This window comes from Corynebacterium sp. ACRQK, from assembly GCF_022345965.1.
GTDB lineage: Bacteria > Actinomycetota > Actinomycetes > Mycobacteriales > Mycobacteriaceae > Corynebacterium.
In genome coordinates this window covers 1-56,884 of sequence record NZ_JAKRMU010000008.1, presented here as the reverse complement: position 1 = coordinate 56,884, position 56,884 = coordinate 1, and the positions used below count along the sequence as shown (strand labels likewise).

At 62.8% G+C, this 56,884-nt stretch carries 50 protein-coding genes and 1 riboswitch (1 of these 51 cut by a window edge); of the genes, 19 read left to right on the top strand and 31 right to left on the bottom strand.

Annotated elements, in window-relative coordinates; genetic code table 11:
• Window positions 1–768, bottom strand: the beginning of a protein-coding gene (locus MHX63_RS09040) for a nitrite/sulfite reductase (RefSeq protein ID WP_239388278.1). It extends 948 nt beyond the left edge of the window; the window shows 768 of its 1,716 coding nt (coding positions 1–768); it begins with the start codon at window positions 766–768; the stop codon falls past the left edge of the window.
• A 357-nt stretch (window positions 769–1,125) separates the two neighbouring features.
• Here MHX63_RS09040 and MHX63_RS09035 point away from each other — a divergent pair, with 357 nt between their 5' ends.
• Together MHX63_RS09035 and MHX63_RS09030 are read left to right on the top strand one after the other, a co-directional pair.
• Window positions 1,126–2,547, top strand: coding sequence for an FAD-dependent oxidoreductase (locus MHX63_RS09035; protein WP_239388276.1), 1,422 nt, complete (start codon window positions 1,126–1,128; stop codon window positions 2,545–2,547).
• 3 nt (window positions 2,548–2,550) lie between these two features.
• Window positions 2,551–3,099: a GNAT family N-acetyltransferase gene (locus MHX63_RS09030; protein ID WP_370644184.1), complete on the top strand. Its 549-nt coding sequence runs from the start codon at window positions 2,551–2,553 to the stop codon at window positions 3,097–3,099.
• Here MHX63_RS09030 and MHX63_RS09025 read toward each other — a convergent pair.
• Together MHX63_RS09025 and purT are read right to left on the bottom strand one after the other, a co-directional pair.
• Window positions 3,096–4,025, bottom strand: coding sequence for a rhodanese-related sulfurtransferase (locus MHX63_RS09025; RefSeq protein WP_239388274.1), 930 nt, complete (start codon window positions 4,023–4,025; stop codon window positions 3,096–3,098). The genes MHX63_RS09030 and MHX63_RS09025 overlap by 4 nt on opposite strands.
• Window positions 4,026–4,041: 16 nt before the next feature.
• On the bottom strand, window positions 4,042–5,277 hold the full coding sequence (gene purT, locus MHX63_RS09020) for a formate-dependent phosphoribosylglycinamide formyltransferase (RefSeq protein ID WP_239388272.1): 1,236 nt from the start codon (window positions 5,275–5,277) through the stop codon (window positions 4,042–4,044).
• 94 nt (window positions 5,278–5,371) lie between these two features.
• Here purT and MHX63_RS09015 point away from each other — a divergent pair, with 94 nt between their 5' ends.
• Window positions 5,372–5,806, top strand: coding sequence for a Rieske (2Fe-2S) protein (locus MHX63_RS09015; RefSeq protein WP_239388270.1), 435 nt, complete (start codon window positions 5,372–5,374; stop codon window positions 5,804–5,806).
• 19 nt (window positions 5,807–5,825) lie between these two features.
• On the opposite strand, the gene MHX63_RS09010 is transcribed toward MHX63_RS09015, so the two are convergent.
• The 3 genes from MHX63_RS09010 to MHX63_RS09000 form a co-directional block, all read right to left on the bottom strand.
• On the bottom strand, window positions 5,826–7,022 hold the full coding sequence (locus MHX63_RS09010; protein ID WP_239388268.1) for an ATP-binding cassette domain-containing protein: 1,197 nt from the start codon (window positions 7,020–7,022) through the stop codon (window positions 5,826–5,828).
• An 81-nt stretch (window positions 7,023–7,103) separates the two neighbouring features.
• Window positions 7,104–7,784, bottom strand: coding sequence for an energy-coupling factor transporter transmembrane protein EcfT (locus MHX63_RS09005; protein WP_239388266.1), 681 nt, complete (start codon window positions 7,782–7,784; stop codon window positions 7,104–7,106).
• Window positions 7,781–8,587 carry an ECF transporter S component gene (locus MHX63_RS09000; protein ID WP_239388264.1) on the bottom strand — a complete coding sequence of 269 codons (807 nt, stop codon included), beginning with the start codon at window positions 8,585–8,587 and terminating at the stop codon, window positions 7,781–7,783. The genes MHX63_RS09005 and MHX63_RS09000 overlap by 4 nt, the downstream gene beginning before the upstream one ends.
• Before the next feature lie 446 nt (window positions 8,588–9,033).
• Here MHX63_RS09000 and metE point away from each other — a divergent pair, with 446 nt between their 5' ends.
• Window positions 9,034–11,352: a 5-methyltetrahydropteroyltriglutamate--homocysteine S-methyltransferase gene (metE, locus tag MHX63_RS08995; protein WP_239388262.1), complete on the top strand. Its 2,319-nt coding sequence runs from the start codon at window positions 9,034–9,036 to the stop codon at window positions 11,350–11,352.
• Between the two features lie 6 nt (window positions 11,353–11,358).
• On the opposite strand, the gene MHX63_RS08990 is transcribed toward metE, so the two are convergent.
• Complete coding sequence (locus tag MHX63_RS08990; RefSeq protein ID WP_370644183.1) at window positions 11,359–12,459, bottom strand: nucleoside hydrolase; 1,101 nt, start codon at window positions 12,457–12,459, stop codon at window positions 11,359–11,361.
• A 43-nt stretch (window positions 12,460–12,502) separates the two neighbouring features.
• On the opposite strand from MHX63_RS08990, the gene MHX63_RS08985 reads away from it, so the two are divergent.
• Window positions 12,503–13,213 carry a TetR/AcrR family transcriptional regulator gene (locus tag MHX63_RS08985; RefSeq protein ID WP_239388258.1) on the top strand — a complete coding sequence of 237 codons (711 nt, stop codon included), beginning with the start codon at window positions 12,503–12,505 and terminating at the stop codon, window positions 13,211–13,213.
• 33 nt (window positions 13,214–13,246) lie between these two features.
• Here MHX63_RS08985 and MHX63_RS08980 read toward each other — a convergent pair whose 3' ends face one another.
• Window positions 13,247–14,056 carry a histidine phosphatase family protein gene (locus MHX63_RS08980; protein WP_239388256.1) on the bottom strand — a complete coding sequence of 270 codons (810 nt, stop codon included), beginning with the start codon at window positions 14,054–14,056 and terminating at the stop codon, window positions 13,247–13,249.
• A 171-nt stretch (window positions 14,057–14,227) separates the two neighbouring features.
• Between MHX63_RS08980 and MHX63_RS08975 the strand changes: the two genes are divergently transcribed.
• From MHX63_RS08975 to MHX63_RS08965, 3 genes are read left to right on the top strand one after another with little or no spacing between them, the layout of a single operon-like run.
• The gene (locus MHX63_RS08975; protein WP_239388254.1) at window positions 14,228–15,100 is read left to right on the top strand and encodes an SDR family oxidoreductase; all 873 of its coding nucleotides are present in this window, start codon (window positions 14,228–14,230) and stop codon (window positions 15,098–15,100) included.
• Window positions 15,101–15,107: 7 nt separating this feature from the next.
• Window positions 15,108–16,361, top strand: coding sequence for an acyl-CoA dehydrogenase family protein (locus MHX63_RS08970; RefSeq protein ID WP_239388252.1), 1,254 nt, complete (start codon window positions 15,108–15,110; stop codon window positions 16,359–16,361).
• Window positions 16,351–17,451: a phosphotransferase family protein gene (locus tag MHX63_RS08965; RefSeq protein WP_239388250.1), complete on the top strand. Its 1,101-nt coding sequence runs from the start codon at window positions 16,351–16,353 to the stop codon at window positions 17,449–17,451. The genes MHX63_RS08970 and MHX63_RS08965 overlap by 11 nt, the downstream gene beginning before the upstream one ends.
• Here the strand turns inward: MHX63_RS08965 and MHX63_RS08960 are convergent.
• Window positions 17,448–17,879, bottom strand: a complete 432-nt coding sequence (locus MHX63_RS08960; RefSeq protein ID WP_005296999.1) for a pyridoxamine 5'-phosphate oxidase family protein — start codon at window positions 17,877–17,879, stop codon at window positions 17,448–17,450. The genes MHX63_RS08965 and MHX63_RS08960 overlap by 4 nt on opposite strands.
• 212 nt (window positions 17,880–18,091) lie before the next feature.
• Between MHX63_RS08960 and nrdI the strand changes: the two genes are divergently transcribed.
• Both nrdI and nrdF read left to right on the top strand, forming a co-directional pair.
• The gene (gene nrdI, locus MHX63_RS08955; protein WP_239388248.1) at window positions 18,092–18,535 is read left to right on the top strand and encodes a class Ib ribonucleoside-diphosphate reductase assembly flavoprotein NrdI; all 444 of its coding nucleotides are present in this window, start codon (window positions 18,092–18,094) and stop codon (window positions 18,533–18,535) included.
• A gap of 58 nt (window positions 18,536–18,593) precedes the next feature.
• Window positions 18,594–19,610, top strand: a complete 1,017-nt coding sequence (gene nrdF / locus MHX63_RS08950) for a class 1b ribonucleoside-diphosphate reductase subunit beta (RefSeq protein WP_239388246.1) — start codon at window positions 18,594–18,596, stop codon at window positions 19,608–19,610.
• 5 nt (window positions 19,611–19,615) lie between these two features.
• On the opposite strand, the gene MHX63_RS08945 is transcribed toward nrdF, so the two are convergent.
• Together MHX63_RS08945 and MHX63_RS08940 are read right to left on the bottom strand one after the other, a co-directional pair.
• A complete protein-coding gene (locus MHX63_RS08945; RefSeq protein WP_239388244.1) occupies window positions 19,616–21,238 on the bottom strand; it encodes an AMP-binding protein in 1,623 nt (540 codons plus the stop codon).
• A gap of 250 nt (window positions 21,239–21,488) precedes the next feature.
• Entirely contained in the window at window positions 21,489–22,778 is a 1,290-nt protein-coding gene (locus tag MHX63_RS08940; RefSeq protein ID WP_035004838.1) for an adenylosuccinate synthase, read from the bottom strand.
• Between the two features lie 180 nt (window positions 22,779–22,958).
• Between MHX63_RS08940 and MHX63_RS08935 the strand changes: the two genes are divergently transcribed.
• On the top strand, window positions 22,959–23,816 hold the full coding sequence (locus MHX63_RS08935; RefSeq protein WP_239388242.1) for a hypothetical protein: 858 nt from the start codon (window positions 22,959–22,961) through the stop codon (window positions 23,814–23,816).
• 12 nt (window positions 23,817–23,828) lie between these two features.
• Here MHX63_RS08935 and MHX63_RS08930 read toward each other — a convergent pair whose 3' ends face one another.
• The 11 genes from MHX63_RS08930 to MHX63_RS08880 form a co-directional block, all read right to left on the bottom strand.
• Window positions 23,829–25,538 (bottom strand): Rib/alpha-like domain-containing protein, encoded by a 1,710-nt coding sequence (locus MHX63_RS08930; protein WP_239388240.1) that lies wholly within the window; start codon window positions 25,536–25,538, stop codon window positions 23,829–23,831.
• A gap of 113 nt (window positions 25,539–25,651) precedes the next feature.
• Window positions 25,652–26,890, bottom strand: a complete 1,239-nt coding sequence (locus tag MHX63_RS08925) for an aromatic acid exporter family protein (protein ID WP_239388238.1) — start codon at window positions 26,888–26,890, stop codon at window positions 25,652–25,654.
• A gap of 10 nt (window positions 26,891–26,900) precedes the next feature.
• Window positions 26,901–27,845: an endonuclease/exonuclease/phosphatase family protein gene (locus tag MHX63_RS08920; protein ID WP_239388236.1), complete on the bottom strand. Its 945-nt coding sequence runs from the start codon at window positions 27,843–27,845 to the stop codon at window positions 26,901–26,903.
• Window positions 27,846–27,862: 17 nt separating this feature from the next.
• The gene (locus MHX63_RS08915; protein WP_239388234.1) at window positions 27,863–28,402 is read right to left on the bottom strand and encodes a DUF3151 domain-containing protein; all 540 of its coding nucleotides are present in this window, start codon (window positions 28,400–28,402) and stop codon (window positions 27,863–27,865) included.
• A gap of 14 nt (window positions 28,403–28,416) precedes the next feature.
• On the bottom strand, window positions 28,417–29,451 hold the full coding sequence (gene fbaA / locus MHX63_RS08910) for a class II fructose-bisphosphate aldolase (RefSeq protein ID WP_005297034.1): 1,035 nt from the start codon (window positions 29,449–29,451) through the stop codon (window positions 28,417–28,419).
• A gap of 182 nt (window positions 29,452–29,633) precedes the next feature.
• Entirely contained in the window at window positions 29,634–30,923 is a 1,290-nt protein-coding gene (locus MHX63_RS08905) for a glycoside hydrolase family 76 protein (protein WP_239388232.1), read from the bottom strand.
• A gap of 380 nt (window positions 30,924–31,303) precedes the next feature.
• Window positions 31,304–31,987 carry a TrmH family RNA methyltransferase gene (locus MHX63_RS08900; RefSeq protein ID WP_239388230.1) on the bottom strand — a complete coding sequence of 228 codons (684 nt, stop codon included), beginning with the start codon at window positions 31,985–31,987 and terminating at the stop codon, window positions 31,304–31,306.
• 9 nt (window positions 31,988–31,996) lie between these two features.
• A complete protein-coding gene (gene pyrE / locus MHX63_RS08895) occupies window positions 31,997–32,539 on the bottom strand; it encodes an orotate phosphoribosyltransferase (RefSeq protein ID WP_239388228.1) in 543 nt (180 codons plus the stop codon).
• Window positions 32,540–32,586: 47 nt separating this feature from the next.
• The gene (locus tag MHX63_RS08890) at window positions 32,587–34,404 is read right to left on the bottom strand and encodes a hypothetical protein (protein ID WP_239388226.1); all 1,818 of its coding nucleotides are present in this window, start codon (window positions 34,402–34,404) and stop codon (window positions 32,587–32,589) included.
• Between the two features lie 23 nt (window positions 34,405–34,427).
• The gene (gene gcvH, locus MHX63_RS08885) at window positions 34,428–34,811 is read right to left on the bottom strand and encodes a glycine cleavage system protein GcvH (RefSeq protein WP_239388224.1); all 384 of its coding nucleotides are present in this window, start codon (window positions 34,809–34,811) and stop codon (window positions 34,428–34,430) included.
• Between the two features lie 197 nt (window positions 34,812–35,008).
• Window positions 35,009–35,920: a hypothetical protein gene (locus MHX63_RS08880; RefSeq protein WP_239388222.1), complete on the bottom strand. Its 912-nt coding sequence runs from the start codon at window positions 35,918–35,920 to the stop codon at window positions 35,009–35,011.
• A gap of 241 nt (window positions 35,921–36,161) precedes the next feature.
• Here MHX63_RS08880 and MHX63_RS08875 point away from each other — a divergent pair, with 241 nt between their 5' ends.
• Window positions 36,162–36,572, top strand: coding sequence for a helix-turn-helix domain-containing protein (locus MHX63_RS08875; RefSeq protein ID WP_239388220.1), 411 nt, complete (start codon window positions 36,162–36,164; stop codon window positions 36,570–36,572).
• 122 nt (window positions 36,573–36,694) lie between these two features.
• Here the strand turns inward: MHX63_RS08875 and gcvT are convergent, their stop codons facing one another.
• Together gcvT and gcvP are read right to left on the bottom strand one after the other, a co-directional pair.
• On the bottom strand, window positions 36,695–37,864 hold the full coding sequence (gcvT, locus tag MHX63_RS08870; RefSeq protein WP_239388218.1) for a glycine cleavage system aminomethyltransferase GcvT: 1,170 nt from the start codon (window positions 37,862–37,864) through the stop codon (window positions 36,695–36,697).
• A 49-nt stretch (window positions 37,865–37,913) separates the two neighbouring features.
• Window positions 37,914–40,880, bottom strand: coding sequence for an aminomethyl-transferring glycine dehydrogenase (gene gcvP, locus MHX63_RS08865; protein WP_239388216.1), 2,967 nt, complete (start codon window positions 40,878–40,880; stop codon window positions 37,914–37,916).
• 49 nt (window positions 40,881–40,929) lie between these two features.
• Window positions 40,930–41,039, bottom strand: a riboswitch (glycine riboswitch).
• Between the two features lie 227 nt (window positions 41,040–41,266).
• Between gcvP and MHX63_RS08860 the strand changes: the two genes are divergently transcribed.
• A complete protein-coding gene (locus tag MHX63_RS08860) occupies window positions 41,267–42,151 on the top strand; it encodes an SDR family oxidoreductase (RefSeq protein ID WP_239388214.1) in 885 nt (294 codons plus the stop codon).
• A 61-nt stretch (window positions 42,152–42,212) separates the two neighbouring features.
• Here the strand turns inward: MHX63_RS08860 and MHX63_RS08855 are convergent, their stop codons facing one another.
• The 4 genes from MHX63_RS08855 to MHX63_RS08840 are packed head-to-tail and all read right to left on the bottom strand — an operon-like array spanning window position 42,213 to window position 45,570.
• Window positions 42,213–42,671: a hypothetical protein gene (locus MHX63_RS08855; protein WP_239388212.1), complete on the bottom strand. Its 459-nt coding sequence runs from the start codon at window positions 42,669–42,671 to the stop codon at window positions 42,213–42,215.
• A gap of 16 nt (window positions 42,672–42,687) precedes the next feature.
• Window positions 42,688–43,254 carry a PTS glucose transporter subunit IIA gene (locus MHX63_RS08850; protein WP_239388210.1) on the bottom strand — a complete coding sequence of 189 codons (567 nt, stop codon included), beginning with the start codon at window positions 43,252–43,254 and terminating at the stop codon, window positions 42,688–42,690.
• Window positions 43,255–43,265: 11 nt separating this feature from the next.
• The gene (locus MHX63_RS08845; protein ID WP_239388208.1) at window positions 43,266–44,153 is read right to left on the bottom strand and encodes a sulfurtransferase; all 888 of its coding nucleotides are present in this window, start codon (window positions 44,151–44,153) and stop codon (window positions 43,266–43,268) included.
• 43 nt (window positions 44,154–44,196) lie between these two features.
• A complete protein-coding gene (locus MHX63_RS08840; protein WP_239388206.1) occupies window positions 44,197–45,570 on the bottom strand; it encodes a sodium/glutamate symporter in 1,374 nt (457 codons plus the stop codon).
• 289 nt (window positions 45,571–45,859) lie between these two features.
• On the opposite strand from MHX63_RS08840, the gene MHX63_RS08835 reads away from it, so the two are divergent.
• Window positions 45,860–46,219, top strand: coding sequence for a DUF4333 domain-containing protein (locus tag MHX63_RS08835; RefSeq protein ID WP_239388204.1), 360 nt, complete (start codon window positions 45,860–45,862; stop codon window positions 46,217–46,219).
• A gap of 81 nt (window positions 46,220–46,300) precedes the next feature.
• Here MHX63_RS08835 and MHX63_RS08830 read toward each other — a convergent pair whose 3' ends face one another.
• Both MHX63_RS08830 and clpB read right to left on the bottom strand, forming a co-directional pair.
• A complete protein-coding gene (locus MHX63_RS08830) occupies window positions 46,301–47,821 on the bottom strand; it encodes an aldehyde dehydrogenase family protein (protein WP_239388202.1) in 1,521 nt (506 codons plus the stop codon).
• Window positions 47,822–48,029: 208 nt separating this feature from the next.
• On the bottom strand, window positions 48,030–50,636 hold the full coding sequence (gene clpB / locus MHX63_RS08825) for an ATP-dependent chaperone ClpB (RefSeq protein WP_239388200.1): 2,607 nt from the start codon (window positions 50,634–50,636) through the stop codon (window positions 48,030–48,032).
• Between the two features lie 274 nt (window positions 50,637–50,910).
• Here clpB and dctP point away from each other — a divergent pair, with 274 nt between their 5' ends.
• The 4 genes from dctP (at window position 50,911) to MHX63_RS08805 (ending at window position 54,757) form a co-directional block, all read left to right on the top strand.
• Window positions 50,911–52,098 carry a TRAP transporter substrate-binding protein DctP gene (gene dctP / locus MHX63_RS08820; protein ID WP_239388198.1) on the top strand — a complete coding sequence of 396 codons (1,188 nt, stop codon included), beginning with the start codon at window positions 50,911–50,913 and terminating at the stop codon, window positions 52,096–52,098.
• Complete coding sequence (locus tag MHX63_RS08815; RefSeq protein WP_239388196.1) at window positions 52,095–52,712, top strand: TRAP transporter small permease; 618 nt, start codon at window positions 52,095–52,097, stop codon at window positions 52,710–52,712. The genes dctP and MHX63_RS08815 overlap by 4 nt, the downstream gene beginning before the upstream one ends.
• Window positions 52,713–52,715: 3 nt before the next feature.
• Window positions 52,716–54,002 (top strand): TRAP transporter large permease, encoded by a 1,287-nt coding sequence (locus tag MHX63_RS08810; RefSeq protein ID WP_239388194.1) that lies wholly within the window; start codon window positions 52,716–52,718, stop codon window positions 54,000–54,002.
• A 104-nt stretch (window positions 54,003–54,106) separates the two neighbouring features.
• Window positions 54,107–54,757 (top strand): hypothetical protein, encoded by a 651-nt coding sequence (locus tag MHX63_RS08805; RefSeq protein WP_239388192.1) that lies wholly within the window; start codon window positions 54,107–54,109, stop codon window positions 54,755–54,757.
• Window positions 54,758–54,761: 4 nt separating this feature from the next.
• Here the strand turns inward: MHX63_RS08805 and MHX63_RS08800 are convergent, their stop codons facing one another.
• Complete coding sequence (locus MHX63_RS08800; protein WP_239388190.1) at window positions 54,762–55,535, bottom strand: IclR family transcriptional regulator; 774 nt, start codon at window positions 55,533–55,535, stop codon at window positions 54,762–54,764.
• 152 nt (window positions 55,536–55,687) lie between these two features.
• On the opposite strand from MHX63_RS08800, the gene MHX63_RS08795 reads away from it, so the two are divergent.
• Window positions 55,688–56,854, top strand: a complete 1,167-nt coding sequence (locus MHX63_RS08795; RefSeq protein WP_239388188.1) for an acyl-CoA dehydrogenase family protein — start codon at window positions 55,688–55,690, stop codon at window positions 56,852–56,854.
• Window positions 56,855–56,884 lie beyond the last annotated feature (30 nt).

Genomic DNA, 56,884 nt, shown 5'->3' with positions numbered 1-56,884 from the left:
GCCGTGTTCCGGGTGCTCGGAGCCAATGAAGGCGAGGTCCTGGATCTCGTGGGTGACGTCCTGGCGGGCGTGGCCGGAGATCGCGGACTTAAACTTACGCGGCAGGTTGCCGAACTCGGGGTCCGGTAGCAATTCCTTCTTGATCTTCTCGATGGCCGGGCGGCCGTCGATGATTTCATCCTTGGCGATGCCCGCGACCGGGGAGCCGAGAATGACGCGCGGTACGTCGCCGCAGCCGAAGAAGGAATCCAGGCCGACCTTCGCCAGCTCGTCCCAGATGGTTGGGACGTCCTCGATGCGAATCCAGTGCAGCTGCACGTTCTGGCGGTCGGTGAAGTCGGCGGTGTTGCGCGCGTACTTCTCAGAGATCTCGCCGATAGTACGCAGACCAGCGGAGCTGACCACGCCGCCGTCCAGGCGGATGCGCATCATGAAGTAGTTGTCCTGCAGTTCCGCGTTGGTCAGGGTCGAGGTCTTTTCGCCGTCGAGCCCCTGCTTGCGCTGGGTGTACATACCGACCCACTTGAAGCGGGGAGCGAGGTCCTCCGCGGGGATCGAGTCGAAGCCCTCCTTGGAGTAAATGTCGCGGATGCGCTGCATCACGCTGATTCCGGGGTCTTCCTGCTTTACCCGCTCGTCGTCGTTGAGCGGCTCGCGGCCGTCCACAGCCCACTGCCCTTGGGGCTTGCGCTGCTTCTTGCGGCGCGGGCGCGCCGGCTTATTCTCAGCGTTTGGTCCGGTGGTACCGGTCGTCGTTCCGGTGGTCATGGTGCCTCAAATTCCATCTAGACTGATCTGTCTGTCTACATTGTCCGGTTCAGCCTAGATGGGATCCCAGACAAATTCAAGCGAAATGTTGATTTTTATAGACAGAGTTGTCTATAGTTCGGGGAGTTACCCGCGGTGACCCATTTAGTGACCCTGCGTGGATTTTCGCTACATTAGAATGTGTAAATTCATGAGCAGCTCGAACGCTTCATGCGGTTCACGCGGCGCGGCAACAAACGCACCGCGCGAGCTCGGAGCGCGAATCTAACGCGCGAGCTCGGCACCGCGGTTTACCCAATAACCGAAGTACAACCCGAAACCGAAGTACGAAACGAACAAGAAGGATTTGCACCTGACATGCCCGAGAATCGCCCACTTCGCATTGCAGTCATCGGCTCCGGCCCGGCAGGCATCTACGCCTCCGACGCGCTGACGAAGTCTGAGGCCGACGTCAGCGTCGACATTTACGAGCGCATGCCGGCCCCCTTCGGCCTGATCCGCTACGGCGTTGCCCCCGACCACCCACGCATTAAGGGCATCATCAAGTCCCTCCACAAGGTGATGGACAAGCCCGAGATCCGCCTATTCGGCAACATCAACGTCGGCAAGGACGTCACCGTTGACGAACTCAAGCAATTCTACGATGCGGTCATCTACGCCACCGGCGCTACCGACGACCGCCCGCTGAACATCCCCGGCGGCGAGCACACCATCGGCGCCGGCGAGTTCGTCGGCTTCTACGATGCCAACCCGTACTTCGAGGACAAGTGGGACCTGTCCGCAGATTCCGTCGCCGTGGTCGGCGTGGGCAACGTCGGCCTGGACGTCGCCCGCGTGCTGGCCAAGACTGGCGAGGAGCTGAAGGTCACTGAGATCCCCGACAATGTTTACGACTCCCTGAAGGAGAACCAGGCCAAGGAGATCCACGTCTTCGGCCGCCGTGGCCCGGCGCAGGCTAAGTTCACCCCGCTGGAGCTGAAGGAGCTCAACGATTCCGACACGATCGAGATCGTTATCGACCCAGAGGACATCCAGTACGACGAGGGTTCCGAGCAGGCCCGCCGCGCGTCCAAAATTCAGGACATGGTCTGCACCCGCCTGGAGCAGTACGCCATCGCCGACCCGAAGGGCGCTCCTCACAAGCTGTACATCCACTTCTTCGAGTCCCCGGTTGAGGTTAAGACCGACGCCGAAGGCCGCGTCACCGCATTCGTCACCGAACGAACCGAGCTCAATGGCGATGGCTCTGTCTCTGGCACCGGCAAGCTCACCGAGTGGCCGGTGGGCGCGGTTTACCGCGCCGTGGGCTACAAGTCCGATGAGCAGCCGGGCCTGCCGTGGGATGAGCGTCAGAACGTGCTGCCAAACGTCGGTGGTCGCGTGCTGACCGAGGGGCCGACCGCCGATGGCATCGCGGGAGTTCCGGGCTCCGCTGACCCGGCGGCCGAGAAGCGCGAGCGGTTGCCCGGTGTGTACACCACCGGCTGGGTCCGCCGTGGTCCGGTTGGCCTGATCGGCAACACGAAGGGCGACGCCAACGAAACCGTCGCCAACCTGCTGGAGGATGCTGCCAACGGCATCGGTTTTAACCCGGAGAAGCCGGACCTGGAGGCCGTCGAGGCTTTCCTCGAGGAGAAGGGCATTGCCCACACCACGTGGGAGGGCTGGTACAGCCTGGATAAGCACGAGCGCGAGCTCGGCGAGGCCGAGGGCCGCGAGCGCAAGAAGGTGCGCGAGTGGGACGAGATGCTGCACCACTCCCAGGGCAAGAACGTCTAGGCCATGGCAGCCATGGCTAATTTCGCCGAGTTCCCGGATGTTCACTTCACCGGGCGCGCGCTGCTAGCAATGCCCGCCCAGCAGCTGCACCCGCTGTACAAGCTGCGCGTGGACGTGTTCGTCCACGAGCAGCAAACCCCCTTTGCGGAGATCGATGACATCGACCCGCACCCGAACACCCACCACGTGCTGGCATACATTCACCCAGGCAGCGGCCCGGAGCATCCCTTCGGCCAGCCAGATCCGGGCTCTCCCCTGCGTCTGGTCGGCACGGCGCGCGTGTACGGCAAGCCGGAGGATCAGCACATCGGCCGTATGTGTGTGGCTAAGGATGTGCGCGGGCGTGGCATCGCCACCCAGATCATGGAGCAGGCTCTGGAGGTCTGCAAGGGTCGCGCCGCCGCGCTAGACCCGACCACCCAGGTCGCCCGCGTTTCCCTGAATGCTCAGACCCAGGCGCAGGACTTCTACGCGAAGTTCGGCTTCCAGCCGGTTGGTGAGCCTTTCGACGAGGAGGGCATCCCCCACGTCACCATGGAGCTGGAGCTCTAGCCCGCCATCTCCGCCGCGACCTCGGCGCACTCCTTGCGCCCGCACGTCGCGCTCTCCGGGTCCGCGGCGCATTCTTCGCACAGCAGGATCTGCTCGCGACACTGCTCGTTCACGCAGTTGTGGAAGTCGTTGGTCGCGTGCCCACATGCTCGGCAGCGGCCCAGGGTAGCGGCGTCATCACTAAATTCCATGTGCATGCGCCCGTCGAAAACATACAAGGAACCCTCCCAAAGCCCCTTGTCCCCGTACTTTTCGCCGTAGCGGACGATGCCGCCGTCGATCTGGTAAACCTCCTCGAACCCGCGGTTCTTCATCAGCGAGCTCAGGATTTCACAGCGGATGCCACCCGTGCAGTACGTGACAACCGGCTTGTCCTTGAGGTCGTTGTACTTGCCGGATTCGATCTCGCTGATGAAGTCGTGGGTGGTGCGCACATCCGGCACGATGGCGTTTTTGAACTTGCCGATCTCCGCCTCCATGGCGTTGCGCCCGTCGAAGAAGACGACCTCGTCGCCGCGCTCCTCCACCAGCTTGTTCACTTCCTCCGGCTTCAGGTGCACGCCGCCGCCAATCACACCGTTTTCGTCTACCTTCAGCTCGTCCGGAGCGCCGAAAGCCACGATTTCGTCGCGTACCTTCACCGACAGGCGCGGGAAGTCGTCGGCCGAGCCCGCGGACCACTTGAATTCCATCTTCTTGAACCCCGGGAATTCGCGGGTGCGGCGCACGTACTGCTTGCAGCTGGCCAGCGAGCCGCCGACGGTGCCGTTGATGCCGTGCTTGCTGATGAGGATGCGACCTTTAAGCTCCAGCTGTTCGCATAGCGCGCGCTGCCACAGCATCACCGCGGTCGGGTCGTCGATCGGGGTGAAGCAGTAGTACAGCAGGATTCGAGTTTCGTTGAGGTCGGTTGCGCTATGTCCCATACCTCGGATTTTAGGTCTACTGCCCGCCTTCTGCGAAAACCGTCGGCCGCACCTCGATGTACCCGGCGGCCTCTTCGGCGCGCTGCCGGGCCTGGTCGATGTTCTCGGCGGTGGCTACTGCCACTCCCATTCGTCGGCGCGCGAGTGCTCGGGGCTTGCCGAATAGGTAGATGTTGGTTTCTTCTACTGCCATTGCCTTATTGACGCCCACGTATTCAATATCGCCGTCGTGTTTATCCTCGCAGCGGATAACGGCGGAGGCTCCCGGAGAGATCAGCGTGGTATCGATCGGCAGCCCAAGGATGGCGCGTGCGTGCAGGTCGAATTCAGAGAATCGCTGGGTGCCGAGGGTGACCATGCCGGTATCGTGCGGGCGGGGGCTGACCTCGGAGAAGTAAACGTCGTCGCCCTTGACGAACAGTTCCACGCCGTACACTCCGCGGCCTCCCAGGGCGGTGGCGATGCGGGCGGCGATGCTGCGGGCGGTGTCCAGCGCATCCTCGGACATGTGCGCGGGCTGCCAGGATTCCACGTAGTCGCCGCGGTCTTGGCGGTGGCCGATGGGCTCGCAGAACCAGGTGGCTTCCCGGCCGGTGGCGGGGTCGATGGAGCGTACGGCCAGGATGGTGACTTCGTAGTCGAAGGGGATGTACTGTTCGACCATTACCCGCTGGGCGTTGGTGCGGGAGTGCTTCAGCGCCGCGTTCCAGGCGGCCTCTAGCTCGTCCACTCCCCCAACGTAGCTTTGGCCTGCGCCGGAGCTGCTCATGACGGGCTTGACCACGCACGGGTAGCCGATTTCCTCGGCGGCGCGGGCGAGTTCGTCGGCGGTGGAGGCGAAGCGGAAGGTGCTGTTCGGCAGGCCCAGCTTGTCGTGGGCAAAGGTGCGGATGCCTTCGCGGTTCATGGTCAGGCGATTGGCCAGGGCGGTCGGCACGACGGAGGCGACCTCGTTGGCCTCTAGTTCCTGCAGCACGTCAGCGGGGATGGTCTCCGAATCCGGGATGACGAAGTGCGGGCCGACTTCGCGAACCAGCTGGCGGATGGCGTCCTCGTCGTGGATGTCCAGCACGTGGGCCTTGTTGGCCACGAGGTGCGCGGGCGCGCCGGCGTAGCGGTCCGCAGCGTGCACATCTACGCCCAGGCGTTGCAGGGCGATGGCGAGCTCCCGCCCCAGCTCGCTGGCGCCGAGCAGGAGAACCTTGAGGGAGGAGGGAGTCAGTGGAGTGCCAATTGCCTCGGGAGTGTACATAGTCTTTCACCTTACTTATGCCCACATACTCACGCTGCCAGCCCCGCCGCACGCGAGCTTGTAGCCCGTGCGGCCTGATGGAATGATCGGCTTTATGAGTGAAATGCAGCCAAATCCCCAGCGTCACAGCTCCCTGCCCTGTTCCCGTCGCTCGTTCCTACGCGGCGTGGCCGTAGCCACCGCAGCCACCGCCTCCGGTGCCCTGCTGGCAGCCTGTGCCAGCGAGGAGGTTGTGGCGAAGGCCGATGCCGCGGATCTGGAGGTCGGCGGCGCGACTATTCTGGACGGCTGGGTGCTCTCCCGCCCCGGCGAGGACGAGTACAAGGCGTTTTCCACCTCTTGCCCGCACGCCGGCGGCACCATCGATTCCATTGAAAAGTCCGGGGACACTACAGTGGCGGTCTGCCCGAAGCACATGTCCAAGTTCGACGTCGCCACCGGCGATGTGCTGGAAGGCCCCTCCCGCGATCCGATGGTTCCGGCCAAGAAGGTCGAGCGCAATGGCGACTCGATTGAAATCACGGACTAGTTAGCCACGCCCGGCGGGATTAACCCGCCATATCAATCCGCAGGTCGCTGACCTGCGCCGCAAAGCGTGCGTCGTGGCAGGTCCACAGCACCGTCGGCGCGGTCTGCGTCTGCTGCGCGCCCGCGCCACCAGGCTCGCCCGGCGCGCCAGAGCCGCCCCGCCCGATCATCCGCGCATACTCGCCACCCGCGTAGCGGTGCATCAGCTCCGCCAGCTCGCGGTAGCCCAGCACGTCCAGCCCCACGGTCGGTTCGTCTAACATCACCAGATCCGCGCCGCGTACCATCGCCGCCGCGACCAGCACGATCCGCCGCTTCGCCGCGGGCACATCCAGCGGATGCGTACCCGCCCACTTGCCCAACCTGGCGAAGTCAATAGCCGCTGTGGCCAGCTCCTCGCCCGCCCCCACGGCCAGTTCCTCGGCCACGGTCCGGCAGGTCACCGCCTGATCCATTTGTGTGGGCGCCCAGCCCTTCAGCCCCTCCGCGCGCAGCGTGCCCCGATACTTCAACAACCCCAGCGCGCCGAGGAATAGGGTCGTCTTTCCGCACCCGTTCGGCCCGGCCAGGTGCACCACCCGGCCTGCGGGGATCTCCAGATTTATGGGGCCGACGCCACCCCGGCGGAAAACCACATCCCGCGCCAGCAAGGCGGTCGCCGTGCTCCCCTGCTCGGTGATCTCCGGAGTCACCGACTCCGCGGCAGGTTTCGGCGCGGGGGAATCGGTCAGGGTGCCGTCGGCTAGCAGGCGCTGGTGCGAGGGGGCGTCATCACTTAAGGGCGAACCCGCACGATCGTAAACGGTGACGGTCCCCGGAAAGTCCGCGATGGTGCGGCGCAGGGTGTCGACGGCGGTGGCGTCCAGGCCATCGAGGGGGCAGTCGAGCACCAGCGCTTCGGGACGGGCCAGCAGTGCGGCGGCGATGGCCACGCGGCGGGTCTGGCCGGTGGACAGGGTGGCGGGATTCTGCTCGGCCTGGTCCTCCAACCCCCACAGTCGCAGGGCGGCCTCCACGCGCTGCTGCATCTCGGCGCGCGGCACCCCGCGCTGCTCCATGGGGAACGCGAGCTCTTCGGCGACCGTGTTGCGCAGCAGGGAGATGTGCGCGCTGGCCTCGTTGCCAACCCACGCCGCGCCGGTCTTTTCTGCGTGCGCCCAGGCATGTTCGGATAGTCCGACGCCACTATCTCCCCAGATGAAGGTACTCAAAGGCATTGTTCGCGCAGGATCTTTCTGGTCGTTTGCTCGTGCTTGTGCTCGCTAGTGCTTCTGTTGGCTAGAGCCCCCTCAGCCCAGCTAGTGCACTGCCCACCAGCATCCCACCACCAGGGCGGCAATGGCCAGCAGGCGGACCGCCCAGTCCATAGCAGTATCCGGGATGGGGCGCAGTACGGTCCGCGGGCCGGGCTCGCCAATACCGGTGCGCTGTAGCGGGCGGGCGCGGGTGGCTGCATCGTCCACCATGCCGACAATCAGTGGCAGAATCATGCGACACTTCGCACCCAAGGTGGCAACGTCCACGCCGCGGGAGGCGCGGACCTGCTGGATTGTCAGCCAGCGGGCGCGGGCCAGCGGCAGCAGCCGAGCGGTCGCGCCGACGACGTACACCAGCTTGGCGGGCAGGCGCGGCTGTACGGTGCGCATCAGCTGGTCGAGGTTCACGAAGCTGCCGATGGTCAGGCCAATCGTGGTGGCGGCGAGGAAGCGGCTGCCCAGAGACAGGGCGATCTGCAGGCCGTCGCGGGTGATGATCCACCAGCCGGGCTCCTGGCCGAAGGGGGCGTACATCAGACCGAAGCCGATGAAGGCCGGTAGGCCTAAGAGGTTGGCTGCCAGGAAGGGACGACGGGGCGTCGAGAAGAAGAGGGCCACAAGGCCGCACAGACCCCACGCGACGGCACTCACGGCGAGGCTATCGGCGACGAGAACGAAGATCACCCCGCTGGCGGCGAGGGTGAAGTAGGTCAGTGGGTTCATACGGCATTGTCTGCTGTGGCGGTGTTATCAGCAGTAGTGTTGCCATCCTTGCCCGCCGGGGCGAAGGTGCGGAGCGTGCGCTGCGGCAGGGCGCGGATGACTAGGTAAATGATGGTGAACACGATCAGTTTATCGAGCGGGTCGGACGTCCAGGACTGCAGGAAGACGGCCGTCATCGGCTCGAAGCCCAACGTCCGGTAAGCAGTGACCAACAGCCCCGTGCCCGTGCCTGCAGTGCCGCCGAAAATGAAGGAGGCGATTGGCGCGGAGAGCAGGGCCGTCAGGAAGCCAATGAGCAACGCGGACAAGCCGATTCTCCAATACGCACCGCCCCACCACTTGCCCAGCAACCCGGCGCAAACGCCGACGAAAGCATAGGCAGCGGCGAAACCCACGACGGTGGGGTTGAACGTGCCCCACACCAGGGCGGACAGCACGCCGGTAACCAGGCCCGCCCACGGGCCGGCTAGGGCGCCGACCAGCACGGTGCCGGTGGAATCCAGGTACAGCGGCAGGGGCAGGCCCATGTTGCCGATGACGTGGCCGAGGATGACGTTAATGGCCAGGGCGACCGGCAGCAGGGCAAGGGTGCGCACGGGCAGGCGCGGGATCACGGCGATGAGCGCGAGGATGGCGGGGACGATGAAGCCAACCAGAGCGATTGTGGAACTCTTGGAGTCTGCGAGGGACTCGTAGTTGGAGTCGCTGGGCTGCCAGATGACGAGGGTCAGCCAGGTGACGACGATGATAATCGCGGCTAGACCGAGCAGTACATAACTGGCTTTTTGTGACAAGGGGCGCATGGGGTGAAACCTCAAATTTCGCTAGCTTTCAGGCCGGCCAGCGCGGGCTGGGCGCAACGTCTATGTCACCTCGACGTTCCACCCGCGCATCACCCCGCGTGGCCAGTGGTTTTGATGTTGGTTAAATGCTTACAGCTTGCGGACCCGATGCACAAATCGCAGGGCTTTCGGCGGGGTGATTCAGCGGTTTTGAGGCACGGAGGCGGGGGTTATGGAACCCCGAATTAAGTGACCTAGTTGACAGACTAAGCTGTCTATTCTTAAATAGTTGAGCAAGCGACCCACGCATCGGCGGAGGCTTTGCCCCGCCACTCGTGTGCGCCTTCTGGAGCCCCGGGAAAGGCGCACCCGCGCGGGAACCGCACTGGCAAGAATTCCATACAGCTTTACAGCTAGACACAGCCCCGCCCGGCGGGGCCAATAGGAAAAGGAAGACAGGAAAGACAATGACTTTCAACGCAACCGTCGCCGGGGTGCCGCGCATCGGACCCGACCGCGAGCTAAAGAAGGCTCTCGAGGGCTACTGGCGCGATAACTCCACCGGCCGCAACCTGGCTACCACCGCAACTCGCCTAGTCAACGACTACACCGACGAGCTGCTGGCCGCTGGCCTGGATTCCGCAGCCTTCTCTGGCCGCTCCTTCTACGACGCAGTGCTGGACACCACCGCCCTGCTGGGCCTGCTGCCCGAGCGCGTCGCCGACATCGCGGACCACGACAACGACGGCCTGCCGCGCTTCATCGACCGCTACTTCGCCGCCGCCCGCGGCACCAAGGAGCTGCCGGCCTCCGCAATGACGAAGTGGTTCGACACGAACTACCACTACATCGTCCCGGAGCTGGCCAAGGACTCCCGCGTGGAGCTGGACGATTCCGCGTTCCTCGAGGACATCCGCGACCAGGTCACCCGCGCAGGCGAGGCCGTTCGCCCGGTGCTGGTTGGCCCGCTGACGTACCTGGCGCTGTCTCGTACCGTCGATGGTTCTGATGCCTTCGCTCACCTCGAGGAAATTTTTGACGCCTACTCCCGCCTACTGACGCGCATCGCGAACCGCGGCGTGAAGTGGGTACAGTTCGACGAGCCGATCCTGGTCACCGACTTCGCTTACGCTGATGCGGCCGCCAACGAGGATCTGCTGAAGCGCACCCGCGCTGGCTACGAGAAGCTGGTTGAGGCTGCAGGCGCTGGCGATGAGGGCGTCAACCTCCTCATCCAGACCTACTTCGGCGACGGCAACGCAGCCATCGAGCTACTGGGCGGCTCCGGCGTGGCTGCCTTCGGCGTGGACCTGGTCACCGGCGGCGCCGCTGCTGCCGAGCTGCCCGCCTGGAACGGCAAGGAGCTGCTGGCCGCCGGTGTTGTGGATGGCCACAATGTCTGGCGCACCAACCTGGACGCAGCGTTGAAGACCCTGCAGGGTCTGAAGGAGCGCGGCCCGGTTGCTGTCTCCACAAGCTGCTCCCTGCTGCACGTGCCTTACTCCCTGCAGCGCGAGCAGAACCTGAACGCCGAGGTGCAGAAGTGGCTGGCCTTCGGTTCCGAGAAGATCCGCGAGGTCGCTGCCCTGTCCCGCACCCTGCGCGGCCAGCAGACCGAGGCCGACGAGCAGCTGTTCGCCGAGACCCGTGAGGCCATCGAGGACCGCAAGAACTCCACCCTGACCCACAACGCAGCCGTGCGCGAGCGCCAGGATGCCGTGACCGACGCCGACCGTCGCCGCGATTCCATCGAGGCCCGCCGCGAGGCACAGAAGGCAGAGCTGAACCTGCCGCCGCTGCCAACCACCACGATCGGCTCCTTCCCACAGACCACGGAGATCCGCCAGGCGCGCGCGAAGCACCGCAAGGGCGAGATCGACGACACAGCCTACACCCAGGCGATGAAGGACGAGGTCGCGGACGTTATCAAGCGCCAGGAAGAGCTGGGCTTGGACGTGCTGGTGCACGGCGAGCCGGAGCGTAACGACATGGTGCAGTACTTCTCTGAGCAGCTGGACGGCTACCTGTCCACCGAGCACGCTTGGGTGCAGTCCTACGGCTCCCGCTGCGTGCGCCCGCCGATCATCTTCGGTGACGTTTCCCGCCCGCACGCGATGACCGTCGACTGGTACAAGGTTGCTGCCGACCTGACCGACAAGCCGGTCAAGGGCATGCTGACCGGCCCGGTGACCATGCTGGCTTGGTCCTTCGTGCGTGACGATCAGCCGCTGGGCGAGACCGCCGACCAGGTTGCACTGGCTCTGCGCGACGAGATCGACGACCTGATCGCCGCTGGCGCTCGCGTGGTGCAGGTGGACGAGCCCGCTATCCGCGAGCTGCTGCCACTGCGCAAGGAGCAGCAGCCGGACTACCTGAAGTGGGCCGTGGGCTCCTTCCGCCTGGCTACCTCCGGCGCGGAGAACAAGGTGCAGATCCACACCCACATGTGCTACTCCGAGTTCAACGAGCTGATCGACACGGTCTCCAACCTGGACGCCGACGTGACCTCCATCGAGGCCGCCCGCAACGGCATGCAGGTTCTGGCTGCGCTGAAGGACGAGGGCTACGAGCTGGGCGTTGGCCCAGGCGTGTGGGACATCCACTCCCCACGCGTGCCGAAGCAGCAGGAGGTCGATGACCTGCTGACCGCCGCCCTGGATTCCGTGGATCCCTCCCTGCTGTGGGTTAACCCGGACTGTGGCCTGAAGACCCGCGGATGGGAAGAGACCACCGCCTCCCTGGAGATTCTGGTATCTGCCGCTAAGAAGGCTCGCGAGCGCGTCTAGTTTCATCTAGCGCCCGCAGACCACCCGCTCGAACTCCGCGAACACATCGGCCGGGTCCAGGGACTCGAGAATCCGGGCATTCGCCGCGCGATCCCAGTACGGACCGCGCGCCTCTGCTGCCCCACTGGTCGCAGCCCCTTCACCGGCGGGAACCTTCGCAACCCGGTCGGCCACGGTGGTGCCGCGCATGAGCGGAGAGTCGGCTTCGACGTCCACGGTGGCGTCATAAAAAGAATAAGGAACGCGCCGCAACATCACCATGGCCGCAGCGAGGTCGTGGATCTGTGCGCAATAGCCGACGCCGACCGACTGGTGGAATTCGAAGTAGAAGCGGAGGGCGTCACCGAGGAGGGCCGCCAGTTCTGGGCGCGTGGGGCGCAGCGCCTCCTGCCACCTGAGCAAACGGTCGGGATAAAGCAGGACTTGCTCGGTGACGTTAAGCGGGCAAATCGTCGACAGCGGGCGGGTGGGGGCGGGAGCAGCGAAGACCTCCTTCAACGCGTGGGGGTCGACCCAGGCATTCCACTCGGCCGTCGGCGTGGTGTTGCCGGGGTAGTTAAAGGCGCCGGTCATCATTGTGATTTCGGCTCCAGTCGCGCTACCCGCAGCCGCGCCACCGACTACCTCCACTGAGTGCCTCAGCGCCCAGACAAAGTTCGTAGCCGGGCCCGCAACCAGGATGTGCGAGGCCCCGCGCCACAACTCCACCGCTGCCCGCGCATCGCCCGCCGAGCCCGCATCGCCCGCATCGCCAGCTGCACCACCCCCATCCAGAGGCGAATAATAACCTAAACCTTTTTCTCCGTGCGTTTCCGGAGTCGTCGTCAATGGAACCTTCAACGGCGATCGCGCACCCGCCACAACGGGCACGTCCGCCGCTCCGGCCAGCCGCAGAACCTCTGCAGAATTCACAGCCGCCTGCCGTGCGGTCGTGTTTCCCGCGCTGGTCGTCACCACTAAATCAATCTCTCCGGCGGAATGCAGGCCAGCCAAGTAAATCAGCGCCAGACTGTCATCGATCCCTGTATCCACATCCGCCACAACGCGCGGCTTCTGCGCGCCCGTCGAAAATGAATTTTGAATCATAGAAGTCCGAAAATCTTTCATTATTGTTTAGTTAATAGGGTTTAAGTCTTATACAATGGGGGCCATGGCCCACGACTATGAAAGCTCGCGAGAAGCTTCAAATAATTACCCACGTGGCACCGCAGCTACTCACTCAAACGAATCACTCTCTCCCAAAGCTGCAGCCCGCCGCGCAGACATCCTAGATGCCGCCCGCAAGGTGTTCACCACCGATGGCTACCACCACACTAAGTTGACGAAGATCGCTGAGGTGGCCGGCTGTTCCGTCGGCACCCTGTACACGTACTTCGAGGACCGCCAAGACCTCCTCATGAACGTGCTAGCCAGCGTCGAGAAAGACCTAAACCCCACACTCGACGATAGCTTGCTCAGCATTGATGACGCCCGCGCTACGGTGATCCACAGCAACCGTGAATTCGTGCGCTTTTACGCGAACAACGCAGGAGCTATGAACCTGGTTGCACAGTCTTCCCAGTTCAGCCCGGAACTCGCAGAGCGTCAGTTGCAGATCGCTAAGCAGATGGTTGGCCGCAACCGCCGGATGCTGGAAGCGATGATTACAAAAAACATGATCCCGCCGCTGGAGGACGTGGAGTACACCGCTGCTGCCATTGCTGCGATGTTCACCCGCTTCTGCCATGCCACCTTTATTCAGGGCTTCTACGAGGTCACAGATGAAAACCGTGACGAGATCATAGAGCGCACGATCAAGACTCTGAGCCTCATGACTTTCCGCATGGTCGGCATGGAGGACACGAAACCCGGGGAGCTTTAAGGCAAACCCGGCGCCCCCTAGCCGGCGCCATCTCTAACGATAGCGGCGCAGCGGGCGGCTCCCCGATGCGTCCGGAATGTCCAGGTGCGCGTGTTCATTGAAGCTCAGCAGCTGAGCCTTACCCGCACTCCGAACGCTAAACACGCTCACCGAGGTGGTGAAGATGTTGTTGATCAGCCGCGTCCAGTCGGCGCCGATGAGCTCAGCCGCGCACATGGAGATCGGCCCGCCAGAGGTAACCACCACGACTGGTTGATCTCCCGTGGCAAGCGAGGTGGCGTCCGAAAAACCTTGCCTGACCTGTGCGGAGAAAGCGTCGAATGCTGGGGTGGAGCGCCACTCGCGTAGGGCGGCGTCGATGGCGCGGCCGAGCAGACGGTTGTGCTCCTTCATTCCTCGGGGGTTGTCGCGCGCGGCTTCGTAGGCCCGGCGGATCTCTGCGAGCTTGTCCGAGTGGGCGCGGAAGTAGGGAGCTAGCACATCGTCGGAGCTAAACTCGCGCCACTGCTCCACCATGCGGATGGCCTGCGGTTCCAGACCCGCGGCCTCCAGTTCCGCATGAACACCTTCGGCTGTGCTGAGCTGCCGACCGAGCGGGCCAGACAACACCACCGGCTGCGCTGCGCTCTCGCCTGCGGCGCTCTCCTGCGCTGCACCAGCGCGAGCTCCCCCGCCGCCCCCACCGATACGCGCGGCCAAGCTACGCCCGGTCGCCGCGGCTTGCTCGTGCCCGAGGGATGTCAGGCGGTCGTAGGTTTCCTCCATGGCGCCGTCTGCGACATCGCTGGTGTGCAGGCCTCCAGAGTTCGCCTGCCCATGGCGCACCAGGTACAAAATCCCCATTTTCTAGAACTCCAAACTTTTCTAAGACCTCAGGCCAGTGTCCCTCACTCACACCCGAATGTCTTTAGTTTTGCGATCCTTCACATATGCAGCCCGCCACCTGCATATGATGCGAGTCACAGCTCAAGCTCAATCCCAACTCCCGTACCGAACCCTGCAAAGGACCCCTGAATGAGTAAATACGACTACGCCGGGCTGACCGCCATCATCACCGGCGGTACCCGTGGCATCGGGCACGCCACCGCACTGCAGCTCGCAGCCAGTGGCGCGAACGTGGTCATCACCGGCCGCAAACCGGAGACCGTCGTCCCCGCCGCCGAAGAACTGCAGGCAGCCGCACAGAAACAAAACCCCAACGCTGGCCGTGTGATCGGCATCGCCGCCCACGTTGCAGACCCCGAGGCAGCGAAGAAGGCCTGCACCCAGGCGGTCAAGGAATTCGGCCGTCTCGATGTACTCATCAACAACGCGGGCACGAACCCCGCGTTCGGGCCCGTGCACAAGCAATCAGCGGAGATCATGGCGAAGGTCTTCCAGATCAACACCATCGGACCAGTCATCTGGACCAGCGCCGCCATCGAAGCAGGCCTCGGCAAGGCCGCCCGCAATGGCGGCCCCGCCGGTGCGGTCGTGAACGTCTCCAGCATCGGTGCCCTGTCCATGGAGGACTACATCGGCTTGTACAACGCCTCCAAGGCCGCCCTGCTGCACCTGACCAAGCAGATGGCCCGCGAACTCGCTCCACGCATCCGCGTAAACAGCATCTCCCCCGGCGTGGTCCGCACCAAGCTCTCGGAGGCGCTGTGGAAGGAGAACGAAGACTCCACCTCCACTCTGATCCCCGCTGGCCGTATCGGCGAGCCAGAGGACATCGCCGATGCCATCGCATTCCTGGCCGCACCCACCAGCTCCTGGCTCACCGGCGAGAACCTCGTGGTCGACGGCGGAATGCTCGTAGGCAACAAGACCATCGACGTGACCACCCCCGGAAATTCCAGCGCTAAGGATAAGCCCACTGACGGACAATCTGGCGTCGAAAGGTAAGAAAACAGTGGACTTCCAACACAGCGAACGGTCCTTGGAGTACCAAGGCAAGCTCACCGAATTCATGGACGAGTGCATCTACCCGGCCGAAGCCGTGTACGAGCAGCAAATGCGCGAATCCGGCGACCCGCACCACTTCCCCGCCATCCTCGACGAGCTAAAGGCCGAGGCGAAGAAGCGCGGCCTGTGGAACCTGTTCCACCCCCACCTCGGCGCTGGCGGGGCTGGTAGCGCTGGCGGTACAGGTGGGGATAGCAACCGCCCGGGCCTGACCAATGCCGAGTACGCGCCCCTGGCGGAGATCATGGGCCGGTCCATGCACCTCGCCCCCGAGGCCTGCAACTGCAACGCCCCGGACACCGGCAACATGGAGGTCTTCGAGCTCTACGGCACCGACGAACACCGGGAGAAGTACCTGGAACCCCTGCTCAGCGGCGAAATCCGCTCCGCGTTTGCCATGACGGAGCCGGGCGTGGCCTCCAGCGATGCCACCAACGTGCGCATGAGCATGGAGCGCACCGACGGCGGCTACGTGCTCAACGGCCGCAAGTGGTTCACCTCCAACGGCATGCACCCGCACCTGAAGGTGATGATCGTGATGGGCAAGACCAGCCCGGACGCGGAGATCCACCGCCAGCAATCCATGCTCGCCGTGCCCGCGGACGCACCCGGCGTGGCAATCGTGCGCAACCTGCCAGTATTCGGTTACCACGACCGCGAAGGCCACGCGGAGGTCCACTTCAAGGACGTCTTCGTGCCGGATAAGGACATCCTCGGCGGCGAGGGCATGGGCTTTAAGATCTCCCAGGACCGCCTGGGCCCGGGCCGCATCCACCACTGCATGCGCGCCATTGGAATGGCCGAGCGCGCCCTGGAGCTCATGTGCACCCGCGCCATGTCCCGCACTGCTTTCGGCAAGCCTTTGGCTAACCGCGACAACATCCGCGACCAGATCGCCCAGGCTCGCATCGACATCGAGCAGGCGCGCCTGCTGACCATGAAAGCAGCCTGGATGATGGACACGGTTGGAAACAAGGCCGCCCGCCAAGAGATCGCCGCCATCAAGGTGGCCGCCCCCGCGATGGCTCTGCGGATCGTTGACCAGGCTATTCAGGTACACGGCGGGGAGGGTGTCACCGACGACACTCCCCTGGCCGCCATGTGGGCGGGCCTGCGCACCCTGCGCCTAGCCGACGGCCCGGATGAGGTGCACCGTATGACCATCGCCCGAGCCGAATTGAGGAAGTACCGTGACCAGTAACTCTAACCCTTTTTCTGACGCCCACCTGGCCAGCTGGCTGCACGACGTAGCCGGACTGGGAGGCGGCGCGGACGGCATCTCCCTGCAGCGCATCGGCGCGGGGCAATCGAACCTGACGTACCTGGCCACAGATTCCCAGGGCAAGCGCGTGGTTGTGCGCCGTCCACCCCTGGGCACGCTGACCGCCAGCGCCCACGATGTGGTCCGCGAGGGCAAGATCATGGCCGCACTAGAAAACACGGATGTGCCGGTGCCAAAGATCTACGGCAGCTCGACGGACTGGGAGGAAAGCCACCGTGCAAGTCGCGGTGAAGCTCACGGCGAAGGCAGTAAGCAGGTGGCCGACGTGCCGGTGATCGCCATGTCCGCCATCGAAGGTGTGACCGTCAACTCCATGAAGGTTGCGGACAGCATTACGCCCGAGGTGCGCGGCAAGATCGCCGACGGACTGATCGACGCGATGGCGGCGATCCACAGCGTGGATCTGAAGTCTGTGGGTTTGGGCGACTTGGCGTCGCACAAACCCTACGCCCCACGGCAGCTACGGCGCTGGACGGGCCAGTGGGATAAGACGAAGACCCGCGAGCTGCCGGCGCTGGACGAACTGACGCAGCTGCTGGTGGCGAAGATTCCGGAGCAGGACGAGACCGTGCTGGTCCACGGCGACCTGCATATCGGCAACATCATTGCAGACCCGGATACCGGAAAGATCAACGCGGTGCTGGATTGGGAATTGACGACGCTTGGCGCCCCGCTGTCGGACATCGGCTCCCTGATGGCGTATTGGCCGGTCAAGAATGGCCTGCAGCTGCCTGGCTTCGAGGCCGCGCTGGCCGACGGATTCCCCACCCCGGAGGCGCTGGCGGAGCGATACCTGCAGAAGGCAGGTAAGAATTCCGATCGCGAACGCCAGGCGCTGGCCTACTGGCACGTGCTGGGCCTGTGGAAGGTCGCCATCATCGTGGAGGGCGTGGTGCGCCGCGTAATGAATAACCCCTCCAACCAGGCCATTTCCGGCGCCCCGACACAGGAGATGGTGGAGTGGATCGTTAACCAGGCGGCTATCACCGCCCGCGAATACGGTTTTTAGTCCACCATCAGGGACTCGTCATCGCTGGCCAACAACCGGCCAGCATTCTTGCCGAGCATGAGGGTGTAGATCTGCTCAATGTGGATCAGCACCGCCATCTTCGGTGGGTTGTGCCCCTTTTCCTCGGCGAACTTCACCGCCGCGTCCCACACCGGCCCTTCGTGAAACAGTTCTGCTGGACCGATAAACCGGTACCCGTCTAGCTCTGCCCAATCCACGACCGCCACAGCGGCCTTTGAACCGGCCCGTAGGTTTTCCAGGTGTTGCCGGCCGGTGTTTTCGTTATAGATCAGCGTCTCGTCATCCCACACGCGCAAGCTGCGTTTCGGACCGATGTCCGGCAGTAGCGTCTCGCCGTCGGTCACAGTCGCCAGGTACGGCAGCTGTGCATCGATCATGTCTTTCATTTCTTGGGTTAGCTTCGCCACGAGCTTTTTCCTTTCTTCTCTCTGGCGTATTCCGCACTACGCAGCCGCGTACGCGGTGTGAACTTGGATACACCAGGCACCCTACACAAAAGTTCAATATCTTGTTGTTGTAAAGTTCGTGTCATTGAACTTTTGGAAGCTAGTTTATGGATATTTACCCCAACGAACAACCAGCTCCAACTAGCAACAAGCTGTAAAGGACCTCTCCCCCAATGCAACCAATCGCGGTCTCGCAGTCGCGCATCGTTTACTTCTCCTCTGCCTCCGAAAACACCCGCCGATTCGTCGACAAGTTGGACATTCCCGCCCGCCGCATCCCCTTGCGGCGCAAGGAGCCGGAGCTCATCGTCGACGAGCCCTATGTGCTCATCACCCCAACCTATGGCGGAGGTGACCCACGGAAGGCGGTGCCCAGGCAAGTCATCACCTTCCTCAACAATTCACATAACCGCTCTCTCATCAGGGGTGTGATCACCAGCGGAAACAGGAATTTCGGTACGGCATACTGCTGCGCTGGACCAACAATCGCTGCCAAGTGCCAGGTGCCGGAGCTCTATCGCTTTGAATTGCTCGGCACGGCCCGCGATGTTGCCCGTGTTCGGGAAGGCATCCGGGAGTTCTGGGATCGGACTGGCGGGGAGATGTGGCGTCCATAAGACAGAGCAATAAGACACAAGCAGAATGACACGATCGAGAAGAATCAGAAAGGAAACAATGAGCTACCTCACGCGCTCCCAAACCCCACCCCAATGGCCGCACGACCCCGCCCGGCCGCTGCGGCCGGTGAATTGGAACCGGCTGGACGACCAGAAGGACCTGGAGATCTGGCAGCGGCTGACCAGCAACTTCTGGCTGCCAGAGAAAGTACCGCTGTCCAACGACCTGCCAGCCTGGAACGCACTGACGGACGCAGAACGCGAGCTGACCACCAAGGTATTCACCGGGCTCACGCTGCTGGATACTGTGCAGGCGACCGTTGGTGAGATCAGCCAGATCCCGGATGCCCGCACCGAACACGAACAAGCGGTCTACGCAAACATCGCCTTTATGCAGGCCGTTCACGCGCGCAGCTACAGCAGTGTGTTCAGCACGATGTGCAGCAGCGAGGAAATCAACGCCGCCTATACCTGGGCCATCGGTAACCCAGCCCTGCAGCGCCGAGCGACGGCAGTGATGCAGCACTACTACGGGGACGACCCACTCAAGCGGAAGGTCGCCGCCACGCTACTGTCCTCCCTGCTGCTATACGCCGGGTTCTACCTACCGCTGTGGTTTAGCTGCCGTGGCACGCTGATGAATACAGCCGACATGATCCGGTTGATCCTGCGTGACAAGGCCGTCCACGGGTACTACTCGGGATACAAATTCCAGCGAGGGCTAGAGGCCCACCCGGAGCGCTCGGCGGAGCTCGAGGAGTTCACATTCACACTAGTGGAGGAACTTCTGGAGTTAGAGAAGGAGTACTCCGGAGATCTGTACGGCGAAGCTTTAGCCGACGAGAAAACGCTGATCGACGGCGTGATGGCCTTCGTGCACTACAACGCGGATAAGGCGCTGATGAATCTGGGGTACCCACCGCAATACGAAGAAGAAGCGGCGAAAACGGAGCCGGAGATCATCGCCGCCCTGGCGCCGGATTCCAACGAAACACACGACTTCTTTAGCGGCTCCGGATCCTCCTACGTGATCGGGCGGGCGGAATCAACGGAGGAGGATGACTGGGATTTCTAGCGCCGCTAGGCCTTAGCTGCCACGGGCACGTTCTTCAGATCCTTGCGCAGGATCTTGCCCGTGCTGGACTTCGGGATCGCGGCGATGAACTCGACCATGCGGATCTTCTTGTACGGAGTCACCCGCTCGGCAACCCACTCCATCAGTGCTTCCGCACTCACGGCCGGGTCGTTCGGGTCCACTCCCTGCTGCAGCACCAGGAATGCACGCGGCAGCTCTTCGCCATCTGATTCGCGCAGGTAACCGACCACGGCCGCGTCCGCAATGGCCTCGTGGGTCATCAGCAGCGCTTCCAGCTCGGCCGGAGCGACCTGGTAGCCCTTGTACTTGATCAGCTCCTTCATGCGGTCGACCACGTAGGCGTTGCCCAGGTGGTCTAGATTCGCGATGTCTCCAGTGCGCAGCCATCCGTCGGGGGTGATGGTGTTGGCGGTGGCTTCCTCGTTGTTAAGGTAACCGAGCATCACCTGCGGGCCACGTACCCACATTTCGCCTTCGATGGAACGCTCGCCCTCGTTCGCGGGCGGGTGAATCTCCTCGAGGTCTTCTGTCATGATGTCCACGATCTTCACCTCCGTGTTGGAGACCGGCAGGCCGATGGAATCCAGTGGCGTAACTCCGACGTCACTCACGCTAGTGACGGGGCTGGTTTCCGTCATGCCGAAGCCCTGCAGGATGCGCACGCCCAGGCGGTTGGCCACCGCGTTTGCAAGCTGCCCATCCAGGGCCGCCGCGCCGGAAAGTACGGTCTCCAGGGAGCCGATGTCGAACTTGTCCACCAGCGGGTGCTTGGCCAGCGCCACGGCGATCGGCGGGGCGATGAAGGTGAACGTGATGCCGTGCTTCTGATGTGCCGCCAGGAACTTCTCCAGGTCGAAGCTGGGCATGGTCACCACGTGGGCGCGCACGTACAGGCAGGAGTTCAGCAGGACATTCATGCCGTAGATGTGGAAGAACGGCAGCACGCACATCACCACGGAGTCGCGGTCCAGGCCGTTGGGGCCGAGCCGCACGCCGATCTGCAGGATGTTCGCCACGAGGTTGCGGTGGCTCAGACGCACGCCCTTCGGCACGCCCGTGGTGCCCGACGAGTACGGCAGCACCGCCACGTGAGTCGCCGGGTCGATGGTGACCTCCGGCGCGGAGCGACGCTCCCCCACCAGCGCCTTCAGGCCAGTTGTTTCGTCGGTGAGGTCGATGATGTTGCTCGGGTCGATGCCTGCTTCTTCCGCACCTTGGACGCCCGCTTCTCCCAGCAGCTTGGTCGTCAGCACATACGTCGCACCAGAGTCCTTAAGCTGTTTTGCCACGTCGTGGGCGTTCAGCAGTGACCCCAAGGTAGAAACAGTCGCCCCGGCGCGGAGAATGCCGTGGAAGGCGACCGCGAAAGCGAGGCTGTTCGGGCAGTGCAGCCCGACGACCGTGCCTGGCTTGACTCCGCGTTCGGCCAGTGCGCCCGCGAAGGCGTCAATAAGAGCCTTGAGTTCCCCGTAGGTGGTTTGCGATCCCGTGGCATCGTCCGTGATGGCGATGCGACCGAGGTCTTCTTCGGCGATGTTGCCGAAAAGTACGTCGTAGATTGTGCTGTTCGGGATGTCGATTTCCTGCTGTGGGCTCTGGATCGGCATAGTTTCTCTCCTTGTAGCCGGGGTCTGCGCTTGCAATGTAAGACAAACCTTAAGCGAGTGATGTGCATCACGTCGCCGAACGAATATTTTCCTTTTAAAAATATTCGGATCTTTCCGGCATTCACCCCCGTCGCTCCTCAGTAGACTCGAGGTCCTGCAGGATAATCGCGCTCACCTCAAGCCTCTCCCCGTACCACCGCTGGATGCCACGCTGTCCGCGCTCTAGCGCAGCGCACTCTAGCGCAGCGCCCTAACTCTCCGCGACGTCGTTGATGACGATGGTCTGGTCGCGGCCCGGCCCCACGCCAATGTAGGAGATCCGGCAGCCGGACAGCTCCTCCAGACGCTTGACGTAATCCTGCGCCTTCTCCGGCAGCTCCTCGAAAGTCTTGCAGTCGGTGATGTCCTCGTCCCACGCGGGCATGGTCTCGTAGATCGGGGTGGCGTGGTGGAACTCGGTCTGCGTCATCGGCATCTCGTCGTGGCGCACGCCATCCACGTCGTAGGCTACGCAGATCGGGATTTCGCCGATGCCGGTCAGCACGTCCAGCTTCGTCAGGAAGTAGTCGGTGAAGCCGTTCACGCGGGAGGCGTAGCGGGCGATCACGGAGTCGTACCAGCCACAGCGGCGCTTGCGCCCGGTGTTCACGCCAACTTCGCCGCCGGTGGTCTGCAGGAACTCGCCCCACTTGTCGAACAGCTCCGTTGGGAACGGTCCGGCACCCACGCGGGTGGTGTAGGCCTTGATGATGCCCAGCGATGCGGTAATGCGCGTCGGACCAATGCCCGTACCCACGCATGCGCCGCCAGTGGTGGGGTTAGAGGAAGTCACGAAGGGATACGTGCCGTGGTCCACGTCTAGCATCGTGGCCTGGCCACCCTCCATCAGCACAGACTTACCGGCGTCAAGAGCTTGGTTCAGCTCCGTCGTCGCATCGATCAGCATCGGCTTCAGGCGATCGGCGTAGGAAAGGAAGTAGTCCACAACCTCGTCCACGTCGACGGCGCGACGGTTGTAGATCTTCACAAGGATCTGGTTCTTCTGGTCCAGTGCGGATTCGATCTTCTGGCGCAGGATGGATTCGTCCAGCAGGTCCTGGGCGCGGATGCCCACGCGGGAGACCTTATCGGCGTAGGTCGGGCCGATGCCGCGGCCGGTGGTGCCGATGGCGCGCTTGCCCAGGAAGCGCTCGGCCACGCGGTCGATGGCCACGTGGTAGGGCGCCACCAGCTGCGCGTTGGCGGAAACGCGCAGGCGGGAGGCGTTTGCACCGCGGGCCTCCAGCCCGTCGATCTCCTCGAAAAGCGCCTCCAGGTTCACCACGCAGCCGTTGCCGATGATGGGCGTGGCGTTTTCGGAAAGCACACCTGCGGGAAGCAGCTTGAGTTCGTACTTTTCGCCGCCGACGACGACGGTGTGGCCGGCGTTGTTGCCGCCGTTGGGCTTGACTACGTAGTCGACCTTCCCGCCCAGAATGTCGGTAGCTTTGCCTTTACCTTCGTCGCCCCACTGGGCGCCTACGACAATGATTGCTGCCATGAAAACTAAAACACGTCCTCTGCGTTGGTACTTCTGTACTCATGGGTGTAGCCCCGCTCCAAGCATCTGCTGCATATTCTGTCGCTGCTGTAACTTCAGTTAGAAACCGGGCGGGGCACCTAGACGTTTCTCCATTCTAGTACCTCGCCGGTGCTTGTGGCACGGCTATGGTGGGTTTCTATGTTGTTTATGTTGCGTTGCGATGTTCCCGCCAGCGATCAGCTGCGCGATCCTGTACTGCCGGGCGAGGCCGTGGAGTGCCTCGATCTGTCCGCGGTGCCGAAGCGCAAGGAGCTGCGTTGCCTGGATGATCTGGAGCAGTTCGTGGTGGGTTCCACCCCGTCGCTGGAGGAGATGATGCAGCGCCCCGACGCTCCCCACTTGGGTGCCCCGCAGCCCGACCCGCACCAGGTCAGCGAGCGTGTGCGCGTGATCGTGCAGGGCAGCGATGCCGCTTTGGCCGCCGTGGTGTCCAAATTGATGCGCATTGATGCCCTGTGGGTCGAGGTTGGTTTTATCCCTTCTGGTTCTTCGGCGGTTGCTCTTTCGTGGGGTCTGGACGCCACCTTCTCCCCCGCCGAGCACCTCACCTTCGCACTGGCTTCCCCGGCTGTGCCGACTCCGGTGATCCGCGACGACCATGGCGTGGTGACGTTGGGCGCGGCGGAGGTCACCGGATCGGCAGGCGAGTCCGAGGAGGCGGCGGAGATGATCGGCGAGGTGATCGTCGATTCCGAGATCCTGTATGAGCAGGCAAAGGCGGGCACCAGCGATTTCAACAATGGTGTACGTTTGGTTCCCACGCCGGATGCTCCGGGGTTGGCTGCGGTGCAGCGGCCTCCGCTACCCCGCAAGGGCTGGTTTGGGCGCATAAAGAAGCCCCGCAGTACCGTCTCTCCGACGGTGCTGCGGGGGCGGGCCTTACAGGCCGGTGGGGTGGATCTGGCGGTTACCCGTGATGGGGTGCGGCATCCCCGCCCGTTGAAGTCGGTGACGTTTTACCGCCACCTGCGGGATGGACAGTTCGTTCGCAACTAAGCTCGCCGGCAGTTAGCGGACGTAGCCGTGGGCGCGGGCCCAGTTGTACAGACCGAACAAGCCAGCGCCGATGGCAATCGTTCCGAACAGGGCTGCGAAGAACTTACCCAGCGGGCTGGAGCCAGTGACTCCGCTGGAGCTGCTGGAACCGTTGCTGGATCCGGAGCTTCCGCTCGGATTCTCCTGCTTTTTTACGTTCACCTTCAGCTCCACGGTGGCGGTCGATCCGTCCGGGTAAGTGACTACGACCGGAATGTTGTATTCACCCGGCTCGACGTCCTTGCTCGGCTTCAAGGTCACGGTGCCATCTGGGTTGACGGTGGCCCACTCCGGAGCACCCTCAGCCAGGGCGAACTTGGTGCCCTCCGGCAAGCCCTCGATGGCAGGAGTCTTTGCGGAACGGTTGGCCTGCACGGTGATGCTGCCAAACTCCGGGGAGTAAATCTGGTTGTCCGGCTTCTTGGTCACGGTCACCTTGGCATTTGCTTCGTCGGTGGACCCATCGTCGTAAGTGACGACGACCGGAACGGTGTAATCCTTGACTTCGGTCTCCAGGGTTGGCTTTGCCTCGATGGAGCCGTCCTCGTTGACGGTGACCCACTCCGGCGCACCCTCACCACGGGCAACCTTCGCACCCTCAGGCAGCCCCTCCGGGACAGGGATGGTGGCGGTGCCTTCTTGCTCGACGGTAGCCTCACCGAACTGCGGATCGTGCTGCTCCGCAAGAGACTTCTCCTTCTCCTTTACCGTCACGTTCACAACGGTGTTGTCCGTAGAAGAATCCGAGTAGGTGACAACAACCGGGACGGTGTAGTCGCCCGGCTTCACGTCCAGGCCCGGCTTGACGGTGACGGTGCCGTCCTGACCGACGGTTGCCCACTCCGGAGCGTTGGCACCCTTCGCATAGGTGGTACCCGCCGGTGCCTGCGCGGTGTTCTTCGAGGTAGCGGTATCCTGCTGTTTCACCCGGATGGGGTCGTACTTGGGCTCATTAACTTCAGCGTCTTTGCCCACCTGGGTCGTACCCAGCGGCTGGTACTGATCGGTCATGCATGTGACCCTCAGACCAGGCGTCTTCCAGAACACTTTTCCGACAATTCCCTGCCCCCAAACCATATTGCTGTGAACGACACGGCCGTCTTCGTCTAACTTCGGGAATTTCTTCGGCGTTTGAAGCGTCACCGTACCTTGTTTCTTGGGCTTAAGCTGTAGCTTCAGCTCCTTGAACGCGATGGTCACCAAGCTACCATCCTTGCTTGGTTGCATCATTCCCGTGACATCGAGGACATGGTTGTTCAGGGTTGCATTAAGGTTGGAACCAACGAGTTCAACGTCTTCGGGAATGTGAAATCGGATTCTATTCCCGATAGTCCCACCCTCCTCGAAACTGGGTTGCCCACCAACTTTGCCGGCCTGCTCTTCCCTAACTTGAATAGAGTCAATGTTTACGGTGACGTCTACTACTTCACCAGCATCCACGCGTTCCGGCATCGTCACATGAAAGCCTGTAGAAAGGTCGTAATTCTGGTTCCCCAATCCACCGGCGGCGTACACATTGCACCGGTAGTCCAGGTTCGTGTCCTGCGTCTTGTTAGCCGTGGTAGCCTGCGCCGCTGCTTGGGGAGGGGAGAATGGAGAGTTCGGGACAGCCGTGGCGCTCAGCACCAGGCTAGATGCAGCCGCAACAGCAGTCATTGTGCGGCGGGAGCGAAGAAACATCATAAGAGATACCTCATAGTAGAGCGAGACAACATTAAGCCGTGGTGGGAAACAATTCCCCAACTTCTTTAAGAATCTACTATCGCCACTCTTAAGGTTCCACCCGTAGCCCAGCCCTACTCCCCCAGCTCGTCCCACACCTCCGGCGGCTGCCACGGCCTATCCACCGTCGGCCGCAGAAACGCCATAGCCGACTCACGCGAGTAGCCGCAGACCTGCAGGGCGTCCACAATAATCGAGCGGCACTGCGCCAACACCACCGTGCCCGACAAACCCGTACCCTCCGCGATGGCCAGATCCGCCTCCGCGGCGAGTTTCTGCAGGGCACGTACGATCTCCGGGATCTCCACCGCCTCATCGCGGGTGCCGCGAGTACCGCCCTCGGCGAACAACGCACCCAGCTGGCCCAGCTCGTTAGAGATGCCGCGCATCAGCTCGATCATCTCCTCCGGCGGCTCGATCTCGTCCAGCATCATGATCTCCGCTCGGCGCGCCAGCACGCGCGTATTGCGCATCACGTTATCCACAGGCACCAGGATGCGGTTCATCGACTTCGCATGCCGCCGGGCCGTCCAGTAAATCGGCGAGACGGCCACGACCTCTGACCCGCCGACGACGTTCGTCAGCATGGCATTCACGTTGGTCTGGGTGCCGCGGGCGATCTCCAGGGCCTTGGTGATCTTCGCCGCGTCACGCTCCTCCATCCCCTGCGCCACATCGTCCAGCACCAGCGAAGCCTTCGAGATCAGCGTGGAGACCTCCCGCCTAGCCGGACGCAGCGGGGAGTTCGGCACCAGCGCCAGCACCAGAATGCCGATCACGCCACCGATCAGCGCGTCGATCATGCGGTCCCACGAACCCGAAGACCCCGGCGGCAGGATCGTCGCCACCAGTACCGCGGAACTGGCGGCCTGGAAAGCCACAGAGACCGACTTATCCACGAACGTCGCCACCAAAATGGCGAACAGCACCACCACGGAGACCTGCCAGTATCCGCTACCAATGTTGCTGATCACCAGGTCGCCGATGCCCACGCCCACAGAGGCGCCGAGCACCAGCTCGAAGCCGCGCCGCAGTCGCTTACCAGCGCTCACCCCCAAGCTCAAAACCGCTGCGATGGGCGCGAAGAAAGCCTGCTGGTGGTCGAAAATCTGCTCCGCGATGAGCAGCGCCAGGCCCGCGCCGATAGCGCACTGGATGGCGAAGACTATCCCCTCGCGCACGCGGATTGCACCCTGCACCGGCGCGATACGGCGCAGGTTCCGAGCTGCGGCGCGCACTCCGGGGCGCAGGCGGTTGGCCGGCTCGCCCCACATCTCCTTCGCGGTTCGGGGCCGCGGTTGTGGTTCTGCCATGCCCGCCAGTCTAGGTGGTTACGTCCGCCCACACGGCCAGATGGTCCGTGCCCAGGATCCGCTTTGTACCGCCACCCAGGCACTCGCCGGTGGTCATGATGTGATCCAGCCGAATCACGGGGAACACCGCCGGCCACGTTGGGGTGTGCGCCAGGTGCCCCGTGCAGTCGCTGAGCTCGAAGTCGCGGTAGCGCGGGTGGCTGCGCGTTGCGTTGAAGTCCCCGGCCAGCACCAGGTGGCGCCGGGAGTTCGCCCACTCGCTGAGGTTCGCTAGGTCGCGCTCCCACGCCGGGCGGTCGTCCTTCGCCGGCGCTACCGCATGCACGCCCACGAACTCGCTGTTGCCGTGCAGAGGTGCGTTCACGCGCGGGGTCTGGAAGCGAGTAAGCCCACGGACCATGTTGCCGTGCGCCCCTGTTTTCTCTTTATATGACGCCGACACGAGCGCCACAACATTATCCGCCCGATCGTTGCCAGGTCGTGGCTGGGTCATAGGGAGATAGCCGGTCTTGTCCGCCACGCTGCTTACCTCCTCGGCGTTCGTCTCCAGGAGGAAGACCACATCCGGTTTAAGCTCATCGATGGCACGCGCAATCCGCTTATCGTCGGCCTTGCCCCAGTAGGTGTTCAGGGAGAATACGCGGGTCGGGTTGGTGGCGTCCGAAAAATTGGGCGCCGGTACGCGCGGGACGATCAAGACCGCCAGCAAAGCCAGTACCGCGCATAGCGCCGCGCGGCGTACCGAACGGAGGATGCCGATACCCGCCGCGGCGAGCACACCGGCGACCCACGCACTGGCCTGCATTTCGGCCACAAAAGGCCAGCCGGCGGTGGGGTTTGCGGGCCAGAGGATGCTGGACATCCAGAAGATCGCCACGACTAGCGTGGCGATGCAGAGGTTCCGGTTCACTCCGCGGCTCGGGGCTGGCAGAGAGAAAGAACGGCGTTGGTTCATTTCCGTTCCGGCACGGGTTAGCCCTCGGCGGGCGGGGTGGCGCCGGGTTCGGTGATGGGCTTGGACTCGGCCTTCTTGCCGGAGCCGTCTAGCCCCAGGGCTGGGGCTGCCGCCGGGTCGCAGTCGTGTAGCAGGTTCAGGCAGCGCACGACCTCATCGTCCTCGCCGAGAGTGCGGGCGGTCTGCACCAGCGCGCCAATAGCGCGGAGCACACCCTGGTTCGGCTCGTGGCTCCACGGGACCGGACCGGTGCCGCGCCAACCGTTTCCACGCAGGGCGTCCAGGCCACGGTGGTAGCCGGTGCGGGCGCAGGCGTAGGCCTGCACGGGCTGGCCTTCGGCCAGCAGCACCTCGGCCAGGGCGGCCCATGCGCCGGAATCCTTCAGGTTCTCCGAGACCGCGGCCTCCAGCGACTCGCGCGACTGCGTAGTACTTGCACCACCGCCGGCACCGGCACCGCCTTCCACCGGAATGGAGCTTGCCAGCTCCTGCGGCAGGCGCACCTCCGGGTGCTCCGCGCCGAAGAGGTCTCGACTGTGACGAATCTGTTCTGCCATCGTGCTAGCGAAACCTACTTAGCGACGGAAGTGCCAGCGGAGTGCAGGTCGTTGCAGGCCTCCACCACGCGGACGGACATGGCCTCCTCAGCCTTCTTCAGGTAGGAGCGCGGGTCGTAAACCTTCTTGTTGCCGACCTCGCCGTCGATCTTCAGCACGCCGTCGAAGTTGGTGAACATGTGGCGGGCAACCGGGTTGGTGAAGGCGTACTGGGTGTCCGTGTCCACGTTCATCTTGATCACGCCGTAACGCAGAGCCTCCTCGATCTTCTCCTTCTCGGAGCCGGAGCCGCCGTGGAAGACGAAGTCGAACGGGTTGGAGCCCTCAGAAAGACCCAGCTTCTTCTCCGCAACCTTCTGGCCCATGTCCAGAACCTCCGGGCGCAGCTTCACGTTGCCCGGCTTGTACACGCCGTGAACATTGCCGAAGGTAGCGGCCAGCAGGTAGCGGCCGTGCTCGCCGGTGCCCAGGGCATCAACAGTCTTAGCGAAGTCCTCTTCGGTGGTGTACAGGTTAGCGCCGGCCTTAGCCTCCACGCCGTCTTCCTCGCCACCGACAACGCCGATCTCCACCTCGAGGATGATGTTGGCCTTCTGGGCGTCAGCCAGCAGATCCTTAGCGATCTCCAGGTTCTCGTCGATCGGGATAGCGGAGCCGTCCCACATGTGGGACTGGAACAACGGGTTCTCGCCGGCCTCCACGCGCTTGCGGGAGATCTCCATCAGCGGGCGGACGTACTCGTCCAGAACTTCCTTCTGGCAGTGGTCGGTGTGCAGAGCAACGTTCACGCCGTAGTGCTTAGCAGCCTGGTGAGCAAACGCAGCCAGGGCCTCCGCACCTGCAACCATGTTCTTCACGGCCAGACCGGAACCGAACTGGGCGCCACCGGTGGAGAACTGGATGATGCCGTCGGACTCCGCATCCGCAAAGCCCTTCAGAGCAGCATTGATGGTCTCGGAAGAAGTGCAGTTGATGGCGGGGTATGCGAAGCCATTCTCCTTCGCATTATCCAGCATGTCGCGGTAGACGTCGGGGGTTGCAATAGGCATTTCGATGCTCCTTCAATTCCTTGGAATAGGGCAGGTAAGTCTCCGCCCACAATTATGCCCACAAATTCAACGCCGTGCAGTCACTCCGGCGAGCACTCCCCCTTATGTCCACGTGCCCTCTCTGCACACTGCCTCTCGCCGCTCGTCTACCCGTCTCTCGCTACTCGCCCACCACTCGAGCGTCACTCCGCCACGATGGTGCGCGCCACCGCCTCCATCAGCATCCACCCGGAAAGCTGGACAGATAGATCCCGCTCCGCAATATCGGAGCTCGCCACTGCTCCCGCTATTGTCGCGCCTACCAATCCTCCGGCCTGCGGCATTGTCGCATCCTTCGACCAATCGGCAGAGAACACCGGCAGCCCATCGACCTCCAGGCGGAAACGCCACACCTGCTCGGCTGTCGCCAGCACAATCCGCCGGGCTATGGCCACAGCCTCCGTGCCGTGCCGACCTGGCGTCGGCAAACACTCCACAACAAGAGAAAGATAACGCGCAAGAATGCCATTAAACAGTCCGCCGTCACCACCCGTAGTGCGCGCATTGATCGCACCATCGCGGTCGGTAAGGTGCACCTCGATCGCGCGGAGCAGACCATGAACGCGGGTTATTTCTTTGACGCCCACATCTGAAACCGTGCGGTCCTCCACCCCAGCCGCACGCCTGCGCGCGAGGGCGAGCTCCACGCACGCGCCGATCATCACGCCCTGACAATAAGGATGCACCGCCGTGACGGGTTCCGGGCCGGCCATCCGCATGTGGATACCATCCATGACCAGGCCGTCTTCGTTAATGAGGTTGTCGAAGGTCCAGTCGATCAGGCGCTCCGCCGTCTCGATATCGCCATTGCGCGCGGCGAGGATGGCGGCAGGGCCGTTGGTGGGGACGTTGTAGAAAGTCTCCTGCGTGCGCCACGGCAACACGCCCGTGAGGCTATCCACACCCTCGAAAATGTTCTCCACCAGAGGTTCCAGCTCGCGAGGGGTGCCGAGTTTTGCCTGGATCTTCGGAGTGTTCGCCACCCGCTGTAGGGCCAGAGCCAGCCACGCTTTGTCGTCGTAGTAGTGGTTGGCGGTCAGGGGGCGAAGGTTGCGGATGCGCATGGCGCGGAGGTGGCGGCGTATGGCGACCATCCGGGAGCGGGTGGGGCGGCGGATGGCGGCATCGATGAGATTGTCGATGTAATGAGCTTGCCACCAGTAGTGCCAGCGGACGAACATGCGGTCGCGAGTGGTCGGCGGCCAAGCGATAACTCCCATCGTGGTGCGCGGAATGCCCCAGAGGCGGCTGGCGTGGCGCTCGTAAACAGCCTGGTAGGCGAGGTCCGCGCGGTGGTCCCAGCGCTCGATGATCTCCTGGTTGGGATTGGGGGGTTTGGTCGCCTCTGCTTGTCCAGCTTCCTCCGTCTGTCCAGCGGCAGATCCCTGCGCCGCCTTACTACCCCGTTTCTTCTTGCCGGGAAGATTAAACACTCTGCACACCTCACTCGGTTGTAGCGCTCTGCAAAACAGTCTAGCCCTCCTCCGGAACTGCGCTGCCCGCCAGCCAAATCCCGCAGCTCATCTCCCAAATCCCGCTTCCCACTACCCAAAACCCGTGGCTCATCTCCCAAATGCCGTTACCCAGCAGTCAAATGTCGCAAAGCTTGCAATTTGTTAATGGCAATGCTTTCTATTTATACAAACATGCAGGTCAGAGAGTTTTTACAGTTTGGAGACAATGCCCAAATTCACGAATTACCAATTTTCCGACACTTACGGGAAAACACAGTCCGTAGAGCAGCAAAGCCTAGCCCCCCTCCCACCTTCCAGGTCCACGAAATCCCCACATTCCAGACCTGGAGACACCTCATTTACCAGGCCTCAGATAGGTCCGCGTGCTGGCGGATCCACGCATGCATCGCAATCCCCGCCGCCACTCCGGCGTTAATGGACCGCGTCGAACCAAACTGAGCAATAGAAACCGTCATCCGCGCAGCATCTTGCGCCTCCTGGGTCACACCCGGCCCTTCCTGGCCAAACAGCAGCAAGCACCGCTCCGGAAGTTCCGCGGATTCCAGCGGCACGCACCCCGGGGTGTTATCCACCGCCACCACAACTAGCCCCTCCCGGGCGGCGAATTCCAGCACCTCCCCCACCGTCGCATGATGCTGTAAGTGCTGGTAGCGGTCGGTTACCATCGCCCCGCGCCGGTTCCAGCGCCGCCGTCCAACAATGTGCACGGTATCCACCGCGAAGGCGTTCGCAGTCCGCACGACGGTGCCAATGTTCGAGTCGTTTTCGAAGTTTTCAATGGCGATGTGCACCGCATGCCGGCGGGTATCAATATCCGCAATGATCGCGGACTGCTTCCAGTACCGGTAGGCATCCACCACATTGCGTGTGTCCCCGACATCCAGCAGCTCGGGGTCGAAGCGCGGATCCGTCGGGCGGGGCTGGTCTGGGTGTTCTTCTTCCCAGCTGCGCACCCCTCGGGGATGCTCCAACCACTCCGTCGGTCCGGGTTTATCGTGTGATTCGGGGGAAGTGGGCGTCATCAAAAATACCTAGGAAAGCCCCAGGTCGGACAGGCCCAGCAGAGAGCGGTACTCGACCCCCTCGGCCTCAATAACATCCTTGGCGCCGGTCGCGCGATCCACGACGGTGGCCACGCCAACGACGGTTGCGCCAGCCTCACGGGCAGCGGCGACAGCAGTCAGCGGGGAGTTGCCCGTGGTGGTCGTGTCCTCGACGATCAGCACCCGCTTGCCCTCAATATCCGGGCCTTCGATGCGGCGCTGCATGCCATGCTTCTTGGCTTCCTTGCGCACGACGAAGGCGTCGATGGGGTTACCGTCCGCGTGCATGATCGCCGTCGCCACCGGGTCCGCGCCCAGAGTCAGCCCGCCGACGTGCGCGTAGTCCCAGTCGGCGGTCAATTCGCGCAGCAGCTCGCCGATCAGCGGCGATGCCTCGTGGTGCAGGGTCGCGCGACGCAGGTCGACGTAGTAGTCGGCCTCCTTGCCAGAGGAAAGGGTCACTCGCCCGTGCACTACCGCCAGCTCCTTGACGAGCTCGGCGAGGCGCTGTTTCTTGGCTTCATCGATCATTTCGGTTGCTCCTTTTTGTCTGTGCCGTTGTCTGTGCCCGGCGGGGCTTACTGCTGGTCGTCTTCGACGACCTCGCCGTCGACGGTTTCGTACTCGATCGGTTCGATGGGTTCGGGGCGGGCGTGGCGTGCCTCTGGCGCGCGATGACGCCCACCGCTCCGCCGACGCTGCGTCACTGGAGACAGGCGCACTTCAGTGGACTTAGTCTCCTCGAACTCCTCGAAGATGGTGGCCTCTTCCGCCTCGACGCGGATGACCTGCGCGTATTGCGAGTTGTGCGAGCTCATGTGCTCGGGGTCTTCGCCCAGGCGCGGGATGCCTCCGTCGCGGCGGCGTCGCCGCCCCGCGTGGAGGTCGTCATCCTCCGCGGGGTCGTCGTAGTCGCCCACGGCGAAGCTGTCGAAGCTGTCCGGGTCTCCGCCTTCCCAGCGGGTGTGCGTACGGGAGGGGAAGGTCACCGGCTCGGCGGGGCGGGTGATGTCGGGCCGCTCCGGGTTCGGCACTTCCGCATGCGCGGCGGCTTCTTCGGTGCGGGCAGTGCTGTCTTGCGTGAAGTTGGAATCTGCGGCGGAGGCGGTGGCGTCGCCACCTTCGGCGCTAGTATCGGCAGCGCCAACCGCAGCGGCATCCTCAGCGTCATCCGCAGTGCCGTCGGGCACGGCCCGCAAGTGTGCCGCGCGGCGGGAGGAGGTCTCGGCGGCCTGTTCCTCGATCTCCTCCTGGTTCACCGGGTCGGCGGTGTTCACCTGCAGCGGACCGCCCGGCAGGGGACGCAACTGGTCGGCAGACAGCATCTCCAGCGGCGCGCTGGTCTGCGCCGGGGGCAGCACCATCGCGGCGTCCACCAGGGAGCGCAGCCGCGGCAGGATCTCCTGCCACACATGGAAATCGAGCTTGCGGGAAATCCGCACGACCGTCCAGTTCTGCCCCCACGCCACGTCGCGAGCGACCTGAGACAGTGCGGCTAGAGAGTCCTCCACGCGGGCGTCCAACATGCGGTCCAGCGCGCGGACGTCGGTGGTGTATGCGGCGAACGGGGGCTGGTCCAACAGGTCGGTGCGGCGCATGCCAGCGGGCTGCGCACCATCAGCGGAATACAGCACCTGAACTGGTGATGCTTCCGCCCGGCGCATGGCCAACAGCGTGGACGATCCAACGTCGCCGATGTGTACCTGGTGCCCGTCGACGAAGCCGCTGACAACCTCACGCAGGGTCGGTACTCCGCGTCGCTGATCCCCCAGGAGAGCGATGGGCCAATCGCGCGCGACTTCGCCGTCTTCCTTCGTGTACTCGAAGCCGTTGTCGGTCGCCCATTGGCGACGCCGCCTCCGGGGAAAACCGAAAGCCGCCATTGCTGACGCGGGCCCGGACGCAGGCGTGGGCGCGGGGGAAACGGCGCCTTCCTCTTCTGCAGTCTCAGCTTCGGACCGATCCTCCGACGGTTCCTCTGCCCAGCCCTCAGCGGAGCTCTCGTCTAGATCATCGTCCGCATCTTCTACCGGGTATTCGACGGTATATTCGCCTGGGTCGTCTTCGTCCCCGGACCACGAATCGAACTGTGGGCCGTCCCATGCTGCGGACCATTCTTCGTCATCCGCTTCGGTCCACTCGCCGCTTTCCTCCGCGGGCCATTCGTCGCCCTCAGAGTCGCCTTCGAAGTCGCCCTCCGGGTCGTCCCCCAGATCACTCTCAGCCCCCTCCAGCTCGGACCACTCATAGTCCTCATCCGGGGACCAACCCGCGTCCCCGTATGAATTCCCCCCGTCATACCCGTCGGTGCCACCGGCTGCGTCGTTATTCTTTGCGCGCAGCAGTAACCACACGGCGAGGCCCAACAGGGCCAAGCCGAGAATTAACGCGAACATGGAACCGACCATAGGGTCTTGTTTTACTCGTTAGCCGCCTGGTAAGCCTCAGCCTCCATCAGCTCGCCAGCCTCGGTCACCTTGACCTCGTACAGCCAGCCCTCGCCGTAGGGGTCCTCGTTAATCAGGCCAGCGTTGTCCTCCAGCGCCTCGTTCACAGCCACGATCTCGCCGGAAACCGGTGCGTAGATGTCGGAAACGGACTTGGTGGACTCAACCTCGCCGAAAGCCTCTCCAGCCTCGACCTCGGAGCCAACCTCCGGCAGCTCGACGAACACGATATCGCCCAGCGCCTCAGCAGCGATGTGGGTAATGCCCACGCGCACGGTCTCGCCTTCCACGACGGCGGAGGTGTTAACCCACTCGTGCTCCTCGGAGTACAGGAAATCGGTTGGCAGTGCAGACATGTGTGTTAGCTCCTTAGCGTTGTTAGCTTCGCAGGTGGGCACTCGGTTGAATTCGCTGTTCAGAGGCCAGCCGCGACGGCCGAGCGCCTAGTCAGAAAAACTTTTGACTCACCTGGGTACCTTACACGAATGACGCGAGTCCTAAGCCACTCTCAGGTGACAATGCCACAATAGTTCTTGCACCCGTGCCTGAGTAGTTACTTCCACACGAGCACCTGGCGGCCACGGATACCTGGAGTTGCCAGTCGCTCCCATGCCCGTAGGTATTCCAGTTCAGCGTCGTAGGTACGATCCACGCGTGGAATCAATGCCCCGTCGTTAACGAGGTCCACCAGATGCGCGAGCGCATCGGGGTCAGAGTGGACGTGGACGGATCGCGAAGTGATTGCACGCGGCGCATCCACCGGGAAAGCAGGTAGCACGCCGACGTAGTTGCCGTTATCCGAAATAGCCGGCAGGACCACATCGGGGATAGTGGCAGCATCGAGCACCGCACCTACCTGAAAGCCACTACTGATGAGGCGCTCGAGAGAAGTGACAAGGTGCGCGCCGCGCTTTTCCACAAACTGACGGTCGTCTTCCCTAGCTAGGCCGTAAACGCGATCCCACTTTCCCGAGGCCTTAGCCAGCTCGAGAGCGTAACCTCCAACGGCGCCCGCTGCACCGGTGATGAGGAGATCCCGGCCTGCTGGCTCATCCAGCAATTCCAAAAACTGCAAAGCCGTGAGGCCATTGAGTGGGATCGTTGCTGCGTCGACGAAAGAAATGTTGTCCGGCATCAGGGCTAGCTGGTCCGCATTGACGTTGATGTACTGGGAATGCGCAGCCAGCGGGTTACCAATAGTCGGAGTTAAGCCGATGACTTTGACACCCGGGAGGATCGAAGGGTGCGTGGACTCGGCAACTACTCCGGAAAATTCCCAGCCCAATCCGAAATCACTCTGAAGACCAAATGCTGCCCTGCCGTCTGCAGATGGGGACAACGCATCGACAGGATTGACGGTGGAGGCGAAAACTTGAACGAGTAGCTCGCCCTGTGCAGGGCGTGGAATATCACGGTCGACCAGCTGTGGTTCAGGGGTGTTTGGGACGGAGATGATTGCCTTCATGGGGAAGGTCCTTTCTATAGCGGGGTGTACATATGCCACGTGCGCACACGAATCGGCACACGCCATCTCGAAAACCGAAACCGGCCTCTAAATTCGGAATTCTTCGCGATGGACAAACTCACCATAATATTGCTACTCTCTTCTGGTAAGTACTTACTTCAAAGTCGGGTTCGCACCCGCTAGTAAGTTTCCTGTTCACGCCACTCAAATGGTCTGAAGAGAATCTCCGGAGGATCCCCCAATGGCCACCCAGAGTGCTTCTCAGCGCCGAAAAAACCGCAAAATTGAATACAACGTATTCATGAAAGACTGCCCCAGCCGTAAACTTTTGGACACGATCGGCAGTAAATGGGTGACTCTCGTGCTCACCACCTTGAGCGGTCGCACTTTACGGTATTCCCAGATCAGGGAAGAGATCGCGGGGATCAGCGAGAAGATGCTGACGCAAACTCTGCGCAACCTCGAACGCGATGGACTTGCTCTGCGAGAAGTCACCGCTTCCATTCCCCCACGGGTGGATTACCGTCTCACTCCCCTTGGTGAGTCATTGGTAACCCCCATCATGGCCTTGCGTTCCTGGGCAGAAAACAACATGGGCGCTATCGAAACTGCCCAGCAACGCTACGACGCTGAAGAGTCCGGCACCGTCTAAAGAAGCCGGGTTGGGAAAGCCCACCGTCCTCCGCGCTGCCCCACGATCCGCAGCGGTCACCTGAAGCTGCCGGCGCTGGCTGCTTCAGATGTGCGAAGCACCATTGCTCGAGACGCTGGCTGTTATTTCTCGCGGGAGTAAAAGGGCAGCGCTACGACCTTGTATTCGAAGCGCTTGCCGCGGATGTCTACCTCCACGGTCGCACCCTCGGCGGCCGCACCGGAGGAAACGGCGGACTTCGCGACGTACGCCAGTGCCACCGGGTGGCCCAACGTCGGCGACAGCGCACCGGAGGTCACGGCACCGATGGCCTTCTCGCTCTCTCCTGCGAACACCTCGTATCCCCCACGGGCAGCGCGACGGCCTTCGCCGGCCAGCCCGACAAGCACCTGCTGGGTGCCCTTTTCCTTGGCGGAAACGATGGCGTCACGACCAACGAAAGAGTCCTTCGACTTCGTCGCCGCAAGAATGCCCAGACCAGCGTCGACCGGGGTGAGCTTCAGCGATAGTTCGTTGCCGTACAGCGGCATGCCTGCCTCCAGGCGCAGGGTGTCGCGGCAGGCCAGGCCACACGGCAGGCCACCCAGCTGCGCGGCCTGGTCCATGGCCTTGGCCCACACGATCTCCGCGCCGTCGTTAGCCACGATCAGCTCGAAACCATCCTCGCCGGTGTAGCCGGTGCGGGCCACCAGCACGGGCTGACCTGCGGCAACACCGCTGAATGCAGCGTAGTAGCCCAGCCCCTCGATAGCCTCGGCAACGGTCTCGCCCGCGCCGGATGCCTCGGGTGCGTCCACCACGTTCTCCACGATCTCCAGCATCGCCTGCGCGGCCTTCGGACCCTGCACGGCGATCATGGAGGTCGCATCGGACTCGTTGTTAACCTCCACGTCGAAGCCCTCGGTGCGCCCCTGCAGCGCAGAAACCACGTTGTCCACGTTGCCCGCGTTCGGCACGATCAGGAACTCGTTTTCGCCCAGGCGGTAGGTGATCAGGTCGTCGATGATGCCACCGGATTCGGTGCAGATCATCGAGTACTTCGCCTTGCCGATCTTCACGGCCGACAGCTTGGAAATCAGCGCGTGGTCCAGGAACTCCGCCGCCTGCGGCCCGGTTACGCGAACCTCACCCATGTGGGAGAGGTCGAATACGCCCACGGCGTTGCGTACAGCGTGGTGCTCGTCCAGCTCACTGCTGTACTTCAGAGGCATGTCCCAGCCGCCGAAGTCGGTAAATCGCGCGCCCAGCTTCTCGTGCACCAGGTGCAGCGCGGTCTTCTTTAGTTCGGTCATGTCTTGTTCTCCTTCTTCTCTTTGTGACGCCCTTTAGCCCCAGCGGACCCTAGTCCTCGTTAATCGCGAAATCTTCCAGGGGCGGGCAGGTGCACACGAGATTGCGGTCGCCATAGGCGTTGTCGATACGACGCACGGGGGTGAAGTACTTGGTGTGTCGCAGGCTGGCCACCGGGTATGCGGCCTTGGCACGGCTGAAGTGACCACCGGATACAGCTTCCTCAAAGTCGTCCCGCACAACAGAATAGGCGGTAAACGGCGCGTGGCGCAGAACGGACTGCTCGGCGGTGACCTTGCCGTCGATAACTTCCTGAATCTCCCCGTGGATGGTGATCATCGCTTCGATGAAGCGGTCCAGCTCTTCCTTGTCCTCCGACTCGGTGGGCTCCATCATCAGGGTGCCGGCGACCGGGAAGGCCAGGGTCGGGGCGTGGAAGCCGAAGTCCATCAGGCGCTTGGAGACGTCCTCGGCGGTGATACCGGAGGCCTTCGTCAGCTCGCGCAGGTCCAGGATGCACTCGTGAGCCACCAGGCCGGTGTCGCCCTTGTACAGCGTCGGGAAGTAGTCCTCCAGCTTGCGGGAAACGTAGTTGGCGTTCACCAGGGCCATACGGGAGGCCTCGGTCAGGCCCTCGTCACCCATCTGGGCGATGTAGGACCAGGTGATCGGCAGCACGCCAGCGGAGCCGTACTGTGCGCCGGAGACCGGCTGGCCGGTCTGCAGTGCAGCATCGCCCGCGACGACGTCGGCGTTCGGGTCGGTGGGCAGGAACGGGATCAGGTGCTCTGCCACGCACACCGGGCCCACACCCGGGCCGCCACCACCGTGCGGGATGGTGAAGGTCTTGTGCAGGTTCAGGTGGGAAACGTCGCCGCCGAACTCGCCCGGCTGGGCCAGGCCGACCAGGGCGTTCAGGTTAGCGCCGTCGACGTACACCTGGCCGCCAGCGTCGTGAACCTTCTGGCAGACGTCGCGTACCTGCTCCTCGAACACACCGTGGGTGGAGGGGTAGGTCAACATGATGGCGGCGGTCTGCTCGCCGTACTTCTCCAGCTTGGCCTCCAAGTCCGGCACGTCGATGGAGCCGTCCTCGGCGTTCTTCACGGCCACGACCTTCAGGCCCGCCAGTGCTGCAGAAGCAGCGTTGGTGCCGTGCGCGGAGGCCGGGATCAGCACGATGTCGCGCTGGTCGTCACCACGGGACTGGTGGTAGCGGTGGATCGCCAGCAGTCCGGCGAACTCACCCTGGGAGCCCGCGTTCGGCTGGACAGAAACCTTGGCATAGCCGGTGATCTTTGCCAGGCGCTCCTCAAGGTCCTCGATGAGCTCCAGCCAGCCCTGCGCCTGCTCGGCCGGGGCGTGCGGGTGGATTCCAGCAAAGCCCGGCCAGGTGATCGGCTCCATGGAGGAAGCCGCGTTCAGCTTCATGGTGCAGGAACCCAGAGGGATCATCGTGCGATCCAGCGCCAGGTCGCGGTCGGCCAGCTTGCGCATGTAGCGCATCATCTGGGTTTCGGAGGTGATGGCGGTGAAGATCGGGTGGGTCAGGATCTCCTCGTCCTCCGAGCGCAGCACGCCGGCCTCGCCCAGCGGGCCGGCGGTGACGTCGAAGCCCGCGGAGTTGACCCCGCCGGTGCGGGAACCCAGCACCTCGATCAGCTTAGCGATGTCCTCATCCGTGGTGGACTCGCCGACAGAGATGCCGACGAAGGAATCGTTAACCTGGCGCAGGTTGTAGCCTGCCTCGGCTGCAGCGCGCAGAGCCGTGGGGGCGTCCCCAAGAGAAGAATCAGACACGTCAACGGTGACGGTATCGAAGAAGGTATCGTGCGCCAGCGTCAGGCCAGCCTCAGTCAGGGCAACGGCCAGGGCAGTCGCGCGGGCGTGCACACCCTCGGCGATGGCGCGCAGGCCGGCCGGACCGTGCCAGACCGCGTAGAAACCGGCGACGACGGCCAGCAGAGCCTGAGCAGTACAGATGTTACTGGTGGCCTTATCGCGGCGAATGTGCTGCTCACGGGTCTGCAGAGCCAGGCGGTAAGCCGGGGTGCCCTCGGCATCCACGGATACACCCACGATGCGGCCCGGCAGCTTACGCTGCAGAGCTTCGGTGCAGGAGATAAAGCCCGCGTGCGGGCCACCGAAGAACAGCGGCACGCCGAAGCGCTGGGCGGAGCCGACGGCGATGTCCGCGCCCTGGGAGCCCGGGGAGGTCACCAGAACCTGAGCCAGCAGGTCACAGTCAACCGTCACCAGCGCGCCGGTCTCCTTCGCCGCGGAGATCAGGCTGGACAGGTCGCGCATGCGACCGGTAGAGCCGGGGTTGGAAAGCACCACGCCGACGAGGTTCTCGCACCCCTCGAAAGCGGCGGCAGCGCTCTCGCCGGCGCCGTCCTCGCCGTCCAGGTCCACGACCTCCACCGGGATGCCCGCAGCCTCAGCGCGAGCCAGGGTCACGGTGATGGACTGCTGGTGCAGGGAGGAATCCAGCAGCACCACGCCGCCCTTCTTGGCGGCCTTCGCATTGCCGCGAGCCATCAGCTGCACGGCCTCGGCCACGGCGGTGGCCTCGTCCAGCAGAGAAGCGCCAGCCACCGGCAGGCCGGTCAGGTCCTGCACCATCGTCTGGAAGTTCAGCAGAGCCTCAAGGCGGCCCTGAGAGATCTCCGGCTGGTAGGGGGTGTAGGCGGTGTACCAGCCCGGATTCTCCACCACGTTGCGGCGGATCACGGCCGGGGTGATCGTGTCGAAGTAGCCATTGCCGATCAGCTGCTGCTTCTGCACGTTCTTGTCAGCGTAAGCACGCAGGGCGGCCAGGGTATCCGCCTCATCCAGCGCCTCCGGCAGGCCGATCGGGCCGGCCTGGCGGATGGACTTCGGGAGGGCATCGTCGGCCAGCGCGACGGAAGATTCGTAGCCCAGGTATTCGAGGATCTCCTGGGTATCGGCCTGGTTCGGGCCGATGTGGCGCTGAACGAAGGGGGCTGAATTACGGCGAGTAGCTGCAGAAGACATAGCTTTATAGGGACTTTCCGGTCGTAAGTGCACGGTCGTTAAAAGGAGTCCTCCCCACTCTGTCGCTTGTGCCTGAGAGCTTCACCCGGTCAACCCGGCTTTTCTCCTTCGGCGCCCGCGTGCACACGACTGCGCGCAGGTCTTTCCAGAGTTGCCTCACTGTGACGGTACTTGGGGCCTGAGAGTGTCCCGGGGAGGATTTGCTCCGTCGGCGGCCGGCGCGTGGCTAGCGCCGAGCCTCTCCCACCACAGCTAAAAGCGGCAAAAATGTATGCAGTTTTCTCCCACATCATAGCCGTAGTGCGACGGATCACTAAAGAATCCTGACAATGCGGAAAATCTCATTCCGCCCGCATCCCCCCATTCCAGCAGCCAAAATAATGAGCATGGCAAAACTTTTCAGCATCCTCCCCTTCCCTTCTCGCCCACTTCCCGCCGTCAACGGCGGAGTGGCCATCGTCACCGGCGCCTCCTCCGGCATCGGCCGGGCAACCGTTGCCTCCCTCGCGGAGCTCAGATCCAGCAGCGGCGCAGGCACTTACGTCCCCGACCGCATCATCGGCACCAGCCGCAACCCCGACAACATCACCGACCCCATCGACGGGGTGGATTACCTACCCCTCGACCTCGAAGACCCCGCCAGCATCGACGAGTTCGCAACCCGCGCCCTCGCCCTCGGCCCACCGACCGTGCTGGTAAACAACGCTGGCGAAAGCCAATCTGGCCCACTGGAAGAGCTCCCCGACGATGCCCTGCACCGTCTATTTGAGATCAACGTTCTGGGACAAGTGGGCGTCACAAAGAAAATCCTCCCGACAATGCGCGAACAAGAGTTCGGGCGCATCGTGATGGTCGGCTCCATGCTGGGTAGCTTCCCGCTGGCCTACCGCAGCAGTTACGTCGCCTCCAAAGCCGCCATCAAGGGATTCGCCTTCGCCGCCCGGCGCGAGGTCCAGCCCTTCGGCGTGGGCATATCCGTGGTGGAACCCGGCTCCATCAACACTGGACTATCCACGCGGCGCACGAAGTATGTGGACTTGCAAGGGCCCTACGGCGCGGAGTTCACTACCATGTTGACGAACCTGGATAACAACGAGGCCAACGGTATCTCCGCCGAACGCGTGGCTGAGGAAAACCTAAAGCCCATCACCGCCGCCCGCCCCAAGCCGCTGTACGCGACCGGCTCGATGGCGCCGGTGGTCTTCCCACTGTCGCGCGTTCTGCCGACTTCAGCAATGCACTGGCTGATCAACCGGAAGCATGGTCTATAGGCGCATGCCACCCAGCCAGCGCCGCCCCGCCAGCGCCAGCCCCGCGCCGCTTAAGTCCGAATTAAGTCCGGAAGCTCTTATCCCAGACAACCTCCACGGGTTCGTCGTCGCGCAGAAAAAGTTCGTCATCGACGTCACGCCCACGGCGGGTGGACCAGTCGTCCCATGGCGCAGCGAACAGCGCCAGCACCGCCGCGCCGACGATCCCCACGATCATCAGCGACCCCGCGATAACCACCAGCCAGATCGGCGAAGACAGATAAAACACCAATGCCAGCAGTGCCGTACCGACCAGCCCGATGCTGCCCATCAGCGTGTATAGGCGGTTCACGGGGTGCCGCCGATGCCCATAACTATTGCGCTGCGTGGCCGCCAGTGGCCACACCTGCAGCACTGCCAACACCGCAAAATAAACCCCGGCGATACTCTGCAGCTGCTGCGGCGTGAAAATCTCCACCACCCGCGACAGTGCCAGAATCATGCCGACCACCGACAGGATGCTAAAAATCCTCCGTGTCATTGCCCAAGCACCCCCTTTACACCCAGAACAGGTTGTCGCCGTCCATCACAGGCTCACCGGAGAACACGTCTAGCTTTATTTCTGACGCCCCCATCTGCAACCCCAACACCATCACCACCGGATCGAACCCCATCCGGCCCAATTCCCGAGGAGCGTACGTGCACACGGGAGTTCCCTGACGCACCAGGTCTCCCTCCTGGACGTGCACGTCGAAGCCCTGGCCGTTGAGACGCCCGGTATCCACCCCCAACTGCATGAAGATCGACGGCTGATCAGCCAGCATCTCTGCGTGAGAACCGCCGGGCACCGACTGCGTCTGGATCACAAACATGTTCGGCGCCACGCGCTTCATCACTCCCCCGATGGGCGCGAGGATCTGCACAACCTCCACGCCTGCGTCGGGGATCACCGCCACACCGGCGCCGACAGTGCCGGTGGCGAGGACCGGGTCGGGGACGGAATCGAGGCTGACGGCTGTCCCCGCCAGCGGGGTCACAACGGGAAACTTCGCAGAGGAGTTCTGCGCAGCCACTTCACGCTGCTGGCCAGGCCTACGGGGATCCAGGGGAAAATTGGGATCCATACTCCTGCAGTTTAGTCGCGCTCGATGGGGCGCGAGGCGGAAGCGGACCATTGGGACCAACCTCCCACAAAGTTCGTCGCACCCGGCAGCCCAGCGTACTCCATCGCGGCGATAAGCAGGGAGGAGTGCAGACCCGAGCCGGAATACACGCACACATCGTCGCCACTGGTCACGCCGTGGTTGGCGAAGATCTGCCGGATCTCCTCCGGGGTCTTCACGCGGCCACTGGCGCTGCTGTCGCGCTCACTGTGGTTGTTGAATAGCTCCTTGACCGGGATGTTGATCGCCCCGGGGATGCGGCCCGCCTGGTGGTCGAATCGCTCCTTGAGTCCGGAATAGCGGGAGGGCTCGCGGGCGTCCACTAGGATGCGCTCCTCACGCCACTGCTCCACTTCCTCGAGGTCGAGGGTCGGCATACTGCCTGGGCGCACTTTTACGTTACCCCGGCCGCGCAGGGCTCCGATACCGCCAGCAACATCGCCGCCCGCGGACTCCCAGGACTTGGTACCACCGTCCAGGATGCGGACATTCTGCACACCTGCCCAACGGAAAATGAACCATGCGCGGGCCGCGTAGAGGTTGGCGCCGGCGTCATAAATATAAACAGGGCGACCATCCGTAATGCCCCAATCGTCGAAGCTTTTCTGTAGGCGCTCCGGCTCGGGCAGAGGGTTGCGCCCCTTGCGACGGGACGGGATAGAGGCCAGATGCATCAAGGGGTTACAGAACATGGCACCGGGGATGTGCTGCCCCACGTATGCCTCCCAGGCGCTGTTTTCGGTGCGCGCCCAGTGCGAATCGATCACGGTCATGCGTTCGCCCCGCCGGAAAGCCTCCAGCATCTCCTCACCGGAGACAAAGGGGCTGGCGGGCTGCTGTTGGGCAGAAGAGTTGCTCATAGTTGCTTAGTGTAGAACCTCGCGCCCGCCGATGTTGCGCACGCTATCCCGCCGCAACAGATGTGCCGGCACGTTTCCCTTTACCCGGCCGTTTGCCTGTCCTCTCTGGGAACCAGCCCCGCATCGCGGCGAAGACGATAATGCCCACCGCCACGGCAGTCGCTATACCTCCGATACCCCAGGTCAGGCCGGCTATAACCGCGATCGGGGCGAGGATGTTCATGCCAATCTCGATCGGCGCATAGCCCACGTAGGCCATGCCGTACTCGTTTATCGTGCCGGACTTCAGATCCGGGTCCACGATCTTCAGCAGCGCAATACCCGTAGCCACAGCGGCGGTGGCCCAGCCCCAGCCGAAGATGCCGCGCTCCAGCCACTGATCGCCGAAGAACATCGGCGCGATGACGAAGAAGAACAGGCAGCAGTAGGCAATTCCCAGCACGAACAGGATCGCCAGCGGAACCAGGTAGTTCGCCACCGCGTCCGGCTTAATGGAAGCGATACCGAAGGCGATCATGAAGTCCGTCGACGCACCCGAGATCGACTTCACCGTCTGCTGGTCCAGGTACTTCGGGCGCTTGATGACGTGCAGGAAGACCTTGCCGCCGATGCCCACCACGAAGGCAAGCGCGAACAGCGGCACCGATACCACCGGGAAGAAGTGGCCGATGATCTGCTGGCCGATGTAGGCGAACATTACGGTCACTGCGATGAAGCCGGCATGCAGAGCCAGGGGCTCAATCGACGATGGGTTCGTGGTGGCCTTACCGATGGAAGGCTGCTTGGCTTCGTCCTCGATCTGGCCAGAGCGCAGCTCCCACGGCAGTTCCTCCGGAAGGGTGGAAGTTCGGCCGGTGCGGATACCCCAGTTCGCGAAGATAATTCCACCGATGATCGCGGCCAGCGTGCCAACGGTCGCTGAGGTGAACCCCAGGGACATGGCGGCGTCCGCACCAATATCCCCGAACGCGCCACCGACGGCCGCGGCAGTGCCGAACCCGCCGATGAAACCGACGGGCAGCATCATGCCGAACCACTCTGGAGTATCGAAAACCGGCGCGAAAACCAGCAGGCCAAGCAGCATAAAGATACCCCACTGGCCGAGGAACATGGAGGTGGAAAAGCCCCACATGTTCTTCGCCTTCGAGGCATCGTTGGAGGCGAAGGTCATGCTGTACGGCATGGAGGCAAACACCACGGCGATCAGCAGGGTGGAGTAATCTCCCAGTGCGCCGGAGAACGGCAGCAGGCCCAACACTTCGGGGCCGAGGAGCAGCGCAAGCAGGCCCGCAGTGATCGGCGCGGGGATAAGAAGGTTGCGGAACCATTCGAAGTGGCGCCTCATGAACGTGCCGATGATCAGCAGTACCGAAATCATACCGACATCCATCAGCAGGTCAAAGACCGTAAAGTCCATGGAGGCTCCCTCTTCTGTTCTCTATCTATTCTCTTTGTGCTGTGTGTGCTCTGTTGCTCTGGGCATTTTATCGCACCCTCTTATTGACGCCTGCGATTCCCGGGCAAACACACTCAGCATCGGTTAAGTTCGAACTGTGCAGCGTGCTGCACGCTTGGAACCTTTCGCCGACGGGCGGCATTCCACAGCCCGGATGCCTGATAGTTCCACCCCGGATTCCTGATGAGGCACAACAGCATGGCGCTAGCCGTCAACAGTCGTCGCAAACGAGAGAAAGAGACCGTCCCACATGAAGAACACCCGCCCCTCTATTGACTCCACTCGCTTTTCCAAGCGTGTCGGCGCAGCTTTTCTGACCGGCGTGACCGGCGCGTTGGCTGTCACCGGCCTGAGCGCCTGCTCGCTGCTAGGAGGAGGAGAAGTAGCCCAAGAAGACGTGGAGAAGGGCATCTCCGATTCCCTGGAGAAGGAGGTTGGCCGCAAGCCCGAGCGCATCGAATGCCCCAGTGGCCTGAAGGCCGAAGAGGGCGCGAAGATTGAGTGCAAGCTGCACGACTCTGGCGAGACGTACAGCGTTGACGTCACCGCAGACAAGGTCGATGGCAACGACGTTCACTACAACGTCGAGGTCGCTGACCAGTCAGAATAATTCCACAAGTACGACACACCCCGGCCTTCCGCGCTGAAGTACGGTGCGGTGGGGGCCGGGGTGGCGTCCATAAGAAAAGAGCTAGAACAGCCCCGACGGCTCATCCGAATAGGACCACAGCAGGTTCTTGGTCTGCTGGTAGTGCGCGAGCATCATCAGGTGGGTCTCACGCCCCAAACCGGACTTCTTGTAGCCACCAAAGGCCGCGTGAGCTGGGTAGTTGTGGTAGTTATTCACCCACACACGACCCGATTGGATCGCACGGCCAGCCTTGTATGCAATGGTGCCGTTGCGGCACCATACGCCTGCTCCCAGACCGTACTCCGTGTCATTGGCGATGCGCATGGCCTCGTCGAAGTCCTTGAAGGTAGTCACAGCCAGGACCGGGCCGAAAATCTCCTCCTGGAATAGGCGCATGTCATTGGTGCCCTTAAAGATGGTGGGCTCGATGTAGAAACCGCCACTGCGGCCCGAGATCTCGTTCACACCACCACCGCACAGCACCTGCGCACCCTCCTCAGGGCCGGACTGCAGGTAGCCAGTGATCTTGTCCATCTGCTCCTGGGAAGCCTGTGCGCCCATCATGACGTCCGTGTCCAGAGGGTTTCCGACCTTGATGGACTTCACGCGCTCAATGGCCAGGGCCAGAAAATCTTCGGCGATATCTTCCTGCACCAGGGCTCGGGACGGGCAGGTGCAGATCTCACCCTGGTTCAGCGCGAACATAGCCAGGCCTTCCACACACTTGGCACGGAACTTGTCGTCCTGGTCCATGATGTCGCTAAAGAACACAGACGGGGACTTGCCGCCGAGCTCTAGGGTGACGGGGATGAGCTTCTCCGCGACCGCTTTGTTAATGATCTTGCCGACTTCCGTGGAGCCGGTGAACGCGATCTTGTCGATGCGGTCGGAGTCGGTAAGCGCAGCGCCCGCCTCCGTACCCAAACCGTTCACAATGTTCAGCACACCTTCCGGAACGATGTCCTGGATGAGTTCTGCGAACAGCAGGATGCTGGCCGGGGTTTGCTCAGCGGGCTTCAGCACGATGGCGTTGCCAGCAGCCATGGCGGGCGCAAGCTTCCACGCAGCCATCAGCAGCGGGAAGTTCCAGGGGATGATCTGCCCGACCACACCGAGTGGCTCGTTGAAGTGGTAGGCAATGAGGTCTTCGCTGATCTGGGAGGTGCGGTCTTCCTGGGCACGAAGAGCACCGGCGTAGTAGCGGAAGTGGTCAACCGCGAGCGGGAGGTCTGCGGCGAGAGTTTCACGCACCGCCTTGCCGTTATCCCAGGTCTCAGCGACGGCCATCATCTCTAGATTTTCTTCCAGGCGGTCGGCAATCTTCAATAGGACGGCGGCGCGGTCCTGTACGGAGGTCGCTCCCCAGCCGGGTTGAGCCTTCTCTGCCGCGTCAATTGCTTTCTCAATGTCCGCAGCTTTTGAGCGTGGGACTTGGCAACATACCTCGCCATTGATGGGAGAAACGTTGTCCAGGTACTCGCCATCGACAGGTGGCACCCACCGGCCGCCGATGAAGTTGCCGTAGCGCTCCTTGAAATTGACGATACTACCTTCGGTACCGGGATCAGCATAGACGGTCATATGAGTACTCCTTTGAGTAGAGGTCGGGTGTTCCCAGGGTCGGCCATGCTCAGCGCGCCACCCCGGTCGCCTTGTGGCGTGCCTCACACTTTAGTTTTGAAACCAAACGTTTGCCAGCCTTCGCGCCGGAATCCCCTGGCTTTCCCAACCTCACTCAAAACAAACCAGACGCTCAGAGTAGCTTTGGGCTGTCAAAAGCGTCAGGGCATTAGCCCTCGTCTTCAACGGCGCCGAGCGACGTAATGACCAGCCCCGGAGCATCAGCCACGCCGGTGTCAGCACCTGCGCTGCGGTCGATATCCACACGCACTGTGTCACCATCGCGCACCTCGCCGGCCAGCAGCTTCTTGGCCAGCTGGTCGCCAATCGCCTTCTGAATCAGGCGGCGTAGCGGCCGGGCGCCGTAGGCAGGATCATAGCCGTGCTCAGCCAGCCACGTCTGGGCGTCATCGGTAACATCCAGAATCAAACGGCGAGCCGCAAGGCGCTCAGCAAGAGCTCCCACCTGGATAGAAACGATGGACTTCAGCTGCTCAGCAGACAGCGGGTTGAAGATCAGCACGTCGTCCAGTCGGTTGATGAACTCCGGCTTGAAGGCGCGTTTGACAGCCTCCATAACCTCTTCATCGGTGCCACCGGCGCCGAGGTTAGAGGTCAGGATCAGGATCGTGTTGCGGAAGTCCACGGTCCGGCCCTGGCCATCGGTCAGGCGACCTTCGTCCAGCACCTGCAGCAGCACGTCGAACACGTCCGGGTGAGCCTTTTCCACCTCATCGAACAGCACCACCGTGTAGGGGCGGCGTCGCACAGCCTCGGTCAGCTGGCCACCGGCGTCGTAGCCGACGTATCCCGGAGGAGCACCAACCAGGCGGGCGACGGAGTGCTTCTCGCCATACTCCGACATGTCGATGCGCACCATGGCGGTCTCGTCGTCGAATAGGAAGTCGGCCAGAGCCTTCGCCAGCTCCGTCTTACCCACACCCGTCGGGCCTAGGAACAGGAAGGAACCAGTCGGGCGGTTCGGGTCCGCCACGCCGGCGCGCGCACGGCGCACCGCATCGGACACGGCATCGACCGCACTGTTCTGGCCAACCACGCGACCACCCAGCACTAGCTCCATGTTCAGCAGCTTCTCGGTCTCACCCTGCAGCATCTTGCCCGCGGGCACGCCGGTCCAGGCGGAAACCACGTCGGCGATAGTATCCGGCGTGACCTCCTCAGTCAGCATCATGCCTTCTTGCTGCTCAGCCACGCTCTCTTCGGCCTCAGCTAGCTTCTTTTCCACGTCCGGGATATGCCCGTAGCGCAGCTCGGCAACCTTTGCGAAGTCACCCTCGCGCTCGGCGATCTCGGACTCACGGCGCAGGTTATCCAGCTCTTCCTTCAGCTCGCGCAGGCTGTCGATACTGCCCTTTTCGTTTTCCCAGCGGGCGGTCAGGCCGGCCAGCTTTTCTTTCTCGTCAGCCAGCTCGCTGCGCAGGCGCTCGAGACGGTCCTTCGAGGCAGCGTCGGTCTCCTTCTCTAGCGCCATCTCTTCAATCTCGAGGCGGCGGACCACGCGCTCCACGTTGTCGATCTCCTCGGGGCGCGAATCGATCTCCATGCGCAGCCTAGAAGCGGCCTCGTCCACCAAGTCGATGGCCTTATCCGGCAGGAAGCGGCTGGTGATGTAGCGGTCCGACAAGGTCGCCGCCGCCACCAGCGCGGAGTCCTGGATGCGCACACCGTGGTGCACCTCGTAGCGCTCCTTCAGGCCACGGAGAATACCGATAGTATCCTCCGCCGATGGCTCACCAACGTATACCTGCTGGAAGCGGCGCTCCAGTGCAGCATCCTTTTCAATGTACTTGCGGTACTCGTCCAGGGTGGTTGCGCCAACCAGCCGCAGCTCACCACGGGCCAGCAGCGGCTTGATCATGTTGCCGGCGTCCATGGCGGAATCGCCGCCCGCACCGGCACCGACGATGGTATGTAGCTCGTCGATGAAGGTGATGACCTCACCCTCGGCTTCCTTAATCTCGTCCAGCACAGCCTTCAGTCGTTCCTCGAACTCGCCGCGGTATTTAGCACCGGCGACCATGGAGCCCAGGTCCAGGCTGATTAGCTTCTTGCCGCGCAGGGACTCGGGCACATCGCCAGCGACAATGCGGCGGGCCAGGCCCTCGACGATTGCGGTTTTACCGACGCCAGGCTCGCCAATGAGCACAGGGTTGTTCTTCGTGCGACGGGAGAGCACCTGGACGACTCGCCGGATCTCCTGGTCACGCCCGATCACTGGGTCGATTTTGCCTTCGCGGGCGCGTGCAGTCAGGTCGGTGGAGTACTTCTCCAGTGCCTGAAACTGGCCTTCCGGCTCCTCGGTGGTGACCTTTCGGTTGCCGCGAACAGATTCGAAAGCACCGCGGATAGCTTCGAAGGTGGCCCCTGCCTCGTGCATCACCTTGGCCGCGTCGGAGTTGCCCTTGGCGATACCGGCCAGCAGAACCTCGGTGGAAACATAGGTGTCGCCTAGCTGTTCTGCCAGCTCCTGGGCGGCGGTCAGCGCGTTCAGCGCATCGCGATTGAACTGCGGATTCGCCATCTCGCTACCGGTGGCCTGCGGGTATCCGGCGACCAGGTTCTTAGCCTTCGCCGCGATTGCCTGCGGCTCCACGCCTGCAGCCTGCAGTACAGGCAGGGCGATGGAATCTTCCTGCTCCAGCAGCGCAACGAGCAGGTGCGCCGGTCGGATGTCCGGGTTGCCCTTGGCGGAGGCATCCTGGAGTGCAGCCTGCATTGCAGACTGAGTCATTGTGGTGGGGTTGAAGCTCGTCATTTCTACATCTACCTCCTACGGCTTCATGCCGGTCGCAGTTACACGCTCCCGACTTTACTTGAGTACACCTGACTCAACCACCACAACCTTGAGTCTATTCCACTCAATTTACGTATATCAGTGTGATTTACCCCACAGATTCACCCCCGATCTAGTTTTATCTGCGAAAACTATCGCCTTTCGCACGCTTTGAAGGTTAGATGAAACTTATCCAAATCGGGAACAGCTTACCTATATCCGTAACAAGTATCCGTAACGAGAGGGTAAAGGGACCATGCTCCGACTCCACAAAAAGAAAGCGCCCCCACACCACAGCACGTCCAGCACGCCACACCGCCCCACCCGCCGGATCGCCTCCGCCATCGCCGCAGTCGCCATGACAGCCGCTCTGCCCGGCGCGCTCACCGCCTGCTCCAACTCCTCCGCGGAACCTTACGTCCCCGGCAGTACCGCAGAACTAAAGATGGCGGATAGCTACTCGCTTACCCACCCCGTCGGCACTGGCGGCACTCAGCCCTTCCTCGACCAGCTGGAAAAAGACTCTTCCGTGGACGTCGAATACTACGCCTCCGGGCAGATGGGCAAGCAAGCCGACATCCCCTCCGTCGTACGCAGCGGCGTGGTCGACATGGCGGTCATTTCCCCCTCCTACGTCAGCTCCAGCTTCCCACTCAGCAGCGTGGGCGACCTTCCAGGGTTCAGCTCCGATGCATGCGTGACCGCCTATGCACTACGCGACCTGGTGAAGCCAGGGGGCGTCCTCTATGAAGAAGAGCTCAAGCCCATGAAATTCATGCCCCTCTGGACCGGCTCCATCCCCGGCTACGAGGCCATGACGGCCGGCCAGGACCCCTCGCATCCGAACAGCTTCCAAGGCGCAGTGCTCCGCTCCACCGGCGGCGCCCTGGACCGCGTAATCGACGAGATCGGCGCCGCAGGCGTGAGCATGCCCATCGGCGACATGTACGAGGCAATGGCCCGCGGCACCGTCGAAGGAACGCTCGCCAGCCCGATCTCCGTCACTCCCTACGGGCTGGAAGACGTGGTCCACGCCAGCACCTACGGTGCACAACAAGGCAATTTCACCTTCTTCTACGGCATCAACCTGGATACCTGGAACCGGCTGAACGACCAGCAGAAGAAGGCACTCACCGACGCGGCGGACAAGTCGCAGCAGTCCGTCTGCGAAGAACTCAACGCAGCACGCGAAAAGTCGGTGCAGAAGATGAAGGATGCCGGTGTGCGCTTCTACGACGTCACCGACGGCGAAACGGCGAAGGAGTGGGAGAACATCTCCCAGCCCGTCCTGGACAAGTGGATCGAAGTCGCCGAATCCAATGGGCACCCCGCCCAGCAGGTCGTCGACGACTTCCGGGCCGCACTGAAGCGCCATGCGGATCGCGCGGGTGCGGGCGTCACCGACCCGAAGGCTCGAGCGGAAGCAAAGGAGCAGCAATCATGACCAGCAACAACTTCATCCGCATCGGCCACCACGGCACCGCCGAACGCAGTACATACGGCTACCACACCGAGGACCACCCCGGCTTCGACAAAATCCAAAACTCTATATCCGCAGGGTGCGCCTGGATCGCCGGCGCGGCCATCCTCGGGCTGGCGCTAGTCACGTTGGCCGAGATCGTAGCGCGCGAGTTCTTCGGCGCCCCCCTGGGCTGGAACATCTCCGTCACCGAGCGCTACCTACTGCCAATCACCGCGTTCTTCGGGCTGGTCACCACGTACCGCACAGGCACACACATCGCAGTGGAGTCGTTGTTCAGCAAGTTCGGCCCCAAAGTGCAGAAGACCATCCTGCTGCTCATCCACCTGGCCGTCGTGATCTCCATGATCTTCGTCTTCATCGGCGGGTGGAACCAGACATACATGGCGTTCTCCCTGGGCCACGCCACCCTGCCCGGCATGGCCGACCTAGCCACTCCCGACTGGACCTACCGCGTGATCGTGCCCATCGCCGCCGCCCTGTGCGCCTTCGTCGCCGCGCTGGACTTTGTGCGCGAAGTGATCACCCCATGGGATCGCCCCTACACCGACTATGACCCCGGCGAGGAAGAGGTTTAAACCATGCTTGCGCTTACTATCGTTGTGCTGCTGGTCGCGCTGATTATCCTGCGCGTCCCCGTCAGCTTCGCCATCTTTGGCACAGCCACGATCGGGCTCATCGCCCTCGGCGGAGTCGAGCTGGCCATCGCCACCATGGAGACCTCACCGTTCGCTGCCGTGCGTTCCAACTCTCTATCCGCCGTGCCGCTGTTTATCCTGATGGCGCAGCTGATGCTGATGTCTGGTCTTCTGGATTCTGTTTTTGACGCCGCTAAGGCGCTCGTCGGCCGCATCCCCGGAGGCACTGCCATCGCCTCCGTCGGCGCGGGCACCGCGTTCGCAGCCGTCTCGGGTTCGTCCACCGCCGCCGCAGCCACATTGGCGCAGACGTCCTCCACCCGCATGATCGAGGAGGGCTACCACAAAGGCACCGCCACCGGCCTGGTTGCAGTGGTCGGCACGCTGGCGGCAATGATCCCGCCGTCGATCATTTTGGTCTTTTACGCGATCACCGCGGAGGCTCCCGTGGGCGACGTTCTGATCGCGGGTTTCTTTCCAGGCGTGGTGGTGGCCATGGGCCTGGTGCTGGTGATGTACATCGGCTTCCTGAAGGACCGCTCCCGCGCCCCGCAGGGCGAGTCGGTTCCCCTCTCAGAGAAGGGCCTGCAGCTGCTGAAGGCTTCCCCGCTGTTGCTGATCTTCCTGGCGGTGGTCGGCTCCATCTTCACCGGCATCGCCACGCCCACAGAGGCCGCCGCCCTGGGCGTGCTGGCCGCGCTGATCCTGGTGATAGCGAAGGGCCGCTGGGATACCAAGAAGTTCGGCGAAACTGTGCTGGAGACGGTGAAGACCACCGGCATGATCTTCGCCATCATCATGTCCGCGCACGTGCTGGGCCACTTCCTCACCGAAACGCGCGTCACCCCGAAGCTGGTCAGCGCCATCGGCGAGTCCTCCCTGCACCCGCTGGTAATCATGGCTCTGATCGGCGCGGTGTACCTGATCCTGGGGTTCTTCATGGATCAGATCGCCATCATCGCCCTGACCGTGCCGGTGACCCTGCCCATCGTCGAAGCCCTGGGTTACGATCCCGTCTGGTTCGGCATCTTCATCGTCCTGCTGGCGGAGACCGGCATGGTCACCCCGCCCATGGGCCTGAACGTGTTCGTGGTCTCCAAGGCCGTGCGCATCAACCCGATGATTGTGTTCAAGGGAGCATTCCCCTATGTCGCGATCATGCTGGTCATCGCCCTGGCTTTCCTGCTGTGGCCCCAGCTGGTGCTGTGGGTGCCGGAGTTAGCTGCTTAAGCTGGCCCGTGCCCATCGGGTATGGGGTTCCTTTCTAAAACACTAGAGAACGCATATTGCTCAAAACCTGTTTAAGCTGCAGAGCATCCATTAGCGTTTACCCCATGCACAAGGATCGCTACGTTGTCCTCCAAGCATCCACCTTCACCGAAGAGAATGTGGATCCCGACCTCTTTTTCGACCGGTTTCGCTGGGCCGAATTATCCCTGGGTTTTTCCTACACCGGCGATTCCGACGGAAAGGTAATCCCTCTTAGCCTTTGGGAAATTAATGATGCTACCCACGACACTATTGAAGATCTGCAGACTATTCGCGCACACTTAACCGTGCGATCGAAAGAGGATCGCTTCCCTCTTCGCCCGTTATTTGCCGTGTGGGACTCCGCATTGCCAAGTTCCGCACTCTCAGCTCTCCACTCCATCAGTATGAGCGCGATTTCCGACTTCGGCATACCTTCAGTTTCCGATATCGAAGCTATCTCCGCTTGCGAGCGAAGCGTCAACGCATATGAACAGGACGAACCTTGGGCCAGCTCCGTCAAATCGCTCGAACAGACCATCTCTCGTCACCACATGAAGCAACGAGGGAAGATCACCGCATTCTCCGGTGGAAAAGAGGTTTCCAAGGAGGCGTACTACGCAGAAAGCTTTCGCCCCGCACTAATCTCCAGCGCCTTTGAAACCATCTTGCACGCCCTCCCCCAGGGAGAGGACTGGCGAATCACTGCCACTTCTTCAACGACGAACTCAGCTTAAGCTGCTAACGGTTCCAGCGGGCGCTGTGGCGTCTTAAAACCTCAATAATCCGATCCGCATCGCGCGCGATCTGCTCGGTCGAGGCAATGACGGACACCGAAGCAACCGCCACCCCCTGGCTCTCGACGCGCACGGCCACACCATCCGCACCGTTCAAAGCCACGCCGGGGGCCACACACTCGCCGGTCGCGCGCATGTCTGGGTACCAGCGCTGGAACTTATTGATGGTCTCCTGCGAGCTCTCGGAAGCAGCCAGAATCCCCCACACCTGCTCGTGCCCCAGCCCGGAGAGGATCGCCCATCCCGCCGATGTCTCGAGCGGCGGGCGCTGCAAACGGTTTTGCGCCAGGTACTCGAACTCGGGGTCCGACAGCGCATAGTCGAGGTAGTAGACATTGTCGCCTACCAATGACGCCAACACGGCGATATAGCCTGTCTCTTCCACCACGTCTTCCAGCATCTCGTGGGTGACCTGATCCACGGGGCGGCTACCGGCGAGGGTGCTCAGCAGGTACGGGGCCAACCCCAGGCGGAAGGCTTTATCCCGTTCCTCCAGGTATCCGGCCGCGACCAGGCCATTCACCAGGGATTGGGTGGAACTTACCGGGGCGCCGATGGCCTTGGAAATGTCCGTGAGTCCGCGCGGCTGCGGGTTGCGGGCCACGAACTCCAGGATGTCCGCGATCCGGTCGACGGTGCGGTGGTGGGATCTACCGGGCTGCTGGTCGACGGGAAAGGGGAACCGCGGCGCGGACTCTGGGTGGGGCGCGTCGGGCATTGGGGGGCTCCTTTCGGCTTGGGGTGGCGGCTGACTACGACGATGTTAGAGGAAATTTTCACAAAAGCCTTTCGGAACGAAACAACTTCCCCTACACTCATTGGTACGCAAATCAGTATACAGATACCTATATACGTAAGGAAATGACTGGCATGACTTCCTCCCCACTTGACCTCACCTCCTTCAACAGCCTGCTCTCCGACGAAGAACGCATGCTGCAAGAAGCCATGACGGACTTCGCCAACAAATCCCTCAAGCCCAACGTTCAGGAGTGGTTCGACAACGGCACCCTGCCCGCCAAGGAGCTCGGCCCGCAGTTCGGACAGCTCGGCGCACTGGGCATGCACCTAGAAGGCTACGAGTGCCCCGGCGCCTCTGCCGTCTCCTACGGCCTGGCCTGCATGGAGATCGAGGCCGTGGATTCCGGCCTGCGCTCCTTCGTTTCCGTCCAGGGTTCCCTGGCCATGTTCGCCATCCACCACTGGGGCTCCGAGGAGCAGAAGGAAAAGTACCTGCCGAAGATGGCCGCCGGTGAATACCTGGGTTGCTTCGGCCTAACGGAGCCCGATGCCGGTTCCGACCCGGCGTCCATGAAGACTCGCGCAACCCGCGACGGTGACGAGTGGATCCTCAACGGCACCAAGATGTGGATCACCAACTCCCCCGTCGCCGACGTGGCTGTCGTCTGGGCCCGCACCGAGGATGGCTTCGCCGGCTTCATCTTGGAAAAGGGCATGGAGGGCTTCACCGCCCCGGAGATCCACAAGAAGCTCTCGCTGCGCGCCTCCATCACCGGCGAGATCGTACTGGATAACTGCCGCGTGCCGGACTCCCAGCGCCTGCCGAAAATCGACACCCTCCGTGGACCGCTGACCTGCCTGAACGAGGCCCGCTACGGCATCATCTGGGGTGCCCTGGGCGCAGCCCGCGACAGCCTGGAAACCGCCATCGAGTACACCGAGACCCGCGAGGTATTCGGCAAGTCCCTGTCCAGCTACCAGCTCACCCAGGCGAAGCTGGCCAACATGTCCGTCGAGCTCAACAAGTCCGTCCTGCTGGCCCTGCAGCTCGGTCGTCTAAAGGACAAGGGCGAGCTCGCCCCGCACCAGGTCTCCGTCGGCAAGCTGAACTCCACCCGTGTCGCCCTGGAGATCGCCCGTGAGTGCCGCACCCTGCTGGGTGCCTCTGGCATCACCCTGGAATACTCGCCGCTGCGCCACGCCAACAACCTGGAATCCGTGCTGACCTACGAGGGCACCGCCGAGATGCACCAGCTGATCATCGGCCAGGCCCTCACCGGCAAGGGCGCATTCCGCTAAGTCCCTCGCACCCCAGCCTCACCCCAGCCC

Bases quoted from the DNA above. Each gene is read 5' to 3' on its own strand.
- MHX63_RS09035 (WP_239388276.1), top strand. From the start codon at position 1,126: ATGCCCGAGAATCGCCCACTTCGCATTGCAGTCATCGGCTCCGGCCCG.
- MHX63_RS09030 (WP_370644184.1), top strand. From the start codon at position 2,551: ATGGCAGCCATGGCTAATTTCGCCGAGTTCCCGGATGTTCACTTCACC.
- MHX63_RS09025 (WP_239388274.1), bottom strand. From the start codon at position 4,025: ATGGGACATAGCGCAACCGACCTCAACGAAACTCGAATCCTGCTGTAC.
- purT (WP_239388272.1), bottom strand. From the start codon at position 5,277: ATGTACACTCCCGAGGCAATTGGCACTCCACTGACTCCCTCCTCCCTC.
- MHX63_RS09015 (WP_239388270.1), top strand. From the start codon at position 5,372: ATGAGTGAAATGCAGCCAAATCCCCAGCGTCACAGCTCCCTGCCCTGT.
- MHX63_RS09010 (WP_239388268.1), bottom strand. From the start codon at position 7,022: ATGCCTTTGAGTACCTTCATCTGGGGAGATAGTGGCGTCGGACTATCC.
- MHX63_RS09005 (WP_239388266.1), bottom strand. From the start codon at position 7,784: ATGAACCCACTGACCTACTTCACCCTCGCCGCCAGCGGGGTGATCTTC.
- MHX63_RS09000 (WP_239388264.1), bottom strand. From the start codon at position 8,587: ATGCGCCCCTTGTCACAAAAAGCCAGTTATGTACTGCTCGGTCTAGCC.
- metE (WP_239388262.1), top strand. From the start codon at position 9,034: ATGACTTTCAACGCAACCGTCGCCGGGGTGCCGCGCATCGGACCCGAC.
- MHX63_RS08990 (WP_370644183.1), bottom strand. From the start codon at position 12,459: ATGAAAGATTTTCGGACTTCTATGATTCAAAATTCATTTTCGACGGGC.
- MHX63_RS08985 (WP_239388258.1), top strand. From the start codon at position 12,503: ATGGCCCACGACTATGAAAGCTCGCGAGAAGCTTCAAATAATTACCCA.
- MHX63_RS08980 (WP_239388256.1), bottom strand. From the start codon at position 14,056: ATGGGGATTTTGTACCTGGTGCGCCATGGGCAGGCGAACTCTGGAGGC.
- MHX63_RS08975 (WP_239388254.1), top strand. From the start codon at position 14,228: ATGAGTAAATACGACTACGCCGGGCTGACCGCCATCATCACCGGCGGT.
- nrdI (WP_239388248.1), top strand. From the start codon at position 18,092: ATGCAACCAATCGCGGTCTCGCAGTCGCGCATCGTTTACTTCTCCTCT.
- nrdF (WP_239388246.1), top strand. From the start codon at position 18,594: ATGAGCTACCTCACGCGCTCCCAAACCCCACCCCAATGGCCGCACGAC.
- MHX63_RS08945 (WP_239388244.1), bottom strand. From the start codon at position 21,238: ATGCCGATCCAGAGCCCACAGCAGGAAATCGACATCCCGAACAGCACA.
- MHX63_RS08940 (WP_035004838.1), bottom strand. From the start codon at position 22,778: ATGGCAGCAATCATTGTCGTAGGCGCCCAGTGGGGCGACGAAGGTAAA.
- MHX63_RS08935 (WP_239388242.1), top strand. From the start codon at position 22,959: ATGTTGTTTATGTTGCGTTGCGATGTTCCCGCCAGCGATCAGCTGCGC.
- MHX63_RS08930 (WP_239388240.1), bottom strand. From the start codon at position 25,538: ATGATGTTTCTTCGCTCCCGCCGCACAATGACTGCTGTTGCGGCTGCA.
- MHX63_RS08925 (WP_239388238.1), bottom strand. From the start codon at position 26,890: ATGGCAGAACCACAACCGCGGCCCCGAACCGCGAAGGAGATGTGGGGC.
- MHX63_RS08920 (WP_239388236.1), bottom strand. From the start codon at position 27,845: ATGAACCAACGCCGTTCTTTCTCTCTGCCAGCCCCGAGCCGCGGAGTG.
- MHX63_RS08915 (WP_239388234.1), bottom strand. From the start codon at position 28,402: ATGGCAGAACAGATTCGTCACAGTCGAGACCTCTTCGGCGCGGAGCAC.
- fbaA (WP_005297034.1), bottom strand. From the start codon at position 29,451: ATGCCTATTGCAACCCCCGACGTCTACCGCGACATGCTGGATAATGCG.
- MHX63_RS08900 (WP_239388230.1), bottom strand. From the start codon at position 31,987: ATGACGCCCACTTCCCCCGAATCACACGATAAACCCGGACCGACGGAG.
- pyrE (WP_239388228.1), bottom strand. From the start codon at position 32,539: ATGATCGATGAAGCCAAGAAACAGCGCCTCGCCGAGCTCGTCAAGGAG.
- MHX63_RS08890 (WP_239388226.1), bottom strand. From the start codon at position 34,404: ATGTTCGCGTTAATTCTCGGCTTGGCCCTGTTGGGCCTCGCCGTGTGG.
- gcvH (WP_239388224.1), bottom strand. From the start codon at position 34,811: ATGTCTGCACTGCCAACCGATTTCCTGTACTCCGAGGAGCACGAGTGG.
- MHX63_RS08880 (WP_239388222.1), bottom strand. From the start codon at position 35,920: ATGAAGGCAATCATCTCCGTCCCAAACACCCCTGAACCACAGCTGGTC.
- MHX63_RS08875 (WP_239388220.1), top strand. From the start codon at position 36,162: ATGGCCACCCAGAGTGCTTCTCAGCGCCGAAAAAACCGCAAAATTGAA.
- gcvT (WP_239388218.1), bottom strand. From the start codon at position 37,864: ATGACCGAACTAAAGAAGACCGCGCTGCACCTGGTGCACGAGAAGCTG.
- gcvP (WP_239388216.1), bottom strand. From the start codon at position 40,880: ATGTCTTCTGCAGCTACTCGCCGTAATTCAGCCCCCTTCGTTCAGCGC.
- MHX63_RS08860 (WP_239388214.1), top strand. From the start codon at position 41,267: ATGGCAAAACTTTTCAGCATCCTCCCCTTCCCTTCTCGCCCACTTCCC.
- MHX63_RS08855 (WP_239388212.1), bottom strand. From the start codon at position 42,671: ATGACACGGAGGATTTTTAGCATCCTGTCGGTGGTCGGCATGATTCTG.
- MHX63_RS08850 (WP_239388210.1), bottom strand. From the start codon at position 43,254: ATGGATCCCAATTTTCCCCTGGATCCCCGTAGGCCTGGCCAGCAGCGT.
- MHX63_RS08845 (WP_239388208.1), bottom strand. From the start codon at position 44,153: ATGAGCAACTCTTCTGCCCAACAGCAGCCCGCCAGCCCCTTTGTCTCC.
- MHX63_RS08840 (WP_239388206.1), bottom strand. From the start codon at position 45,570: ATGGACTTTACGGTCTTTGACCTGCTGATGGATGTCGGTATGATTTCG.
- MHX63_RS08835 (WP_239388204.1), top strand. From the start codon at position 45,860: ATGAAGAACACCCGCCCCTCTATTGACTCCACTCGCTTTTCCAAGCGT.
- MHX63_RS08830 (WP_239388202.1), bottom strand. From the start codon at position 47,821: ATGACCGTCTATGCTGATCCCGGTACCGAAGGTAGTATCGTCAATTTC.
- clpB (WP_239388200.1), bottom strand. From the start codon at position 50,636: ATGACGAGCTTCAACCCCACCACAATGACTCAGTCTGCAATGCAGGCT.
- dctP (WP_239388198.1), top strand. From the start codon at position 50,911: ATGCTCCGACTCCACAAAAAGAAAGCGCCCCCACACCACAGCACGTCC.
- MHX63_RS08815 (WP_239388196.1), top strand. From the start codon at position 52,095: ATGACCAGCAACAACTTCATCCGCATCGGCCACCACGGCACCGCCGAA.
- MHX63_RS08810 (WP_239388194.1), top strand. From the start codon at position 52,716: ATGCTTGCGCTTACTATCGTTGTGCTGCTGGTCGCGCTGATTATCCTG.
- MHX63_RS08805 (WP_239388192.1), top strand. From the start codon at position 54,107: ATGCACAAGGATCGCTACGTTGTCCTCCAAGCATCCACCTTCACCGAA.
- MHX63_RS08800 (WP_239388190.1), bottom strand. From the start codon at position 55,535: ATGCCCGACGCGCCCCACCCAGAGTCCGCGCCGCGGTTCCCCTTTCCC.
- MHX63_RS08795 (WP_239388188.1), top strand. From the start codon at position 55,688: ATGACTTCCTCCCCACTTGACCTCACCTCCTTCAACAGCCTGCTCTCC.